45 protein-coding genes are annotated in these 56,536 nt (G+C 70.3%); 37 read left to right on the forward strand and 8 right to left on the reverse strand.

The window, feature by feature from the left end; all coding sequences use genetic code 11:
• Window positions 1–88 precede the first annotated feature (88 nt).
• Window positions 89–1,072 (reverse strand): hypothetical protein, encoded by a 984-nt coding sequence (locus ACFXKG_RS18915; protein ID WP_384839881.1) that lies wholly within the window; start codon window positions 1,070–1,072, stop codon window positions 89–91.
• Between the two features lie 134 nt (window positions 1,073–1,206).
• On the opposite strand from ACFXKG_RS18915, the gene ACFXKG_RS18920 reads away from it, so the two are divergent.
• From ACFXKG_RS18920 to ACFXKG_RS18985, 14 genes are all read left to right on the forward strand, one after another.
• A complete protein-coding gene (locus tag ACFXKG_RS18920; protein ID WP_384839885.1) occupies window positions 1,207–3,828 on the forward strand; it encodes a valine--tRNA ligase in 2,622 nt (873 codons plus the stop codon).
• A gap of 149 nt (window positions 3,829–3,977) precedes the next feature.
• Window positions 3,978–5,528, forward strand: coding sequence for a bifunctional folylpolyglutamate synthase/dihydrofolate synthase (locus tag ACFXKG_RS18925; RefSeq protein ID WP_384839888.1), 1,551 nt, complete (start codon window positions 3,978–3,980; stop codon window positions 5,526–5,528).
• 5 nt (window positions 5,529–5,533) lie between these two features.
• The gene (locus tag ACFXKG_RS18930; RefSeq protein WP_382897683.1) at window positions 5,534–5,887 is read left to right on the forward strand and encodes a DUF4233 domain-containing protein; all 354 of its coding nucleotides are present in this window, start codon (window positions 5,534–5,536) and stop codon (window positions 5,885–5,887) included.
• 98 nt (window positions 5,888–5,985) lie between these two features.
• Window positions 5,986–6,399: a nucleoside-diphosphate kinase gene (gene ndk / locus ACFXKG_RS18935; RefSeq protein WP_365813822.1), complete on the forward strand. Its 414-nt coding sequence runs from the start codon at window positions 5,986–5,988 to the stop codon at window positions 6,397–6,399.
• 248 nt (window positions 6,400–6,647) lie between these two features.
• Window positions 6,648–7,667, forward strand: a complete 1,020-nt coding sequence (locus ACFXKG_RS18940) for a rod shape-determining protein (RefSeq protein WP_329827104.1) — start codon at window positions 6,648–6,650, stop codon at window positions 7,665–7,667.
• 157 nt (window positions 7,668–7,824) lie between these two features.
• The gene (gene mreC, locus ACFXKG_RS18945) at window positions 7,825–8,907 is read left to right on the forward strand and encodes a rod shape-determining protein MreC (RefSeq protein WP_384839892.1); all 1,083 of its coding nucleotides are present in this window, start codon (window positions 7,825–7,827) and stop codon (window positions 8,905–8,907) included.
• Between the two features lie 11 nt (window positions 8,908–8,918).
• Entirely contained in the window at window positions 8,919–9,587 is a 669-nt protein-coding gene (mreD, locus tag ACFXKG_RS18950) for a rod shape-determining protein MreD (RefSeq protein WP_365813819.1), read from the forward strand.
• A gap of 97 nt (window positions 9,588–9,684) precedes the next feature.
• Window positions 9,685–11,859, forward strand: a complete 2,175-nt coding sequence (gene mrdA / locus ACFXKG_RS18955; protein WP_384839896.1) for a penicillin-binding protein 2 — start codon at window positions 9,685–9,687, stop codon at window positions 11,857–11,859.
• A 3-nt stretch (window positions 11,860–11,862) separates the two neighbouring features.
• On the forward strand, window positions 11,863–13,062 hold the full coding sequence (gene rodA, locus ACFXKG_RS18960; protein ID WP_384839899.1) for a rod shape-determining protein RodA: 1,200 nt from the start codon (window positions 11,863–11,865) through the stop codon (window positions 13,060–13,062).
• Window positions 13,063–13,125: 63 nt separating this feature from the next.
• Window positions 13,126–14,712 carry a CHAD domain-containing protein gene (locus ACFXKG_RS18965; protein WP_384839902.1) on the forward strand — a complete coding sequence of 529 codons (1,587 nt, stop codon included), beginning with the start codon at window positions 13,126–13,128 and terminating at the stop codon, window positions 14,710–14,712.
• Window positions 14,713–14,888: 176 nt separating this feature from the next.
• Window positions 14,889–16,817, forward strand: a complete 1,929-nt coding sequence (locus ACFXKG_RS18970; RefSeq protein WP_384839905.1) for a TIGR03960 family B12-binding radical SAM protein — start codon at window positions 14,889–14,891, stop codon at window positions 16,815–16,817.
• Between the two features lie 482 nt (window positions 16,818–17,299).
• Window positions 17,300–17,491 carry a hypothetical protein gene (locus ACFXKG_RS18975; protein ID WP_384839908.1) on the forward strand — a complete coding sequence of 64 codons (192 nt, stop codon included), beginning with the start codon at window positions 17,300–17,302 and terminating at the stop codon, window positions 17,489–17,491.
• Window positions 17,475–17,999 (forward strand): DUF6879 family protein, encoded by a 525-nt coding sequence (locus ACFXKG_RS18980; protein ID WP_384839911.1) that lies wholly within the window; start codon window positions 17,475–17,477, stop codon window positions 17,997–17,999. Before ACFXKG_RS18975 ends, ACFXKG_RS18980 begins: the two co-directional genes overlap by 17 nt.
• Window positions 17,996–18,826, forward strand: coding sequence for a helix-turn-helix domain-containing protein (locus tag ACFXKG_RS18985; RefSeq protein ID WP_384839914.1), 831 nt, complete (start codon window positions 17,996–17,998; stop codon window positions 18,824–18,826). The genes ACFXKG_RS18980 and ACFXKG_RS18985 overlap by 4 nt, the downstream gene beginning before the upstream one ends.
• Window positions 18,827–19,540: 714 nt before the next feature.
• Here the strand turns inward: ACFXKG_RS18985 and ACFXKG_RS18990 are convergent.
• The 4 genes from ACFXKG_RS18990 to ACFXKG_RS19005 form a co-directional block, all read right to left on the reverse strand.
• Window positions 19,541–20,377 carry a recombinase family protein gene (locus ACFXKG_RS18990; protein ID WP_384839917.1) on the reverse strand — a complete coding sequence of 279 codons (837 nt, stop codon included), beginning with the start codon at window positions 20,375–20,377 and terminating at the stop codon, window positions 19,541–19,543.
• Between the two features lie 154 nt (window positions 20,378–20,531).
• On the reverse strand, window positions 20,532–20,840 hold the full coding sequence (locus ACFXKG_RS18995) for a hypothetical protein (RefSeq protein ID WP_384839920.1): 309 nt from the start codon (window positions 20,838–20,840) through the stop codon (window positions 20,532–20,534).
• 641 nt (window positions 20,841–21,481) lie between these two features.
• On the reverse strand, window positions 21,482–21,769 hold the full coding sequence (locus ACFXKG_RS19000; protein ID WP_384839923.1) for a hypothetical protein: 288 nt from the start codon (window positions 21,767–21,769) through the stop codon (window positions 21,482–21,484).
• 565 nt (window positions 21,770–22,334) lie between these two features.
• A complete protein-coding gene (locus ACFXKG_RS19005) occupies window positions 22,335–23,909 on the reverse strand; it encodes a recombinase family protein (RefSeq protein WP_384839926.1) in 1,575 nt (524 codons plus the stop codon).
• Window positions 23,910–24,142: 233 nt separating this feature from the next.
• On the opposite strand from ACFXKG_RS19005, the gene ACFXKG_RS19010 reads away from it, so the two are divergent.
• The 14 genes from ACFXKG_RS19010 (at window position 24,143) to ACFXKG_RS19075 (ending at window position 43,361) form a co-directional block, all read left to right on the forward strand.
• Window positions 24,143–24,676, forward strand: a complete 534-nt coding sequence (locus ACFXKG_RS19010; RefSeq protein WP_384839928.1) for a GNAT family N-acetyltransferase — start codon at window positions 24,143–24,145, stop codon at window positions 24,674–24,676.
• Between the two features lie 15 nt (window positions 24,677–24,691).
• Window positions 24,692–25,939 (forward strand): hypothetical protein, encoded by a 1,248-nt coding sequence (locus ACFXKG_RS19015; RefSeq protein WP_384839930.1) that lies wholly within the window; start codon window positions 24,692–24,694, stop codon window positions 25,937–25,939.
• 108 nt (window positions 25,940–26,047) lie between these two features.
• A complete protein-coding gene (locus tag ACFXKG_RS19020) occupies window positions 26,048–26,830 on the forward strand; it encodes a TIGR03936 family radical SAM-associated protein (protein WP_384839933.1) in 783 nt (260 codons plus the stop codon).
• Between the two features lie 232 nt (window positions 26,831–27,062).
• A complete protein-coding gene (locus ACFXKG_RS19025; protein ID WP_384839936.1) occupies window positions 27,063–31,199 on the forward strand; it encodes an Rne/Rng family ribonuclease in 4,137 nt (1,378 codons plus the stop codon).
• Between the two features lie 259 nt (window positions 31,200–31,458).
• Window positions 31,459–31,779, forward strand: a complete 321-nt coding sequence (rplU, locus tag ACFXKG_RS19030; protein ID WP_329827115.1) for a 50S ribosomal protein L21 — start codon at window positions 31,459–31,461, stop codon at window positions 31,777–31,779.
• A gap of 14 nt (window positions 31,780–31,793) precedes the next feature.
• Window positions 31,794–32,048: a 50S ribosomal protein L27 gene (gene rpmA, locus ACFXKG_RS19035; RefSeq protein ID WP_329827117.1), complete on the forward strand. Its 255-nt coding sequence runs from the start codon at window positions 31,794–31,796 to the stop codon at window positions 32,046–32,048.
• Window positions 32,049–32,204: 156 nt separating this feature from the next.
• Complete coding sequence (gene obgE, locus ACFXKG_RS19040) at window positions 32,205–33,641, forward strand: GTPase ObgE (RefSeq protein WP_384839939.1); 1,437 nt, start codon at window positions 32,205–32,207, stop codon at window positions 33,639–33,641.
• 309 nt (window positions 33,642–33,950) lie between these two features.
• Window positions 33,951–35,456: an SDR family NAD(P)-dependent oxidoreductase gene (locus ACFXKG_RS19045; protein WP_384839942.1), complete on the forward strand. Its 1,506-nt coding sequence runs from the start codon at window positions 33,951–33,953 to the stop codon at window positions 35,454–35,456.
• Between the two features lie 272 nt (window positions 35,457–35,728).
• Window positions 35,729–37,801 (forward strand): hypothetical protein, encoded by a 2,073-nt coding sequence (locus ACFXKG_RS19050; RefSeq protein WP_384839945.1) that lies wholly within the window; start codon window positions 35,729–35,731, stop codon window positions 37,799–37,801.
• Between the two features lie 174 nt (window positions 37,802–37,975).
• Window positions 37,976–39,214 (forward strand): glycosyltransferase family 2 protein, encoded by a 1,239-nt coding sequence (locus tag ACFXKG_RS19055; RefSeq protein WP_384839948.1) that lies wholly within the window; start codon window positions 37,976–37,978, stop codon window positions 39,212–39,214.
• A gap of 258 nt (window positions 39,215–39,472) precedes the next feature.
• Window positions 39,473–40,540 (forward strand): glucose-1-phosphate thymidylyltransferase, encoded by a 1,068-nt coding sequence (locus ACFXKG_RS19060; RefSeq protein ID WP_384839951.1) that lies wholly within the window; start codon window positions 39,473–39,475, stop codon window positions 40,538–40,540.
• On the forward strand, window positions 40,537–41,523 hold the full coding sequence (gene rfbB / locus ACFXKG_RS19065) for a dTDP-glucose 4,6-dehydratase (protein WP_384839953.1): 987 nt from the start codon (window positions 40,537–40,539) through the stop codon (window positions 41,521–41,523). Before ACFXKG_RS19060 ends, rfbB begins: the two co-directional genes overlap by 4 nt.
• A gap of 11 nt (window positions 41,524–41,534) precedes the next feature.
• Window positions 41,535–42,482 (forward strand): dTDP-4-dehydrorhamnose reductase, encoded by a 948-nt coding sequence (rfbD, locus tag ACFXKG_RS19070; protein WP_384840223.1) that lies wholly within the window; start codon window positions 41,535–41,537, stop codon window positions 42,480–42,482.
• 84 nt (window positions 42,483–42,566) lie between these two features.
• Window positions 42,567–43,361 carry a class I SAM-dependent methyltransferase gene (locus ACFXKG_RS19075; RefSeq protein WP_382898750.1) on the forward strand — a complete coding sequence of 265 codons (795 nt, stop codon included), beginning with the start codon at window positions 42,567–42,569 and terminating at the stop codon, window positions 43,359–43,361.
• A gap of 97 nt (window positions 43,362–43,458) precedes the next feature.
• Here the strand turns inward: ACFXKG_RS19075 and rfbC are convergent, their stop codons facing one another.
• Both rfbC and ACFXKG_RS19085 read right to left on the reverse strand, forming a co-directional pair.
• Window positions 43,459–44,058, reverse strand: coding sequence for a dTDP-4-dehydrorhamnose 3,5-epimerase (gene rfbC, locus ACFXKG_RS19080; protein WP_384839957.1), 600 nt, complete (start codon window positions 44,056–44,058; stop codon window positions 43,459–43,461).
• A gap of 110 nt (window positions 44,059–44,168) precedes the next feature.
• Window positions 44,169–46,211, reverse strand: coding sequence for a glycosyltransferase family 2 protein (locus ACFXKG_RS19085; RefSeq protein ID WP_384839961.1), 2,043 nt, complete (start codon window positions 46,209–46,211; stop codon window positions 44,169–44,171).
• A 497-nt stretch (window positions 46,212–46,708) separates the two neighbouring features.
• Between ACFXKG_RS19085 and proB the strand changes: the two genes are divergently transcribed.
• The 5 genes from proB (at window position 46,709) to ACFXKG_RS19110 (ending at window position 51,958) form a co-directional block, all read left to right on the forward strand.
• Window positions 46,709–47,797 carry a glutamate 5-kinase gene (gene proB / locus ACFXKG_RS19090; protein WP_384840226.1) on the forward strand — a complete coding sequence of 363 codons (1,089 nt, stop codon included), beginning with the start codon at window positions 46,709–46,711 and terminating at the stop codon, window positions 47,795–47,797.
• Between the two features lie 152 nt (window positions 47,798–47,949).
• Window positions 47,950–48,498, forward strand: coding sequence for a hypothetical protein (locus ACFXKG_RS19095; protein WP_384839964.1), 549 nt, complete (start codon window positions 47,950–47,952; stop codon window positions 48,496–48,498).
• Between the two features lie 104 nt (window positions 48,499–48,602).
• Complete coding sequence (locus ACFXKG_RS19100) at window positions 48,603–49,886, forward strand: glutamate-5-semialdehyde dehydrogenase (protein ID WP_365813799.1); 1,284 nt, start codon at window positions 48,603–48,605, stop codon at window positions 49,884–49,886.
• A 165-nt stretch (window positions 49,887–50,051) separates the two neighbouring features.
• Window positions 50,052–50,657 (forward strand): hypothetical protein, encoded by a 606-nt coding sequence (locus ACFXKG_RS19105; RefSeq protein ID WP_384839968.1) that lies wholly within the window; start codon window positions 50,052–50,054, stop codon window positions 50,655–50,657.
• A gap of 188 nt (window positions 50,658–50,845) precedes the next feature.
• On the forward strand, window positions 50,846–51,958 hold the full coding sequence (locus tag ACFXKG_RS19110) for a hypothetical protein (protein WP_384839971.1): 1,113 nt from the start codon (window positions 50,846–50,848) through the stop codon (window positions 51,956–51,958).
• Window positions 51,959–52,004: 46 nt separating this feature from the next.
• On the opposite strand, the gene ACFXKG_RS19115 is transcribed toward ACFXKG_RS19110, so the two are convergent.
• Entirely contained in the window at window positions 52,005–53,165 is a 1,161-nt protein-coding gene (locus ACFXKG_RS19115; protein WP_384839973.1) for a M48 family metallopeptidase, read from the reverse strand.
• Between the two features lie 160 nt (window positions 53,166–53,325).
• Here ACFXKG_RS19115 and ACFXKG_RS19120 point away from each other — a divergent pair, with 160 nt between their 5' ends.
• From ACFXKG_RS19120 to ACFXKG_RS19135, 4 genes are all read left to right on the forward strand, one after another.
• Window positions 53,326–53,478 (forward strand): hypothetical protein, encoded by a 153-nt coding sequence (locus ACFXKG_RS19120; protein WP_365813795.1) that lies wholly within the window; start codon window positions 53,326–53,328, stop codon window positions 53,476–53,478.
• 116 nt (window positions 53,479–53,594) lie between these two features.
• Entirely contained in the window at window positions 53,595–53,756 is a 162-nt protein-coding gene (locus ACFXKG_RS19125) for a hypothetical protein (protein WP_384839977.1), read from the forward strand.
• 38 nt (window positions 53,757–53,794) lie between these two features.
• A complete protein-coding gene (nadD, locus tag ACFXKG_RS19130) occupies window positions 53,795–54,466 on the forward strand; it encodes a nicotinate-nucleotide adenylyltransferase (protein ID WP_384839980.1) in 672 nt (223 codons plus the stop codon).
• Between the two features lie 19 nt (window positions 54,467–54,485).
• Window positions 54,486–56,327 (forward strand): LCP family protein, encoded by a 1,842-nt coding sequence (locus ACFXKG_RS19135; protein ID WP_384839983.1) that lies wholly within the window; start codon window positions 54,486–54,488, stop codon window positions 56,325–56,327.
• Window positions 56,328–56,536 lie beyond the last annotated feature (209 nt).

The following is a 56,536-nucleotide window of genomic DNA, read 5'->3' on the forward strand; positions in this document are numbered from 1 at the left end:
GGCCGGATCCGATCCGGCCGGGCGCCCCTTCGTCGTACGCCGGGCCGTACGGGCCGCTCCCGTAGGGCCCGTTCCCGTACGGGCTCCGCTACTTGATCTCGGTGCGGACCTCGTCGCGCAGCTTCGCGGCCTGCGTCGCCGCGTCCTCCAGGGGCATGCTCTTGCCGGTGAGGACACCGGCCGCGTCGCTGTAGACCACGTACGCGACCGTGCTGTGGTCGCCCCACACGCAGACCGGCGCGGTGACGCTGCTGGGGGTGCCCGCGGTGGCGCCGGTGCCCAGGCCGACCTTCATCTCCTGGCACTTCATGATGCCGTTCTCGAACCCGTCGGGCGTGAACTCCTTCGGCTCGCCGACGAGTTCGACCTTCCCGGCGCCGCTGCTGTCGCCGCCGGCGCTCTGCGACTTCTCCGTCGACTTGGCGAACATCTCGTCGACGACCGCCGCCGGGTCGTCGATGGTGCCGTAAACACCGCTGAACTGGAGCTTCTTCGTCGTGGTGCCCGCGCCGGCCTTGTACGCGCCGGTGACGTTCTCGGGGTCGGCGATTCCCCACCCCTCGGCTTCCTTCTTGTCGCTGTCGGTGAAGGAGGTGCTGCCGGACGTGTCCCCGTCCTTGGAGAACTCCCCGTTCAGCACCGTCGCCGGCGTCGTCAGCTCGTACTTCTTGCCGTCGTCCGCGACCGAGCCGCCGCCCCCGCCCGACGTCAGGAAGTACGCGCCGCCGGCTATCACCGCGAGCGCCACCACGGAGACCCCGATGATCAGCCCGGTCTTCTTCTTCGGGGCACCCGGCGGAGGCGGGTAGGCGCCGCCGCCGTACGGGGGCTGCTGGCCGGTCTGCTGACCGTACGGGCCAGGGGGCTGCTGGGCGTACGGGTTCGGCCCGCCCTGCTGCGGGTAGCCGTACGGCGGCTGCTGGGGCGCGCCGCCCTGGGGGGCCTGCGGCGGGTAACCGTAGCCGGGCTGCGGCGGTCCCTGCGGCGGCTGCTGGCCGTACGGGCCCGGCTGACCGTACGGTCCGGGCTGCTGAGGCTGCCCGCCGTACGGGCCCGGCTGGTTGTAGCTCATGTGCGCTGTCCCCTCGATTTTTATCCTTTACCGACATCCTGACGGAAGAGGCGGCCGCGCGGGCCGCCGGGGGCTGCACCGTTACATGACAACTCGTTTCAGTACACCGCTGTGACACCTCTAAACTGAGCCCCGTGACCGAGAATCCACAGCAGCAGCCAGCCAGCAACCCCGAACTCCCGACCCAGTACGTCCCGGCCGAGGTAGAGGGGAAGCTGTACGAGCGCTGGGTGGACCGCGGTTACTTCGAGGCGGACGCGAAGAGCGAGAAGCCTCCCTTCGCCGTCGTCATCCCGCCGCCCAATGTCACCGGCAGCCTGCACCTGGGCCACGCCTTCGAGCACACGCTCATCGACGCCGTCACGCGCCGCAAGCGCATGCAGGGGTACGAGACGCTGTGGCAGCCCGGCATGGACCACGCGGGCATCGCCACGCAGAACGTCGTCGAGCGCGAACTGGCCAAGGACGGCAAGTCCCGGCACGACCTGGGACGTGAGGCGTTCGTCGAGCGCGTCTGGCAGTGGAAGGCCGAGTCCGGCGGGCAGATCTCCGGCCAGATGCGCCGCCTCGGCGACGGCGTCGACTGGTCGCGTGAGCGCTTCACCATGGACGAAGGTCTCTCGCAGGCCGTCCAGACGATCTTCAAGAAGCTCTACGACGACGAGCTGATCTACCGCGCCGAGCGCATCATCAACTGGTGCCCGCGCTGTCTCACCGCGATCTCCGACATCGAGGTCGAGTACCAGGACGACGACGGCGAGCTGGTCTCGCTCAGGTACGGGGACGGCGACGACTCCGTCGTCGTCGCGACGACCCGCGCCGAGACGATGCTCGGGGACACGGCCGTCGCGGTCCACCCGGACGACGCCCGGTACGCGCACCTCGTCGGCAAGCAGATCAAGCTGCCGCTCACCGACCGTACGATCCCGGTCGTCGCGGACGAGCACGTCGACCCGGAGTTCGGCACGGGCGCCGTCAAGGTGACCCCGGCGCACGACCCGAACGACTTCGAGATCGGCCGCCGCCACAACCTGCCGAACATCACGGTCATGGACGAGCGCGCCGTCATCACCGTCCCAGGCCCCTTCCAGGGCCTGGACCGGATGGAGGCGCGCAGCGCCATCGTCGCCGCGCTGCGGGCCGAGGGCCGGATCGTCGCCGAGAAGCGCCCGTACAGCCACTCCGTCGGGCACTGCTCGCGCTGCAAGACGACCATCGAGCCCCGGCTGTCCATGCAGTGGTGGGTCAAGGTCGGTCCGCTGGCGCAGGCCGCCGGCGACGCGGTCCGCGACGGCAGGGTCGCGATCCACCCGAAGGAGATGGAGCCGCGCTACTTCGCGTGGGTCGACAACCTCCGCGACTGGTGCATCTCGCGCCAGCTCTGGTGGGGCCACCGCATCCCCGTCTGGTACGGGCCGGACGGCGAGACGGTCTGCGTCGGTCCCGACGAGGAGGCGCCGACCGGCGAGGGCTGGACGCAGGACACGGACGTCCTCGACACCTGGTTCTCGTCCGGGCTGTGGCCGTTCTCCACGCTGGGCTGGCCGGAACGGACCGAGAGCCTGGAGAAGTTCTATCCGAACTCCGTTCTGATCACCGGCTACGACATCCTCTTCTTCTGGGTCGCCCGGATGATGATGTTCGGCCTGTACGCGATGGACGGCACCCCGCCGTTCCACACCATCGCGCTGCACGGCATGGTCCGTGACGAGTTCGGCAAGAAGATGTCGAAGTCCTTCGGGAACACGGTCAACCCGCTCGACTGGATGGACAGGTACGGCTCGGACGCGGTCCGGTTCACCCTCGCGCGCGGCGCCAACCCGGGTGTGGACGTCCCGATCGGCGAGAGCTGGGTCCAGGGGTCCCGGAACTTCGCCAACAAGGTCTGGAACGCCACGCGTTTCGCGATGATGAACGGCGCGACCGTCGAGGGGCCGCTGCCCGACCCGGCCGACATGTCGGCCACCGACCGGTGGATCCTCTCCCGGCTCGGCGCCGTGGTCGCCGAGGTCGACGCGTACTACGAGGACTACCAGTTCGCGAAGCTCTCCGACGCCCTCTTCCACTTCGCGTGGGACGAGGTCTTCGACTGGTACGTCGAGCTGTCCAAGACGGTGTTCTTCGCGGGCGGCGAGCCCGCGAAGGTCTCCGGACGCGTCCTCGGCGAGGTCCTGGACACCACCCTGCGCCTGCTCCACCCGGTCATCCCCTTCGTCACCGAGACGCTGTGGACCACGCTCACCGGCAAGGAGTCCGTCGTCGTCGCGGAGTGGCCGGCCGACAGCGGGTTCCGGGACGCGGCGGCCGAGCGGGAGATCGTGCACCTCCAGCAGGTCGTCACCGAGGTCCGCAGGTTCCGCGCCGACCAGGGTCTCCAGGACGGCCAGAAGGTCCCGGCGCGCCTGGACCTCTCCGGTACGCCGCTGGCCGCGCACGAGGCGGCCGTCCGCCAGGTGCTGCGGCTCCAGCCGGAGGGCGAGGGGTTCCAGGCCACGGCGACGCTGCCGGTCGCGGGCGCCACGGTCGCGCTGGACCTCTCCGGCACCATCGACGTCGAGGCGGAGCGCAAGCGGCTGACGAAGGACCTCGGCGCGGCCGGGAAGGAGAAGGCGCAGGCGCTCGCGAAGCTCGGCAACGAGGCGTTCCTCGCCAAGGCGCCGGACAACGTGGTCGACAAGATCCGCGGCCGGCTCGCCAAGGCGGAGGCGGACATCGAGCGACTCACCGCGCAGGTGGCGGCGCTCCCGGAGAGCTGACGCCCTCGCTCGTACGTTCCCGTACGGCATGGAACGGATCCCCCTGACCGGCACCGGTCGGGGGGATCCGTCGTCCTGCGGGGGCGTCCGGGCCGCCGGGGGAGGGGCGCGCCGGAGCCGGTGTCGGTGGTCCTCCGTAGACTGGCCCCGTGAGCGAGCACCGTCCTTCCGACCAGCCCGGCGACGACAGTAATTTCGACGAGTCCGACGCGTTCGACGAGTCCGACGCGTTCGACGAGATCACCACCGCCGCGACCGACCGAGACCCCGACCTCGCGGTGATCGAGGCCGGCAGCCGTACGCTGCGCACCCAAGGCGGGCAGCCGGGGGGCGACGGTGTCCCGGCCCGTCCCGAGGACCCCGAGGTGGACCGCGCCCTGCGCGCCGTCGAGCAGGAGCTGGCGGGGCGCTGGGGCGAGACGAAGCTCGACCCGTCGCGCGCCAGGATCGAGGCGCTGATGAACGTGCTGGGCGACCCCCAGCGCGCCTACCCGACGATCCACATCACCGGCACCAACGGCAAGACGTCCACGGCCCGGATGATCGAGGCGCTGCTCGGCGCGTTCGATCTGCGCACCGGCCGCTACACCAGCCCCCACGTCCAGTCGATCACCGAGCGGATCAGCCTGGACGGGGCCCCGATCCCCGCCGAGCGCTTCATCGAGACGTACGAGGACATCAAGGCGTACGTCGAGATGGTCGACGGCATGCAGGAGTACCGGCTCTCGTTCTTCGAGGTGCTGACGGCGATGGCGTACGCGGCGTTCGCGGACGCCCCGGTGGACGTCGGTGTCGTCGAGGTCGGCATGGGCGGCACCTGGGACGCGACGAACGTCATCGACGCGTCGGTCGCCGTCGTCACCCCGATCGACCTGGACCACACGGACCGGCTCGGCTCCACACCCGGTGAGATCGCCGCGGAGAAGGCCGGGATCATCAAGGACGGGGCGACGGTCGTCCTGGCGCAGCAGCCGGTGGACGCCGCCCAGGTGATGCTGAAGAAGGCCGTCGACATGGACGCGACGGTGGCCCGCGCGGGCATGGAGTTCGGGGTGGCCGCCCGGGAGATCGCGGTCGGCGGCCAGCTGCTGACGCTGCGCGGCCTCGGCGGTGAGTACGAGGAGATCTTCCTCCCCCTGTACGGGGCGCACCAGGCGCACAACGCGGCGGTGGCGCTCGCGGCGGTGGAGGCGTTCTTCGGGATCGGCGCCCAGCACGCGCGGCGGCTCGACCTCGACACGGTCCGCAAGGCGTTCGCGTCGGTGTCCTCGCCGGGCCGGCTGGAGGTCGTACGGAGCTCGCCGACGGTGGTGCTGGACGCGGCGCACAACCCGGCGGGCGCGCGCGCCGCGGCCGACGCGGTCACCGAGTCGTTCGGTTTCAGCCGGCTGATCGGTGTGGTGGGGGCGAGCGACGACAAGGACGTCCGCGGGGTGCTGGAGGCGCTGGAGCCGATCTGCACGGAGATCGTGGTCACGCGTAACTCCAGCCATCGCGCGATGGACGTGGACGAGCTGGCGGGTATCGCCGTCGAGGTCTTCGGCGAGGACCGCGTCCAGGTGGAGACGCGCCTCGACGACGCGCTGGAGGCGGCGATCACGCTCGCGGAGGAGGAGTCCGAGTTCTCCGGCGCCGGGGTGCTGGTGACCGGGTCCGTGATCACGGTCGGCGAGGCCCGGCTGCTGCTGAAGAGGGGCTGAATTCGGTGCGAACACTCTGTGCGTCGACGTTGATCGGTGAGTTCTTCGTGATCGGGTTCGCCGGTCTGGTCGCCATGAAGTCGGACGACCTGTCGGTGGGCACGGTCTGGACGGTCTGCGGTGTCGCCATGCTGTTCTCGCTGCTGCTCTGCGGGATGATCACCCGCCCCGGCGGGGTCCAGCTGGGCTGGGCGCTCCAGGTGGGCCTGGTCGCGAGCGGTTTCGTGGTCCCGGCGATGTTCGTGCTGGGGGTGCTGTTCGCCGCGCTGTGGTGGGCCTCGGTGCACTACGGCCGGGTGATCGACGAGGCGAAGGCCCGCTGGGCCGCGCAGGCATCAGCAGAGGCTGACGCTGCGTAACCGGTGGTGCGGGGTGCCCTGTAGCCTCTGAGGTCCCGGATCGCGCCTCCGAGGCCCGGTTCCCGGCACCCCGCATTCCCACAGAAGGAGCCCGTACAGTGAGCCAGCGCACGCTCGTCCTGCTCAAGCCCGACGCCGTACGCCGTCATCTCGTCGGCGAGATCATCGGCCGGATCGAGCGCAAGGCGGACTGGACCCTGATCGCGCTGGAACTGCGCACGCTCGACCAGGACACGCTGGAGCAGCACTACGGCGAGCACAAGGGCAAGCCGTTCTACGAGCCGCTGGTCGCGTTCATGGCGTCGGGCCCCGTCGTCGCGCTCGTCGTCGAGGGCGAGCGGGTCATCGAGGGGGTCCGCGCGCTCTCCGGTCCCACTGACCCGATCGCCGCGGCTCCTGGGTCCATCCGGGGGGACTTCGGGACCATCGTCCGGGAGAACCTGATCCACGCCTCGGACTCCGAGGAGTCCGCCATTCGGGAACTGAAGATCTTTTTCCCGGGTCTTTCCTGACCGAGTGTCAGCCAAACGGCGCTGACGACCTGGGGCGACCGAAGGAATTCGGTCGCCTTTGGGTATATCCAGGCCACTTCCGGGAACGAGTCGGTCCAACAATTCGTCACCGTTACAGAGGTGGGCCAGCGAGCCGCCGTCGCTCCGACGGCACTACGATGGAAGCCTCCACGCCACAGCACCCACCTCGCCGTCCTGATAAGCCGTCAACGCTTGGGAAGGCCAGACGCATCCTCATGGGGAACCACATGTCGTTCATCGGCCGTGACATGGCTGTCGACCTCGGGACCGCCAACACGCTGGTGTACGTCAGGGGCCGCGGGATCGTACTCAACGAGCCGTCCGTGGTCGCCATCAACACCAACACGGGCGGCATTCTCGCGGTCGGCTCCGAAGCCAAGAAGATGATCGGCCGGACACCGGGCAACATCGTTGCCGTCCGGCCGCTGAAGGACGGCGTGATCGCCGACTTCGAGATCACCGAGCGCATGCTGCGCTATTTCATCCTCAAGATCCACAAGCGCCGCTACCTGGCCCGCCCGCGCGTCGTCGTCTGCGTGCCCTCGGGTATCACCGGGGTCGAGCGCCGCGCGGTCATCGAGGCGTCCACGCAGGCGGGCGCGCGTCAGGTGCACATCATCGAGGAGCCGATGGCCGCGGCCATCGGCTCGGGACTCCCCGTTCACGAGGCCACCGGCAACATGGTCGTCGACATCGGTGGCGGCACCACCGAGGTCGCCGTCATCTCGCTCGGCGGCATCGTCACGGCGCAGTCCATCCGCGTCGCCGGCGACGAGCTGGACAACGCGATCATCCAGCACATCAAGAAGGAGTACTCGCTCCTCCTCGGTGAGCGGACCGCCGAGAGCATCAAGATCACCATTGGGTCGGCGTACGACCTCGACAAGGACGAGCACACCGAGATCCGCGGCCGTGACCTGGTCTCCGGCCTGCCGAAGACCGTCGTCATCTCCGCCGCCGAGGTCCGCAAGGCCATCGAGGAGCCGGTCAACGCGATTGTCGACGCCGTGAAGACGACGCTCGACAAGTGCCCGCCCGAGCTCTCCGGCGATGTGATGGACCGCGGGATCGTGCTCACCGGCGGCGGCGCCCTGCTGCGCGGTCTCGACGAGCGGCTGCGCCGGGAGACCGGCATGCCGATCCACATCGCGGAGGATCCGCTGGACTCCGTCGCGCTGGGATCCGGTAAGTGTGTCGAGGAGTTCGAAGCGCTCCAGCAGGTACTGGACGCCCAGCCCCGCCGGTGACGGAACCGCCACGATCCGCCGAACGGGTGCAGGACCTCCCGTCCGGCGGATCGTTGATTCCGGCAGCTCGTTGAGATACGCAGACATACACGGGCATACCCGCGCCACCGACCGACAGATACCACCCATTCCTACGAGGAAGGCACGGCCGCCGCACGTGAGGGACACACGAGAGAGCCGTCTGCTCTTGGTGCTGCTGATCGCCATCGCGTTCGCACTGATCACGGTGGACATCCGCGGCGGTGAGGATTCCCCCGTCGACGGCGCGCGCCAGGCCGCCGCCACGGTGTTCGGTCCGGTGGAGAACGGTGTCGCGGCGGCGGTGAACCCGGTGGGCAACGCCATAGGAGCCGTACGGGACTCCGGCTCGCGGCACACCCGGATCGCCGCCCTGGAACGGGAGAACACCGAGCTGAAGCAGCGGCTCGGCAGCGACGCCCGCAACCGCAGCCAGGTCCGCGAGCTGGACAAGATGCTCCAGCGGGCCGGCGCGGGCCAGTACGGCATCAAGGGCGCCCAGGTCATCGCCATAGGAGCGGCCCAGGGCTTCTCCTGGACGGTCACCATCGACATGGGCCGGGACGACGGCATCGCACGCGACATGACCGTGCTCAACGGCGACGGCCTGGTCGGCCGGGTCACCACCGTCGGCCCGAACACCGCCACCGTCCTGCTCGCCAACGACCCCGGGTTCACCGTCGGCACCCGGATGGAGGGCTCCGACGAACTCGGCTTCGCCACCGGCCAGGGCGACCGGCCGCTCTCCGTACAGCTGCTCAACGGCAAGGCGAAGATCCGGAAGGGCGACCGGCTGGTCACCTTCGGATCCAGCAAGGACAAGCCGTTCGTGCCCGGCGTGCCGGTCGGCGAGGTCGTCCGCGTCGACCCCTCCGGCGGCGACCTCACCCGTACGCTCTCGGTGCGGCCGTTCGTCGGCTTCACCAAGCTGGACATCGTCGGCGTCGTCGTCGAGGCGCCCCGCGAGGACCCGCGGGACACGGTGCTGCCGCCCAAGTCCAAGCCCGTCCCGACGCCCACCGTCACCGTGACGGTCACCCCCTCGCCGGACGGCGACGGGAACGTGGACGTCAACGCCGAGGCCGACGGCAATCTCGACGTCAACGGGAACGCCACCCCCATCACCGGAGCCACCCCCGGCGCCGATCCCGATGCCGCCCCCGATCCCGGCGCGGGTGACACGGGCAACGGCAACGGCCAAGCGGCAGACGACCAGGAGTAGGGCTGATCCCCATGCGCTTCAACCGGATTCTGCTCTCGACCACCCTGGTCGTGGTCGCCCTCGTCGTCCAGGTCTCCGTCCTCGCCCGGCTCCAGCTCCCCGGCGCCGTACCCGACCTGATGCTCCTCGTCGTCCTCGCCCTGGCCTTCGTGTACGGGCACGTCGGCGGCGCGTTCATCGGCTTCGGCGCCGGTCTGCTCTCCGACCTCGCGCCGCCCGCCGACCACGCCGCCGGACGGTACGCCCTCGTCCTCTGCGTCATCGGCTACGCGGCCGGACTGGTACGCCCCGAGAAGGGCCAGATCCGCTCGGCGCTCGCCCCGATGACCGCGGTCGTCGCCGCGGCGATCTGCTCCACCCTGCTGTACGCGGGCGTCGGAGCCCTCGTCGGTGACACCGCCGCCCGCCATGTCGGCCTCGGCGGGCTGATCCTCACCGCCGCGATCTACGACCTGCTGCTCGCCCCGTTCGTCGTCCCGCTCGTCATGGCGCTGGCCAGACGCGCCGACAATGACCCGCTCGCCGAGTCCCGGGACAGCGGGGCCGGCGACATGGCCTCCGGCTGGGCCACGTCCGGCACCGGGCTGCGGATCGGCGGCCAGCGCGGCGGACTGCGGCTGCGCAGCGCCCGTAACCGCGCGGCGCGAGCCGGACGGATCAAGGGGGTCAAGCGGCTGTGACAGCGACAGCACCGTTCATCCGCACCGCCCGTAGTGCCCGCACCGCCCGCACCGTTCGTAGCGCCCACACCGTCCGTCGCGCCCGTGGGGGGTCGCAGTGAGCAACATCCCGGAGACCGGGCGGACCCCCCGGGTCCAGATCCGGCTCGTCGTCATCCAGGTCCTCGTCTTCTCGCTCCTGCTCACCCTCGGCGGCCGGCTCTGGTACCTCCAGGTCCGCAACGGCCAGGAGTACACGGACGAGGCCAAGAACAACCACGTCCAGCAGGTCATCCAGCCCGCCGTCCGCGGCTCGATCCTCGACACGCGCGGGGTTCCGCTCGCCGACAACGAGACCCGCCTCGTCGTCTCCGTCAGCCGCACCGAGATGATGAAGATGAAGGACGACGGCAAGGGCGTCCTGACCGCCCTCGCCGAGGTCCTCGGCATGAAGCCGCAGGACGTCATGGCCAAGGTCCGGCTCTGCGACGCGAAGACCCCCCAGCCCTGCTGGAACGGTTCGCCCTACCAGCCGATCCCCGTCACCGACAAGGCCACCACCCAGCAGGCGCTCCAGATCCGCGAGCGCTCCGAGGACTTCCCCGGCATCACCGCGGAGCCCACCGCCGTACGCCGCTACCCCGCGCCGGGACTCGCCAACACCGCCCAGGTCCTCGGCTATCTCTCGCCCGTCACCGACGAGGAGATCACCAAGGCGCGGAACAGCGCCTCGCCGTACCTCCGCTCCGACCAGGTCGGCCGCTCCGGGCTGGAGCGCACGTACGACAAGCAGCTCCGCGGCAAGGCCGGCGTCACCCGGTACGAGGTCGACAACCTCGGCCGGGTCATCGGCCAGGCGCAGAGCGACCGGGCCGAACCCGGCGCCAATGTCGTCACCTCGATAGACGCCCGCGTCCAGGCCGTCGCCGAGTACGAGCTGAACGAGGCGATGAAGGCCGCCCGCCAGGAGCTGGACCGCAACACCAACGAGAACTACAAGGCCGACTCCGGCGCCGTCGTCGTCATGGAGGCCAAGACCGGCCGGGTCGTCGCGATGGCCTCCCAGCCGACGTACGACCCCAACTCCTGGGTCGGCGGCATCTCAGTCAAGGACTATCAGCGGCTCACCGGCAAGAACTCCAACTTCCCACTGCTGAACCGCGCGATCCAGGGCCAGGCCGCCCCCGGCTCGATCTTCAAGGTCGTGTCGTCGACCGCCGCCGTCAACGCGGGCTACCCCTTCGACGGCAACTACCCGTGCCCCAGCTCGTACAACGTCGGCAGCCAGGTCTTCAAGAACTTCGAGTCCAAGGGGTACGGCGCGATCACCATCGGCCGGGCCCTGGAGGTCTCCTGCGACACCGTGTACTACGGCCTCGCCCACAAGGAGTGGCAGAAGGACGGCGGCACCAAGCCGAAGAAGAACGCCAACGACTGGTTCTACAAGACCGCCCACCAGTTCGGCCTCGGCAAGGAGACCGGCATCGACCTCCCCAACGAGGTCAGCGGACGCGTCCCGGACCGCCAGTGGAAGCAGAAGTTCTGGGAGGCCAACAAGGCCGGCTGGTGCAAGCAGGGCAAGAAGGGCGGCACCTACGTCCAGCAGCTCGCCTACGAAGGCTGCCTCGAAGGCAACCTGATGCGCGCCGGTGACTCCGTCAACTACTCGATCGGCCAGGGCGACACGCTCGTCACCCCGATCCAGATGGCCACCATCTACTCGGCCATCGCCAACGGCGGCACCCTCTACAACCCCACCGTCGGCAAGGCCGTCATCAGCCCCGACGGCAAGCACGTCGAGGAGATTCCGCCGAAGTCGCACGGCAAGCTGCCGATGAACAAGAAGACACGCGACGAGATCGACGAGGCCCTCGCGGGCGTCGCGACCCGTGGCTCCGCCGCCTGGCGGTTCGGCGGCTGGCCGCAGGACAAGATCCCGATGCACGCCAAGACGGGTACGGCCGAGGTCTACGGCAAGCAGACGACCTCGTGGTTCGCCTCGTACACCGAGGACTACACGATCGTCATGACGATCGCCCAGGGTGGTACGGGGTCCGGAGCCTCCGGGCCGGCCGTCCGGAAGATATACGAGGCGATGTACGGACTGAACGAGAAGGGCGACCAGAACCTCACGAAGGCGCTCATGCCCACCCCGCGCACCGCACTGCCCACGATCCAGCCGGACGGCTCGATCGACGCCCCGAAGGTCGCACCGTACGAGCCGGAGCCCGAACTCCCGGCCGACGAACAGGCACTGGCGGGTCCGCCCGCGGCGCCGGGCCGGAGGGACTGAGCGATGGCCGGTACAAGCGGCTTCTCGGTCTCCGGCTACGGGCCGGAGCGCGGGACCTGGGCGAGGCTCTCGGCCCGTGACTCGATGGTGCGGCGGCTCGACTGGCCGCTGCTCTTCTCCGCGCTCGCCCTGTCGGTCCTCGGCTCCCTTCTGGTCTGGTCCGCGACCCGCAACCGCACCCAGCTCAACCAGGGCGACCCGTACTACTTCCTCTTCCGCCACCTCCTCAACGCCGGTATCGGGGTCGCCCTGATGATCGGCACGGTCTGGCTCGGGCACCGCACCCTGCGCGGCGCGGTCCCCGTGCTGTACGCGCTCTCCGTGGCGCTGGTCCTGCTGGTCCTCACCCCGCTCGGCGCGACGATCAACGGCGCCCACTCGTGGATCGTGATCGGCGGGGGCTTCACCCTCCAGCCCTCCGAGTTCGTGAAGATCACGATCATCCTGGGCATGGCGATGATGCTCGCGGAACGGGTGGACGCGGGGGACCAGCTCCATCCGGACCACCGCACCGTCGCGAAATCCCTCGGCCTCGCGGTGGTGCCGATGGTCATCGTCATGCTCATGCCGGACCTCGGTTCGGTGATGGTCATGGCGGTCATCGTGCTCGGCGTCCTGCTCGCCTCCGGCGCCTCCAACCGGTGGATCATCGGCCTGGTCGGCGCGGGCGTGGCCGGCGCCGTCGCGGTCGCCGCGCTCGGGGTGCTCGACGAGTACCAGATCAACCGCTTCGCCGCCTTCGCCAACCCCGAGCTGGACCCGGCGGGCGTCGGCTACAACACCAACCAGGCGCGCATCGCCATCGGCTCCGGCGGACTCACCGGCACCGGGCTCTTCCACGGCTCGCAGACCACCGGCCAGTTCGTCCCCGAACAGCAGACCGACTTCGTCTTCACGGTCGCGGGCGAGGAGCTGGGCTTCCTCGGCGCCGGGCTCATCCTCGTCCTCCTCGGTGTCATCCTCTGGCGCGCCTGCCGGATCGCCCGCGAGACGACCGAGCTGTACGGGACGGTCGTGGCCGCCGGGATCATCGCCTGGTTCGCCTTCCAGTCCTTCGAGAACATCGGGATGACGCTCGGCATCATGCCCGTCGCCGGGCTTCCGCTGCCCTTCGTGTCCTACGGAGGCACCTCCATGTTCGCCGTCTGGATAGCGGTCGGCCTGCTCCAGTCCATCCGGGTCCAGCGGCCCATAACGGCATGACCCGAGCCCGCCGGTCCGGTCGCGGGGGTGCCCGAAGGCACCCCTGACGGCTAAATTCGGTACATGGCGGACAGCAAGCGTGAGATCGAGCGAAAGTACGAACTACCCGAGCGACCGGACCACGCGGAGCCCCCGGACACCGACGCGGGCCCGGCGGGCCAGGACACCGAGGGGGCGCCCGCACTGCCGGACCTCACCGGCGCCCGAGGGGTCGCCGTCGCCCGTGACCACGGCGTCCAGGACCTCGACGCCGTCTACTACGACACCCCCGGCCTGCGGCTGTACGCCGACGCCCTCACCCTGCGCCGCAGAACCGGCGGCGACGACGCGGGCTGGCATCTGAAATTCCCCGTCGCCGCCGGCATCCGCGACGAGATCAGGGCGCCGCTCTCCGACACCCTCCCGCCCGAGCTCGCCGGGCTCGTCCGCTCCCGCGTCCGGGACGCCGAGCTGATCCCCGTCGTACGGCTGCGCACCGCACGCGCGGTGACCGCGCTGCTCGACGCGGACGGCGCGCAGCTCGCCGAGGTCGCCGTCGACACCGTACGGGCCCGGCGCCTGCCCGGCACCGGCCGCGAACCCGCCGCCACCACCTGGACCGAGGTCGAGGTGGAGCTGGCCGACGGCGCGGATCCCGCCGTCCTCGACGCCGTCGAGAAGAAGCTCCGCAAGGCGGGACTGCGCCCGGCCACCGCCGCCTCGAAACTCGGCAGGGCGCTCGCGACGGGCGGGCGGGCGGCGGCCGGGTCCCCGGCCGCGCCGGTCACCGCCGGGGACCACATCCTCGGCTACCTGCGCGACCAGGTCACCGCGATCGTCGCCCAGGACCCCGCCGTCCGCCGCGACCTGCCTGACTCCGTCCACCAGCTCCGCGTCGCCACCCGCCGGCTGCGCTCCGCGTTCCGCACGTACCGCACGGTCCTCGACCGGGCCGTCACCGACCCCGTCGGCGAGGAGCTGAAGTGGCTCGCCGCCGAGCTGGGCGTCGACCGTGACCACGAGGTCCTCAGCGAGCGGCTGGCCGCCCATGTCGACGCCGTGCCCGGCACCCTGCTGCTCGGCCCGGTCCGCGCCCGGCTGCGGATCTGGACGGCCGGCGGGCGCACCGGCTCCCGGGCCAGGACCGTCGCCGTACTCGACAGCGAGCGCTATCTGACCCTCCTCGCCACCCTCGACGCGCTGCTCGCGGCCCCGCCCCTGCGGCCGGGCGCCGCGAAGGCGCCGGAGAAGGTGCTCCCGGGGCGGATCAACCGGGCGTACGACCGCCTCGCGGCGCGGATCGAGACCGCGCTCGCGCTGCCGCAGGGACCGGAACGCGACCTGGCGCTGCACAACGCCCGCAAGGCCGCCAAACGGGCTCGGTACGCGGCGGAGGCGGCCACCCCCGCCCTGGGGAAGCCCGCCAAACGGTTCGCGCGGCGGATCAAGGCCGTACAGACGCTCCTCGGTGACCACCAGGACAGCGTCGTGGCCCGCGAGGTGCTGCGCGATCTCGCGGCCCGGGCGCACACGGCGGGCGAATCCGCGTTCGTCTGGGGGCTGCTGTACGGGCGGGAGGAGGCGCTGGCCGACCGGCGGGAGCGCGAGCTGCCGCAGGTGTGGGCGGAGGCGTCGGAACCGGCACTCCGCGCCCGGCTAGGGGGCCGCTGAGCCGGGCTCCGGGCAGGACGGCCGCGCGGGACGGCCTGCGGGATCGCGCGCGGGCCCCGCACGCGTCTCGCGAGGGCGGGCGAGCGGCGGGTGCTTCCGGCCGCGTTAGGCTGGGAGGCCGCCCCTGTCCGCCCAGCCTGCCGGTCCACACCTGTCAGCCCACGAAAGATTCCGTGATGCCTGTCACATCGGTCTTCCCACAGCTCGAAGCTCTGCTCCCGCATGTGCAGAAGCCGATCCAGTACGTCGGGGGTGAGCTCAACTCCACCGTCAAGGAGTGGGACGACACCGATGTCCGCTGGGCGCTGATGTACCCGGACGCGTACGAGGTCGGACTGCCCAACCAGGGCGTCATGATCCTGTACGAGGTGCTGAACGAGCGCGAGCGCGTCCTCGCCGAGCGCACCTACAGCGTCTGGCCGGACCTCGAAGCGCTGATGCGCGAGCACGGGGTGCCGCAGTTCACCGTCGACGCGCACCGCCCCGTCTCCGCGTTCGACGTCTTCGGGCTGAGCTTCTCCACGGAGCTGGGCTACACGAACATGCTCACCGCCCTCGACCTGGCCGGGATCCCGCTGGCCGCGAAGGACCGTACCGTCGACCACCCCATCGTGCTCGCGGGCGGCCACGCGGCCTTCAACCCCGAGCCGATCGCGGAGTTCATCGACTGCGCGGTCATCGGCGACGGCGAGCAGGCGGTCCTGGAGATCACCGAGATCATCCGCGCCTGGAAGGCCGAGGACCGCCCCGGCGGCCGCGAGGAACTCCTCTTCCGGCTCGCGCGGACCGGCGGCGTCTACGTCCCGGGCTTCTACGACGTCGAGTACCTCCCGGACGGCCGCATCGGCCGCGTCGTACCGAACCGCTCCGGTGTCCCGTGGCGGGTCTCCAAGCACACCGTCATGGACCTCGACGAGTGGCCGTACCCCAAGCAGCCGCTGGTGCCGCTCGCCGAGACCGTGCACGAGCGGATGTCCGTGGAGATCTTCCGCGGCTGCACCCGGGGCTGCCGCTTCTGCCAGGCCGGCATGATCACCCGCCCGGTGCGCGAGCGCTCCATCACCGGCATCGGCGAGATGGTCGACAAGGGGCTGAAGGCCACCGGCTTCGAGGAGGTCGGACTGCTCTCCCTCTCCTCCGCCGACCACAGCGAGATCGCGGACGTCGCCAAGGGACTCGCGGACCGCTACGAGGCCGACAAGATCGGGCTCTCGCTGCCCTCCACCCGCGTCGACGCGTTCAACGTCGACCTGGCCAACGAGCTGACCAGGAACGGCCGCAGGTCGGGTCTGACCTTCGCCCCCGAGGGCGGCTCCGAGCGGCTGCGCAAGGTCATCAACAAGATGGTCTCGGAGGAGGACCTGATCCGTACGGTCTCCACGGCGTACGGCAACGGCTGGCGCCAGGTGAAGCTGTACTTCATGTGCGGACTGCCCACCGAGACCGACGAGGACGTCCTCCAGATCGGCGACATGGCCGTCAACGTCATCGCCGAGGGGCGCCGGGTCTCCGGCCAGAACGACATCCGCTGCACCGTCTCCATCGGGGGCTTCGTCCCCAAGCCGCACACCCCGTTCCAGTGGGCGCCGCAGCTCAGCGCCGAGGAGACCGACGCCCGGCTGGTCAAGCTGCGCGACAAGATCCGCGGCGACAAGAAGTACGGCCGCTCGATCGGCTTCCGCTACCACGACGGCAAGCCCGGCATCGTCGAGGGCCTGCTCTCCCGTGGCGACCGCCGCGTCGGCGCGGTCATCCGGGCGGTGTACGAGGACGGCGGCCGGTTCGACGGCTGGCGCGAGCACTTCTCGTACGACCGCTGGATCGCGTGTGCGGACAAGACGCTGCCGGAGTCCGGCGTGGACGTCGACTGGTACACGACACGCGAGCGCACCTACGAGGAGGTCCTGCCCTGGGACCACCTGGACTCGGGGCTCGACAAGGACTGGCTCTGGGAGGACTGGCAGGACTCGCTGGACGAGACCGAGGTCGAGGACTGCCGCTGGACGCCGTGCTTCGACTGCGGGGTCTGCCCGCAGTTCGACACATGGCCACAACTGAGCGAGAGCGGCAAGAAGATGCTCCCGCTGACGGTCAAGAAGCCCTAGTGACCAGCGGAGATGCTGTCCGTCGGATGGCTGAGTCGCTCGCGGGCATGACCGATACGGAGCGGGCCGAGATCCTTCGAGGGCTCGGGGCGAGGCAGCGTGAGCAGGCTTCGCGCACGCTGCGGCGAACGCCGCTCCCTGCTCCTCGGCGAGACGGCGGGCGCATCGTCTCGGCCGTGGAGTGGGTGTAGGAACTCGGGGGCGCCCGGACTGGATCCGTCCGGGCGCTTTCTGCTGTCTTGGGTGATGGCCTTCGAGGCTGCACTCAGGGGCCGCGAGACGGCCTGTGAGCCCGTGGCGTCAAGGATTAGGCGGGCGGTGTGAGAACGCTCCGTACGGGACAGGCTGGGGCTGCTCCTTGCCTTGCTGCTGAGGAGTTCAAGGCGGTTTCCCGTTCTGGAAAACCGAACCCCTTGTCGTGCCCTCCTGGTGGTCGGGACGATGGGGCACGACACCGGACGACCGAGACCAGGGGGTAAGGCGTGAAGGTTCGAGAGCTAGTTACGACCTGCGAGAACGGGGACTGCCCGACGCTGTACGCGACGGACAGGGGGACGCTCCTGGTGCAGGGGGAAGTGCCAACCGACCACGGGCTACAGATTCCCGCACACGAAACCCTGGTCGAGATCCCCATGGAACTAATCCGAAAGGCGATTCGTGATCAGCTCATCTAGCAACCTGGCGGAGCGCTTCAAGACTTTCGAAAGGGAAGCTTTCCGGCTGGAGATCCTCGACGATTACAACATCCCGTCGAGTGCTGAGAACCTGCGTGCTTTCCTGGCGGGTGAGCCGCAGCCTGCGGACTATAACGCCGGGTGGGTGGAGACGGTGCGCACTGCTACGCAGGCAGGGAAGCGCATGTATCGAGTTCACATCGTGACTCGGCCACTGACGGACTATCTCCGGTATGAACTTGGTTGGGGGTACACCAAGAACATGACCGGGGGTGAGGAGTTCTTCATCCTCGACGTCACGGATAAACCCAACCCTCTGAGTGAGGCGCCGGACTTCTGGCTATTCGATGAGGCTGCGCCTGTCGTCATGAACTATGACGAGAGCGGGACTTTCCTTGGGCCGGATTTCCGGCCGGCCGGTACGGCTTCAGAATTCGTCCGCTACCGGGATACTGCGTTGGCTCACGCGGAGCCGTTCGCTGCATGGTGGGCAAAGTACGGCGTGTGAATAGAACAGAACTCGGCGCGGCGCTGCGGGCGCTCCGGCTGGCATCCGGTAAGGAAGCTAAGGCCGTGGCCCGTAGCGCTGTCATGTCTAACGCGAAGCTGTCGAAGATCGAGAACGGCCACGTGGCTCCAACAGTGGTGGACGTAGAACGCATCCTGACAGCCTTGGAAGTTTCGGCGGAGGTCAAGGCCGAGTACATGGCTGCGGCCCGCGCACAGGCCACGGAGGCGACGGCGTGGCGACTGTTCAGGCGCATGGGCTTCCATCGCAAGCAGGAGCAGATCCGGGCACTGGAAGAGTCGATGAAAACCCTTCGCCTCTTCCAGCCTTCTCTAGTCCCTGGCCTTTTGCAGACTCCGGAGTATGTGCGTGCGGTACTGCGAGGAAAGGGGCTAAGCGAGGATCAGCTATCGCGGACTGTCGGTGCGAGGATCGAGCGCCAGGCGGTCTTGTACGACATGAGCAAGACCCTGCGTTTCGTCATTACGGAACCGGTACTGCACTGGCGTATTCTCCCGCCGCCCATGATGGTTGGACAGTTGGACCGGATCGTTTCTGTTTCTCGCCTGTCGAACGTAGATGTTCGTGTTGTTCCGCTGCGCCGTCCGCAGCAAGACGTGCCGGGACACTCTTTCGTTATTCGAGACGATCGCATGGTGACCGTTGAGACAACTCACGCAGAGGTAATCGTTACCGATCCACGGGACGTTTCCCTGTACGTCGATAAGTTCGATCGCTTCGCATCCGTGGCGCTTACCGGTGACGATATGCGATCGATGCTGACGGACATCCGGGATGGATTTTTGCGCGAACGGGAAACCGGCTAGGTCAAGACTAGCGACGCGAGACACTATGGCCTTCCAGAAGACGGCGGAGCGGGAAGGCGCACGGTGTGAGCGAAAGGCAGACGACCATGACCGGACCGGTACACCTGACCCTTCCCCTTCCACCCCCGAAACCGGCGGTTGGTTGCGGTGTCTGTGAGGCACTGGCCGGACAACGCATGGAGGCACGGGATAGGGGCGACCTGTCGGCGGCGACGGATGCTGATGTGGAGATCAGGAATCACCCGCACAAGACACGGCGGCCAAGGTGAGCCGGTCTCTGTTTCGGTACGTGCTGCATCGAATCACGGAGCATCCTGATACCGAAGTGACGTACGAAGCAGAGTGCTTGTGGTGCAAGTGGACGGCGCAGCCGTCGACCGACAGCGCGGCCGTCGATGTGGACTGCATGAGCCACACCGGCCGTAGTGGACACAAGGGGTTCCGGCGCATCTGTACGTCGTTCGCCCTGGTAGTGCGGGCCGAGTAGCCAGAGACCCCGGCGCATCGAAGGACGGCACGCACCGCATGAGCCAGAGATGCGCCGGAAGGGGCGCGACGTGTGCGACACGCGCCCCTGTGCTGGCCTCTGTCGACTTCCCCGTGGTCGGCAGGGGCCAGCATCGTTACGTACGCCAGAAGGCGCCGTACGCCTTGCATGACAAAGACCCTCGGCGCTGAGCCAAGGGCCTGTCAGTGAACGCCTGTGCGCCTGTCTCAGGCGCTCTCTCCCAGGTGGCGGTAAAGGGTGGCACGGCCGATTCTCAGGGCCTTGGCGATGGCTGTGACGCTCTCTCCCTTGGCATGCCGGGCACGGGCCACGGCTAGCTTGTCGTCGTCCACCACGGTCGGGCGTCCTCCGTGGTTGCCCTTGCGGGCCGCAGTGTCGAGCCCTTCCAACGTCTTCTCCCGGATCCCTTCGCGCTCGACCTCGGCACTCACAGCGAGCACGGCGAACACGATGGCTCCCGCGCCGTTCGGGTCGTAGACCCCTTGGAGGGGGCCGGAGAGAAGTTCCAGTTGGATGCCGTGCGCCTGAAGGGTGGAGGACAGGGACATCAGTTCTGCCGCACTGCGGGCAAGCCGCTTCATCTCGACCACGGTCAGGATGACCGGCTGGTTCGGCGCTGCCTGCTTGAACTCCCGTGCCAGCGTGAGCGCCTTCTCAAGCTCCGGCCGTTCCTTCACGCGGGTACTGATCTTCTCGGAGAACACGCGGGTGCACTGCGCCCCGGCAAGGGCGTCCAACTGGGACTGGAGTTCCTGCCCCACGGTCGAGCATCGGGCGTAGCCAAGCCGGATAGCTGCGCCCGGCGTCCCTGCGAGTGCCTGTGCCACGGGTGCGCCCTGTGTCCACGGCTTGCCGGGGTTGCGGTCGGCCGGTGTCTTCACGGTCAGTTCGGCTTTGAGTGCGGGTACCAGGGCGAAGCGGCCCGTGTGGTAGTTCGCTGCGACCTTGTCCGCTCCGGTGCGGCAGGGGCTTCCTGCGGGTGCCTGGCACTTCGGGCAGTCGTGGCGTTCGACCTGTTCGGCTGGGCTGATCTTCTTCGTCATGACCAGAACGTCTCATAAACGTGTCTCGAAAGCTAGTCGTGAGGCGGATCTTTTGAGACGGGTTTCGAGACGGCGAGACGGGAGCGAAACGGACACCGGCCGGAGACCGGTCGACCGTCTCACTAACGATGGTTTATGAGACGGCCTGACGTGATCACTCTTCGCGAGACTCGACGGCTGGTTGCGCAGTGGCATGCATGACGATCGTCTGCACCGGTCGCCCGTCGCGGATGAGCAAGAGCAACGGACGATGAACGAGCGGGTCATGTTCTTCGACCGCGCCTTCCGGTACGTGCGGCCGTCCAGGGGCGGGCATCGACATGGCTTCCGAGGGGTAGTCCCACACCCAGCGTGGGTGATCGGAGCGCACCCAGATGCCGCCGTTAACGGCCATGACCACATCCCCCGGCTTCCATGCCATCGGGTCCGTCTGCGTGCCATCGATCCTGTTCAGCTCAGTCATGGGTCCAGCCTGCCGCACGTCTCTGACATCCCACCCGTCCAGCGGCGAAGGGGTGGGGGTATGACCCCCGAAGGGGGTAAGGCCGGACCGCCATGTCTTAGCAGCTCAGATCCTGCCACGGTTCCAGACCTTTCCAGGGCTGCCCTGGGGTCCGGCCGGCTAGGGAATAGTGACTGGTCACGGGCTTGCGCTTGCCGTCTGAGCGGCGGCGGAGGAGTGCAAGAAATAGGGACTGTCTGACCTTGCCCTGATGGCTGCGGCAGATGGCCGCGCAGCGGCCCACGGGAGTAGGCCCCTACCGCTTACGGCTAGCTCTATGGGGGCGCGGCAGCGCCCCACCGGGCTCGCTTCCTGGGCTTCCTGCTGTCGGCCCTAGCGGGCCGCTCTGTCGTAGCGGCTGCGGACTGTGGCGGCGGAGCCGCCCCCTGTCGCCTGCTTCTGCGCCGTTGCCTTACTTCGTTGGGGCGCTGCCGCGCCCTGCTTCAGTTCGCCGTCGAGCCAAGGGGCTACGCACTCTCGGCCCCGGAAGGGGCCGCACTGCACTGGAGCCAAATAGATAAGAGAGGGCGTGAACGTTCATGCAGGTCAGGTGCTGCATGAGTACACGCAGGACGTGCTCTGACTGCACGCGTGGTGTGCGGTCACCTTTCCTGGTGGATGCGGCAGGGCACCGGCGCACCCTTGGCCTTCTGGAACAGGTGAGACGGAAGTACCAGGCAGGCCGCGCCGGAACGGGGCGAGATGAGGTGGAGATCCTTGGCGCGTGCTACCGCGTTGCGGGTGCTCTGGTCGGACAGTCGCTTGCCGTCCTTGCCGAGCAGTGCGGCCAGTCGGCCCGGCTCGAACGCGGCGTGTCCGTGGCGGTCGGCCCATCCGATGGCGGCGAAGTGGACCCGGTAGGCGAGCGCGTGTCCATGGTGCTGCGCCATGCGCCGGTACTCGTGCTGAGAGACCCCGCCCCAAGGGCGGTCATGACCGAAGCTGATAGCCACTGGTTGCGGCTCCCTCCTGTGCGGCGCACGCGTGCGCCAGTGACCCCCGCCGGACGGCGGGACATGTGCCTCCCTTCTCTTGGGGCATGAGGTGTATCGCTGGTCAAGCGGGAACGTCGTCAGTTCCGCAGGCGTGGGGCTGTCCGTCAGTGAGGGGCGATGCGCACGCCTCGCAGGTCCAGACGATTTCGCTCGTGATGTTCAAGGCTCGCGACTCCGGTCGATGGTCGAGCGCAGCGAGTAGCCACGGCTCGGCGGGTTGAGTCGCGCAGTACCGTCCTGCGCTTCGGGAGGCCCTCGGCGTTTCCCTGCGAGCCCCTCGGGATCGCGGCCCCCGGTCTGGTGGCCAGCTCTACCGTCGTCACGCGACGGGAGCCACGGTGTCCGCTCCTCGAAGGAGCGGGATAGATTTAATACACGGCGAGACGTCCGGTCGTCAAGCCTGACGAACCAACCCCCTGCCCCTGGTGTCATCGCAGGTGAGCAGGGGCAGGGGCATCCGTCAGAGCTTCGCCGCGAAGTCGTCACCCTTGATGACGAGCCGTTCGCGCACATCGCGCGGGATCTTCAGCCGCAGATGCACGGACGGCGCGCGCACCCCCTTGACCTTGGTCCGCGTCACCTCACACGTGATGCCGACGCGGCGGAGATCCTCCGCCATCGCCTCCATGCCTCCGGACTCCCACGCGTCGCGGAACGTCTTGCCGTTGTGTACGAGGGTCCATCGGTCCTGCGTCGTCTCGGGATCGATCGCGCTCAGTTCGTCGGTGAGCTTGTCGAGCGTCTTCTCTGCCTGTTCCTGGGTGAACCGCGTCTTCGTGTAGCGGCCCCCCGGCTCAAGTCCCTTCATGTAGTAAGCGATGGCTTCTTCAAGTCGCTTCACTTCGGCGCGAGCCTCAGCCCCCTGCGCGTACTCGCGGACTTGGACGGGGAAGTTGCCGAGCACACGCAACACGTCGCCCACAAGTACGTCGTACACGCCCTGTGGGTCCGGGGCGCCGAGTCCCCCGCTCTTGCACTTCTGGCACCGGAGGTACTTGTACTGGCCGAACTTGTTGGATGTGACGTGCACCGTCATGTTCGATGTGCAGTCGACGCAGACCAGGACGCCGAGGAACTGGGTCGCGCCGTGCGTCTGGCGCTGGGGCTGGTTCTTGCCGCGTCGGTCGATGGCCTCTTGGAGTTCGTTGTATTCGTCCTCGGTGAAGATCGGTTCGGCCACAGTGATCGGCTTGCCATCGTGTCCGAGTATCAGCTTGGAGCGGCGTACACCCTTGTTCTTGCTCTCCTCCACTCGGTAGCCCATGAGTGCCGGGTTGCGGAGACGACGGAGGAGAGTTGTTGTGGTGAGCCCTGTGGACATGAGCCCGGAGCGGACGAGGCAGAGAGACATGCGCCGGGCCGACACTCCCCGCAGTGCCATGCGGCGGGCCCAGTGCAGCGCTTTGTGTGCGACCGGGTCGATAGCAAGGGTCGGCTTACCGCTCACCTTCGTCGTGACGAAGCCGTACGCAGGCTTGCCCACGAACCACGCGTCCTGGGTCCGGGTGTAATCCCACAGGGAAGCGACGCGAGTCGATGTGTTCGCCGCCTCGATCTCAGCGATACCGCCGATGAGCGTGACCATCATCCGGCCAACGGTCGATTCGAGATCGATGCTGTCGTTCTTCGAGATGAGGTTCTTCGCGTACCGCTCACACCACTCGATCATGGTCGAGAGATCCGACATGCGACGGATGAACCTGTCGAGCTTCCAGAAGAGAAGGACATCGAACTCCGGGGCCCGGTTGTTGAGCCACTCGCCCAGCTCCTTCCGCTTCCACGGCGGAACCTTCGTCGCCGACACGTTGAGATCGGAGGCGACGCCTACAACACGGCACCCCTTCTCTCTCGCCAGAAGGCGGAGGTCCAGCTCCTGCCGCACGGGCGACGTAGTGTCCTCGGTAAGTACGGACAGGCGGATGGACAGCAGGGCGCGCGGAGCATCCGCAGGGAGTAGAGCTTCCGCCCTCTTCAGATCCTCCAAGAGGGTGAGGTCCGAGGCGGTCCACTCGGTTTCGATGGCATACGTCTTCATGGGCCGGAGGGTATGTGTGGATGTCGGCGTGTGTCCATCTGTCCGCAGATGGACACCGAGATCCAGATCGGCCCGACCGGCAAGAAGCTGCTGCCGCTGACGGTGGTCAAGTGAGAAGTCCGGGCAGGTGAGCCGTCCCGGCAGGTGACCAGCACGGCCAGGTGAACGACACGGACCCGGCCAGGGACGAAAACCCTGGCCGGGTCCGCGTGTGACGGCGGCACAATGGGGCGATGCCGGAGTTCATCGCACCCGACGTCCGCGTCCACGCCTCCTTCCTCGACGCCATGAAGGAGTTCGTCGAGGAGGACGAGGGCGAACGGTCCCTGCTCGCCCACGAGATGGAGCAGTACGCGGGGAACTGGCACCGGCCGGACGTCTTCGCCGCCTACTGCGCGCGGCTGAACGCCGAGCCGCTGGAGGAGACCCCGCGCATCGCGGGCTGGGTGCCGAGCACCACCCTCTGGTACGTCGACGGCGACACCTTCCTCGGCCGCCTCAACATCCGCCACCGGCTCAACCCGTACCTGCGCGAGATCGGCGGCCACATCGGCTACGCCGTACGCCCCACCGCCCGCCGGCAGGGACACGCGACGGCCATGCTCCTCGCCGCGCTGCCGGTCGCCCGCGCGCTCGCCGTCGACTCGGTCCTCGTCACCTGCGACACCACCAACACCCCCTCGCGCAAGGTGATCGAGGCGGCCGGCGGGAGGCTGGAGGACGAGCGCGGGGGAAAGCTCCGGTTCTGGATCCGGACGGACGGCTGAGGCGTCCTGAGCGGTATGAAGCTGGACAAGCCCGGCCACGAGCCCGGCACGGAAGCCGGGAAGGGCACGGAAGCCGCGGAGGGCGTGGAGGCCGGGAAGGGCGCGGAGGCCGCGGAAGGCGTGGAGGCCGGGAAGGGCACGGAAGCCGCGGAGGGCGCGGAGGCCGCGGAAGGCGTGGAGAACGCCGGGTGCCTCGCGATGGTCGTCAGGATCCCGGTGCGCGTCGTCGTGCTGGTGGTCGTCGTGCCCGTACGGATGGTGTGGGACGTCCTCGTCGCCGTCGCGCGGGGCTTCCACCGGATCGTGCTGCGCCCGCTGGGCCGGGCGCTCTCCTGGCTGTACGCCTCCGTGCTCGCCCCGGCGGCGTGGGGGGCCGCGGTCGCGGTGGGGTGGCTGGTGACGGCGGTGTGGCAGTGGACCGTGGTGCCGGTGGTGCGGTACGGGGTGGTGGTGCCGGCGGTGTGGAGCTACCGCCGGCTGCTCACCCCGCTCGGCCACGGGATCCGTTGGCTGTACGAGACCTTGCTCACCCCGCTGGGCCACGGTCTGGGCGTCGCGCTGGGGTGGCTGGGAAAGGCGCTGCTCGTGTGGCCGTGGGCGGCGCTGTGGCGGTACGTGGCGGTGCCCGCGCTGACGTACGGGCTCGCGCGGCCCGCCGCGTGGGTGTACCGGTGGCTGCTCACACCGCTGGGGGAGGGGATCGCCCGGCTGTCCGCCGTCCTCCTGCGCGCCGCCGCCGCGACCGGACGGGCCCTGCTCGCCGCACTCGTGTGGCTGCTGCTGTTCCTGGTGGTGACCCCCGTGACCTGGGTGTACCGCAGGATCCTCGCCCCGGTCGGGCGGGAGGCCGGGGCCGCGTTCGGCGTCGCCTGGCGGGTCGCCGGACACCTCTCGCGCGCCGCCTGGCGGGGGCTCGGGTGGCTCGCCCGGCAACTCGTGGGGCGGCCGGCGCGCTGGACGTACCTGCGGATCTGCACCCCGGTCGGGCACTGGGTGCGCGACAGCGTCTGGGCCCCGGCCAGGTCGGCCGCGGCCGCGGCGGGCAGGAGCGCGCGCCGCGCACTCCGGGAGACGGTGGAAACCGTCCGCGCCGCACGCCGGGAGGCGTGGCGTGCGCTGGTGGGCGGGGCTCGGGTGTCGCGGCCTGTGGAACCGCCGGAGCACCGGGCGCGTACTCTGGGTAGTACAACGATCGTCCCCGGCGCGGCGCCCGTACCCGAGATCTCCCCGCACAGCGTGGGGAGGGTCCAGGACTCGGGGTGATCCCGCCGAAGTCACGTCCATGGGCGGCGCGTCACCGCGTACCGCCCGCACCGAGGAGAAGAACCACTGGGCAAGCGACAGCCCGAAGGCCCGCCTCCCGCACCGGCGGTGCAGCGCATCCGACTGCGCTACACCAAGCGCGGCCGCCTCCGGTTCACCAGCCACCGAGACTTCCAGCGCGCCTTCGAGCGGGCGCTGCGCCGTGCCGAGGTGCCCATGGCGTACTCGGCGGGGTTCACCCCGCACCCGAAGGTGTCGTACGCCAATGCCGCACCCACCGGCACGGGCAGCGAGGCCGAGTTCCTGGAGATCGCCCTGGTGGAGGCGCGCGACCCCGACAAGCTGCGTGAGCTGCTCGACGAGTCGCTGCCTGCGGGCCTTGACATCATCGACGCCGTCGAGGCCCGTATCCCGGGACTCGCCGACCGGCTGACCGCTTCCGTGTGGGAGCTGCGGCTGGACGGCGTGACCGAGGAGGCGGCGGAACACGCCGTCTCCGCCTTCCTCGCCGCCGGCACCGTCGAGGTGGAACGCCGTGCGAAGAACGGTCTGCGGACCTTCGACGCACGGGCCGCCGTGGCCGGCCTGGAGGTGGCTCGTCCACAGCCTGATAGGCCGGGGGACGGGCCCTGTGCGATACTGCGGCTGGTGGTTCGGCACGTGACACCTGCCGTACGACCCGACGACGTCCTGTCCGGTCTCCGAGCTGTGGCCGACCTGGCGCCGCCGGTCCCCGCAGCGGTGACCAGGCTGGCGCAGGGGCTCTTCGACGAGGAGTCCGGCACGGTGACCGACCCGCTCGCGCCCGACCGCGAGGCAGCCCGGCCCGCCGCACCCATGGCCGCCGGACCCGCCGCCGCGACGGCGCCGGAAGGTGCAGGTTCCGCGTAAGGCGGTCGTTGTAGCGCAGCCCTGGGACTCGGGAGCCACCTGGGTCGGGCGGCGCACTGACCAGAAGACTTTCGCCAGGCCGTACGTACATCGCGTACGGAACCGGCGACTCAGACATAACAGCTCCCGTGCGGCGCCCGCGCCCCGGACGGCGGCACATCGCGCACAGCGCGGGCCGCGGCCGGACCGGACCAGGCGTGGCGCCCGGGAGCGTGACGGGAGAACCCCCCGCATGCTCGAGTCCACCGAACCCGGTACCCCCGGGGACACCAACGAAGAGAACAACTCACCCAGCGACACGCTGCCCCCGCGCCGCAGGCGCCGGGCCGCGTCCCGCCCGGCGGGACCGCCCACCGGGGCCGAAGGCACCGCCGCGTCGGACGCCGGTGCGACGAGTGTCGCGGAGACCGTCGCGCCGGCCATACCGGCCGCCGAGTCCGTGACGCCGGACGCGTCGGAGACCCCGGACGCTCCGGTCGAGGAGGCGGCGCCGCCGCGTGCCCGCCGCCGCGCCACCCGGAAGACGGCCACGCCCGAGCCGGTGGCAGAGCCGGTCGCCGAGGCTGTTGTGGCCGATGAGGCTGCTGCCGAGGAGCCCGCCGCGCCGCCGCGTGCCCGCCGCCGCGCCACCCGGAAGACCGCCGCGCCCGAGCCGGTGGCAGAGCCGGTCGCCGAGGCTGTCGTCGCCGATGAGGTGGCTGCCGAGGAGCCCGCCGCGCCGCCGCGCGCCCGTCGCCGCGCCACCCGTAAGGTCACGGCGCCCGAGACCACCACGGAGCCGGTCGAGACGGCCGTCGTCGAGGAGACGGCCGCGCCCGCCGACGGCGCCGCCGTCGCCCAGGCCCCGGCCGAGGAGCCCGCGCCCGCCGCGCGTCCTCGTCGGCGTGCCACCCGCAGGGCCACCGCGCCCGCCGGTGCGCCGGAGGCCGGGACGGCCCCGGAGGACAACGGGAACGGCACCGTCGCCGCCGGCGGCGAGAGCCTGCCGGGGGACACCGTCGCCCGGATCGCCGCCGACGAGCCCGAGGTCCAGGCCGCCGAGAAGGCCGCCACCCGGGGCCGTACGCGCCGCAGGGCCACCGCACCGGTCGCGGCGCCCGAGCCCGTCGCCGAGCAGCCCGTGGCCGAGAGGCCCGCTGCCGAGAAGCCTGCCGCCGGGAAGCCCGCCGCCGACAAGCCCGTACAGCGTGAGCCCGAGCGCGCCTCGCGCCGCCGTGCCGTACGGCCCGCGGTGGCCGTCTTCCAGGCGCCCGTCTTCACCGAGCCGATGTTCCAGACCCCCGAGACCGCCGCCGCCGCGGCGGCCGCCGGTGGGCGGACCGACGCCGCGGACGAACTCGACGAGGCCGCCGAGCCCGCCGAGCCCGCCGCCACCGCTCCCGAGCCGGTCGCCGAGCCCGAGCCGTCGGGCCGCCGGAGCAGGCGCCGTCGCCGCGGCGAGGCCGCGGAGCCGGCCGTCGAGGCCGCGCCGGAGACGCCGCGCGCGCCCGTCGAGGAGCCCGCGAGCGAGAGCGACGACGAGCCCTCCGACGATGAGGCGTCCGAGTCCGCGGAATCCGCAGAGGATTCCGACGAGTACGGGGACCGTCCCTCGCGGCGCCGCCGCCGGGGTGGCCGCCGCCGTCGCCGCGGTGAGGCCGCGGACGCCGAGGACACCACGGACGAGCAGCGCGAGGAGACCGCCGCCGAGCACACCGACGAGGCGGACGGCGACCGGAGCGGCCCGGACGGCTCCGACGCGTTCGACGACGGCGAGCAGGACGACCACGACGCGTCCTCGGGCGGCTCCTCCAGCAGCCGCCGCCGTCGCCGCAGGCGGCGCCGGAGCGCCGACGGCGGTTCCGACGCCGAGCAGGGCGCCGGGGGCGGTGACGACCCGGAGCGTACGGTCGTCAAGGTCCGCGAGCCGCGTGAACGCCGCGCGAAGGACGACGGGCGCGAGCCCGGCACCGGCGCGGACGAGGTCCAGTCCATCAAGGGCTCGACCCGTCTGGAGGCCAAGAAGCAGCGCCGCCGTGAGGGGCGCGAGCAGGGCCGCCGCCGCGTGCCGATCATCACGGAGGCGGAGTTCCTCGCCCGCCGCGAGGCCGTCGAGCGCGTGATGGTCGTCCGCCAGCACGGCGAGCGCACCCAGATCGGTGTCCTGGAGGACAACGTCCTGGTCGAGCACTACGTCAACAAGGAGCAGGCGACCAGCTACGTCGGCAACGTCTACCTGGGCAAGGTGCAGAACGTACTGCCGTCCATGGAGGCCGCCTTCGTCGACATCGGCAAGGGCCGCAACGCCGTCCTGTACGCCGGTGAGGTCAACTTCGAGGCGCTGGGCATGGCCAACGGCCCCCGCCGGATCGAGACCGCCCTCAAGTCCGGCCAGTCGGTGCTCGTCCAGGTGACGAAGGACCCGATCGGTCACAAGGGCGCCCGCCTGACCAGCCAGGTCTCGCTGCCGGGCCGCTACCTCGTGTACGTGCCCGAGGGTTCGATGACCGGCATCAGCCGCAAGCTCCCGGACACCGAGCGCGCCCGGCTGAAGACCATCCTCAAGAAGATCGTCCCCGAGGACGCGGGCGTCATCGTCCGTACGGCCGCCGAGGGCGCCAGCGAGGACGAGCTGCGCCGTGACGTCGAGCGGCTGCAGGCGCAGTGGGAGGACATCAAGAAGAAGTCGAAGAGCGGCAACGCCCCGACGCTGCTCTACGGCGAGCCCGACATGACCGTCCGGGTGGTCCGCGACATCTTCAACGAGGACTTCTCGAAGGTCATCGTCAGCGGCGCCGACGCGTGGCAGACGATCAGCGGCTATGTCGCGCACGTCGCGCCGGACCTCTCCGACCGGCTGTCGCGCTGGACCAGCGAGGTGGACGTCTTCGCGACGTACCGCATCGACGAGCAGCTCATGAAGGCGCTCGACCGCAAGGTCTGGCTGCCGAGCGGCGGCTCGCTGGTCATCGACAAGACCGAGGCCATGATCGTGGTCGACGTCAACACTGGGAAGTTCACCGGCCAGGGCGGCAACCTCGAGGAGACCGTCACCAGGAACAACCTGGAGGCGGCCGAGGAGATCGTCCGCCAGCTCCGGCTGCGCGACCTCGGCGGCATCGTCGTCATCGACTTCATCGACATGGTGCTGGAGTCCAACCGGGACCTGGTGCTGCGGCGTCTGCTGGAGTGCCTGGGCCGGGACCGTACGAAGCACCAGGTCGCCGAGGTCACCTCGCTGGGCCTGGTGCAGATGACCCGCAAGCGGGTGGGCCAGGGTCTGCTGGAGTCCTTCTCCGAGACCTGTGTCCACTGCAACGGCCGCGGTGTGATCGTCCACATGGAGCAGCCGGTGGCCGCCGGTGGCGGCGGCAACGGCAAGCGGGCCAAGAAGCGCGGTCGCGGTGGTGCCGGTGCGGACCACGAGCACGACCACGAGGTGACGGGTACGGCGGCGGAGTCCGCCGAAGCCGGGACCGAGTCGGAGGCCGAGCTCGCGGCGGAGGTGGCGGCTCCGGTCGCGCTCGCCGCGCCTGAGTTCGTACCGGACGAGGAGCTGTACAGCAGCATCGCGGAGGCCGAGGCCGCCGTACGGGGCCGTTCGCGCCGCCGTGCGTCGCGCAAGGCGTCCGCCCCGGCCGGTGCGCCCCGGGCGGCGGAGCCGGAGGTACGGGCGGAGGCACCGCAGGCCCCTGAGGCCCCGGTGACCTCTGAGGTCCCCGAGGCCGAGGTGGCCCCGGTGGCCGAGGCGCCCGTGGAGGCCGTTGAGGCGCCCGTCGCGGACGCGGCTCCCCAGGGGCGCACGCGCCGCCGCGCCACCCGTAAGGCGTCGGCTCCGGCCGGTTCGCCGAAGGCGGCCGACGCGGAGGCCGCGGCCGAGGTGGTCGTCCCCGTGGCCCCGGAGCCCGAGCCGGCCCCCGTGGAGCCGGTCACCGAGCCGGTCACCGAGCCGGCCGCGGAGCCGGTCGCCGAGGAGGCGCCGGTGGCGGCGCCGCCGCGGGCGCGCCGCAGGGCGACCCGTAAGGTCACCGCCCCCGCCGGTTCGCCGTCGGGCGCGGAGGAGGCGGCGATCGTCGTCGTGGACGCTCCGGCGAAGGCCGAGGCTCCCGCCGAGGCCGAGGCCGAAGCGGCGCCGGAACCGGCGGCCGAGGCCGAGGCGCCCGCACCGGCCAAGAAGGCGGTCCGTAAGACGGCGGCCAAGAAGGCCCCGGCGAAGAAGACGGCCGCCAAGAAGACGACGGCGAAGAAGACCGTCGCGAAGAAGACGACGGCCAAGAAGTCGGTGGCCAAGACGGCGAAGACCGCGAAGACCGCGGCCAAGACGTCGAAGAAGACCGCCGCGGCGGAGCAGACGGCGCCCGTCGGCGTCACGGCCTCCACCGAGGACTGATCCGCGCGGTCCCCGTGCCGCACCGCCCTCCCCGGGTGGTGCGGCACGGGGAGCCGATGCGGCAGGGGGGCCGGTTTGACCCCCTGTACAGGGGCCCCGTACTCTAAACCTTCGGTGTGTTCCTATGCGCGCCCACCTCTGAGCACCCACCTCCCGGATCTCCGGGGGAGGCCGCTCGTCCTGTCAGGACTGCCTCGGGCCCCGGCCCGTGCGAGCGGCTGGCTTCAGAGGTTCCGTTCCGAGCGAGAGTGAGTTCCGCGTGTACGCCATCGTGCGCAGCGGTGGCCGCCAGCACAAGGTTGCTGTCGGTGACATCGTTGAGGTTGACAAGATTTCCACCGGCAAGGTCGGCGACACCGTCGAACTCAAGACGCTGCTCGTGGTCGACGGTGACGCGGTCACCAGCGACCCGTGGGTGCTGGACGGCATCAAGGTTCAGGCCGAGATCGTGGACCACCACAAGGGCGCGAAGATCGACATCCTTCGCTACAAGAACAAGACGGGTTACCGCCGCCGCCAGGGTCACCGCCAGCAGTACACGGCGATCAAGGTCACCGGTATCCCCGCGGCTGCGAAGTAAGGGACTGAGGAGACATGGCACACAAGAAGGGCGCATCGTCCACTCGGAACGGGCGCGACTCCAATGCTCAGCGGCTCGGCGTGAAGCGCTTCGGCGGTCAGGTCGTCAGCGCCGGTGAGATCCTGGTCCGCCAGCGCGGCACGCACTTCCACCCGGGCACCGGCGTCGGCCGTGGCGGCGACGACACGCTGTTCGCGCTGAACCCCGGCGCGGTGGAGTTCGGCACCCACCGTGGCCGCAAGGTCGTCAACATCGTTCCCGCCGCCTAGTAACCCTCCGGTACCTCTCCCGGTACCGGCGGGCAGGCAGGGCGCCTGTAGAACGGTTCTTCGCGAGGGCGGACCTCACTTCCCGGAGACGGGAAGCGGGTCCGCCTTTCGCGCGTTACAGGTAAGACAATTCCGTATGTACTGGAGGCAATCCCCATGACCACCTTCGTGGACCGCGTCGAGCTGCATGTCGCCGCGGGTAACGGAGGCCACGGCTGCGCCTCCGTACACCGTGAGAAGTTCAAGCCGCTCGGCGGCCCCGACGGCGGCAACGGCGGCCGGGGCGGCGATGTGATCCTCGTCGTCGACCAGTCGGTGACGACGCTGCTCGACTACCACCACTCGCCGCACCGCAAGGCCACCAACGGCAAGCCCGGCGAGGGCGGCAACCGCTCCGGCAAGGACGGCCAGGACCTGGTGCTGCCGGTGCCCGACGGCACCGTCGTGCTCGACAAGCGGGGCAACGTCCTCGCCGACCTCGTCGGTGAGGGCACCACCTTCGTCGCCGCCGACGGCGGCCGCGGCGGCCTCGGCAACGCGGCGCTGGCCTCGGCCCGCCGCAAGGCCCCCGGCTTCGCGCTGCTCGGCGAGCCCGGCCGCGGCGGCGACATCGTCCTGGAGCTGAAGACGGTCGCGGACGTGGCGCTCGTCGGCTACCCGAGCGCGGGCAAGTCCTCGCTGATCTCGGTGCTTTCCGCCGCCAAGCCGAAGATCGCGGACTACCCGTTCACCACGCTCGTCCCCAACCTGGGCGTGGTCACCGCCGGTTCGACCGTCTACACCATCGCGGACGTCCCCGGGCTGATCCCGGGCGCCAGCCAGGGCCGGGGGCTCGGCCTGGAGTTCCTGCGCCATGTCGAGCGGTGCTCCGTACTCGTCCATGTCCTGGACACGGCGACGCTGGAGTCGGACCGTGACCCGGTCACCGACCTCGATGTCATCGAGGCGGAACTCGCGCAGTACGGCGGCCTCGGCGACCGGCCGCGCGTCGTCGTCCTCAACAAGGTCGACATCCCGGACGGCAAGGACCTCGCCGAGATGATCAGGCCCGATCTCGAAGCGCGCGGCTACCGCGTCTTCGAGGTGTCGGCCGTGGCGCACCTGGGGCTCAAGGAGCTGTCCTTCGCGCTCGCGGAGATCATCGCCACGGCGCGCGCCGAGAAGCCGAAGGAGGAGGCGACCCGGATCGTCATCCGCCCGAGGGCCGTCGACGACGCCGGTTTCACCGTCATCCTGGAGGAGGACGGCATCTACCGGGTACGCGGCGACAAGCCCGAACGCTGGGTCCGCCAGACCGACTTCAGCAACGACGAGGCCGTGGGCTACCTCGCGGACCGGCTGAACAGGCTCGGTGTCGAGGCCGAGCTGATGAAGGCCGGCGCGCGGGCGGGCGACGGGGTCGCCATCGGCGACGAGGACGACGCGGTCGTCTTCGACTGGGAGCCCACGATGATGGCCGGCGCCGAGATGCTGGGCCGCCGCGGCGAGGACCACCGCCTGGAGGAGCCGCGTCCGGCGGCGCAGCGGCGCCGGGACCGCGATGCCGAGCGCGACGAGTCGCAGCGGGAGTACGAGGAATTCAAGCCCTTCTGACCCGCCCGGACCATCCCAGGTGCGGCCGTCTCCGCCGGAGGCGGCCGCCCGCGGCGATCGGCGGTGTTCGGCGGTGATCGGTGGCCCCGCTCCGTACCCCTCTCATCTGTGAGCCCCCGTGCTCCGACGTGAATCTTTTGTGGTCTCCTTCACGTACACCTGTCGGCCACGCACCACGCACGCACCTGTCCTCCCAGGTGAATCAGGGGTTGCGGGCCGGTGGCGGGCGCCTGTGCTCCACCTTGCACGACGATTGCCACGGGTGGGACCATCGCTACATCCTCTGAGCCCGCAAGGTAGGTCTGTCCTGTGTCTGCAACTTCCGCGTCGCCCGCGAAGCCCCGCACCACCGCTGTCGTCCTGGCGGGCGGTACCGGTCAGCGGGTGGGGCTGTCGATCCCGAAGCAGTTGCTGAAGATCGCGGGGAAGGCGGTCATCGAGCACACCCTGTGGATCTTCGAGCAGAGCGACTCGATCGACGACGTGATCGTGCTCATGGCCCCCGGCTATGTGCCCGACGTGGAGAAGATCGTCGCGAAGGCCGGGCTGACCAAGGTCACCCGGGTCATCGAGGGCGGCACGACGCGCAACGAGACCACCGAGCGCGCGATCGCCGCGCTGGGTGAGGGGCTGGCACCGGGCGAGGACCGTAACGTGCTCTTCCACGACGCGGTGCGGCCGCTGCTCTCGCAGCGCGTGATCAAGGACTGCGTGGACGCGCTGGACCGCTACCAGGCGGTGGACGTGGCCATCCCGTCCGCGGACACGATCATCGTGACCCGTACGCACGGCGGCGACGGCGAGTTCATCACGGACGTCCCCGACCGGTCCCGGCTGCGCCGCGGCCAGACCCCGCAGGCGTTCAAGCTCTCCACGATCCGCGCGGCGTACGAGGTCGCGGCGGGCGACCCCAACTTCCAGGCCACCGACGACTGTTCCGTCGTGCTCAAGTACCTGCCGGACGTGCCGATCTACGTCGTGGCGGGCGACGAGTACAACATGAAGGTGACGCAGCCGGTCGACGTCTTCATCGCCGACAAGCTCTTCCAGCTCGCCTCCGCGAGCGCGCCCGAGCAGCCGTCCGAGGAGTCCTACCGTGAGCTGCTCACCGGTAAGACGCTGGTCGTCTTCGGCGGTTCGTACGGCATCGGCGCCGACATCGCCCAGCTCGCCGAGTCGTACGGCGCCACGGTGTACGCGCTGGGCCGCTCCACCACCGGTACGCACGTGGAGAACCCGGAGCACGTGGACGACGCGCTCTCCCGGGCCTACGGCGAGACCGGCCGGATCGACTACGTGATCAACACCGCGGGTGTGCTGCGTATCGGCAAGCTGGCCGAGACGGACAACACCACGATCCAGGAGGCGCTGAACGTCAACTACCTGGCGCCGGTGCAGATCGCGCGCGCCTCGTACAAGTACCTGGCGGAGACCAAGGGCCAGCTGATGCTCTACACCTCCAGCAGCTACACCCGGGGCCGCGCCGAGTACAGCCTGTACTCGTCGACGAAGGCAGCCATGGTCAATCTGACCCAGGCGCTCTCCGACGAGTGGGCGGGCGAGGGGATCCGGGTCAACTGCGTGAACCCGGAGCGGACCGCCACCCCCATGCGCACCAAGGCGTTCGGCCAGGAGCCGGAGGGCTCGCTGCTCTCCTCCGAGGCGGTCGCGAAGACCTCCCTCGACGTGCTGCTCTCCGAGCTGACCGGCCATGTGATCGACGTACGCCAGCAGGACCCGACGCGCGGCGCCTCGGAGTCGTCCGACTTCGAGCAGGCGCTCGCCGCCGTACTGGACCGTCAGGAAGATGTGTAATACTTCTTGACAATCTTTGACAGGGCCTCTGTGGGTCGCCTCCGCGCGAACCGCGGAGGCCCCAGTTCGTGAAGTCGTGAAAGCGTGAAGTCGCGAAGCCGTCATTACGTGACGTCGTGAAGTCGTTTGTTCACGCATCCCTTGCAAGGTCATCAGCCGGCACGGTCTGGAGCAGGTTTTCCGTGATTTCGACAGCTATCCGCCTGGCCCGCGTGGGCAGCGGATCAGAGCTGGCAGCCGCACTTCTTCTGGGTATCAGTTTCCCGTGCGTCATGCTCGCCGCGATAATCCCCAACCTCTGGTTCTTCGCGGCGGCCGCAGCCGTGACCTATCTCGCGGACACCTACCTGCACCAGCGCGGCAGCTATCTGGTGAACCGGCTCGCCAAGGTGCGCGCCGGCCTTTCGATCCGGTTCCTGATCCGGCAGATGCTGCTGGTGCTGCTGGTCGCCAGGTCGGGCCTCGGTGAGGACCGGATCTTCTACGTGACCGTGGTCATGGTCCTGATGTTCTACGCGCTCCAGGCGCCGCACGGCGCGATCGTCACCCTGCTCCGGCTGCGCCGCAGGCTGCCCGTCGTCACCCGCAACATCGACCTGACCGGCATCCGGATCCCGGACGCGCCGCCGCGCGGGCTGCTCAACCGCTCCGCCGAGAAGATGCTCCACCTCGACGTCTTCGCCATGGTGGGTGTGATCATCACGCTCCAGACCCGCGACAACATCTACGGCTTCGCGGGCCTCGGCCTCAGCCTGTTCCTCGCCGTCGGCTACATCGCCGCGCTCCTGCCCTACCTGCGGCCGAGCCGGCTCGTACCCAACGCCGAGAAGGTGCTCACGGCGGTCGACGGCTGGCTGGCCGGGTACCGCCCGACCGTGATGCTGTACTTCTCGGGCTCCAAGGAGTCCGCGTACCAGGTCAACATGTGGCTGGACACGATGGACCGGCTGGAGGGCCGGCCGCTGATCGTGCTGCGGGAGCGGGCCATCGCCCAGCAGCTCGGGACGACGGACGTGCCGGTGCTCTGCGTCCCCGGCGGGGTGCACCTGATGAACCTGGACCTGTCGACCGTCCGGGTCGCGCTCTACGCGGCCAATGTCGGCAAGAACATCCACATGCTGCGCGTGCCCACCATGAAGCACGTCTTCATCGGCCACGGCGACAGCGACAAGCTGGCCAGCGTCAACCCGTACAGCAAGGCGTACGACGAGGTGTGGACCGCGGGCCGGGCCGGGCGCGACCGGTACGCGCTCGCTGACGTCGGGGTGCGCGACGAGGACATCGTGGAGGTCGGCCGCCCGCAGCTCGCCCCGATCCAGCCGTACAGCGGCGCCCAGCGCCACCCCGTGCCCACCGTGCTGTACGCCCCGACCTGGGAGGGCTGGGACGACAACCCCGGGAACACCTCGCTGCTGCTGGCCGGCGAGAACATCGTCAAGCGGCTCCTGAAGGCCGACAGCCCGGTCCGGGTGCTCTACAAGCCCCACCCCTTCACCGGGACCCGCAGCGCCAAGGCGAAGGCCGTGCACGAGCGGATCATCGCCCTGGTGGAGAAGGCCGCCGCCGAGCGGGCCACCGACGCCCGCTGGGCGAAGGAAAGCGCCGGGCTGAGCGCTGACCGGACCGCGGCCAAGGCCGAGCTGGCCAGGATCTCCGCGCGCCTCGGCGAGCTGATGGGCGCCGCGGACACAGGGCGTGACGAGGCGGAGCAGTCGCGTGACTCCCAGGCGGACCCGGCCCGTCAGGAGGAGCTGACGCGGCTGCGGCGTGAGTGGAACGGCGCGCACTGGCGTTCCTTCGGCTGGTGGGAGCACCGGGTCATCAGCGGCTCCGAGCCCGCGCTGTACGACTGCTTCAACGAGTCGGACGCCATGGTCTCCGACATCTCCAGCGTGGTGTCCGACTTCATCGCGAGCGGCAAGCCGTACGCCGTCACGGACTCGGCGGAGCTGGGCGCGGAGGAGTTCAAGCGGCAGAACACCGCCGTACGGGCCGCCGTGATCCTCACCAACAGCGCGCGGGAGCTGGACGAACTGCTCGCCGCGGTCGCCGACCCGGCCGCCGACCGTCTCGCGGACGAGCGCCGGGAGCTGAAGCGGTATCTGCTGGGCCCCGACGAGCCGACGTCGATGGAGCAGTTCGAGGCGGCGACGCAGGCGCTGTCCGCGAAGTCGCTGGCACGGAACGCGGGCGTCGAGCAGCGCCTCGGGGAGCCGGAGGCGGCGGCCGCGCCGGACGACTCGGCGCCGAGCGCGGAGAACGCTCGGAGCGCAGGGGTCGCCGGGGAAGCCGGGGAAGCCGGGGACGCCGAGATCAACGACCTGGACTCGCCCGTACGCGGCTGACCGGGGAGAACACGACGGAAGGCCCGGTGGGGCGCTCTCCAGGGAGCGTCCCACCGGGCCTTTCCGTGTCCCCGTGACACCCCGTCGGGTCAACTCGCGCATGTGACGGGCATCACGCACACTGGCGTTCGGGGTCGGACAACCAACGTTCGATGCAGCTTGTCTTGAATTCTGATGAACAATATGTCTGTTCCTGTTGTGAGCGTGATCGTCGGGGCTTACGAAGCCATGCCCTACTTAGTCCGCTGCCTGGAGTCGGTGGAGGCCCAGACGCTGGGCGCCGACCGGATCGAGCTCGTCGCCGTCGACGACGGCTCGACCGACGGCACGGGTGACTACCTGGAGGAGTTCGCGGCCCGGACGGCCATCCCGACCAGGGTGGTGCGCCAGGCCAACTCGGGCGGCCCCAGCGGCCCGCGCAACGTCGGCCTCGGCCTGGCCCGGGGACGGTACGTGTTCTTCCTCGACGCGGACGACTACTTGGGGGGCGAAGCACTGGAGCGCATGATCACGGTGGCCGACCGCGCCGGCACGGACGTGGTGCTCGGCAAGGTGGTGGGGGTCAACCGGGGCGCTCCGAGCTCGATGTGGCGGCGTACGGCCGACCGCGTCGATGTCCACAACTCGCAGGTCATCTACACGCTGAGCGCGCAGAAGCTCTTCCGGCGCGAGATGGTCGAGCGGCTGGGGCTGCGCTTCGACGAGCAGCTCAGGACGGGCGAGGACGCCCTCTTCACCATGGCGGCCTACCTCCGGGGCGGCGGCGTCTCGGTGATCTCCGACTACACCTGCTACTACCTGGTCGGCAGGGACGACGGCAAGCATGTGACCAAGGCCGGTGACTACACGCACCGGTTCGCCGCCGTGACGGCCCTGATGACGCTCATCGCCGAACTGGAGCCGGCGGGTCCCCGGCGCGACAGACTGATGGTCAGACCCTTCACGGTCGGGCTGATCCAGCAGTTCGCGCACGGGATCGTCAAGGAGTCCGAGACGGTACGACGCCACAAACTGGAGCTGGTCGCCCCGCTGATGGCGCGGTACTGGAACCCGGGTGTGGCGCGTCACATCAAGGTCAACGAGCGGCTGCGGCTGGAGTGCGTGGCGCTCGGGCGGCTCGATCTGCTCGCCGACATGCTGGCGTTCATCAAGGCGGAGACGGTGCCCGAAGTGGTCCACCGGGGCCGCGCCCGGACGCCGTACCTCGCCTTCCCCCACTTCGGCGACCGCCGTTCGGGGCTGACCGACGCGGTGTTCGAGGTGACCACCCGGGACTGGGTGGGCAAGCCGGGACTGCGCCCCATCGAGCCGCCCCGGGCGGAGCGCCGGCGGAGGTCGCTGGCACGCCGGGTGGCACGCCGGCTGCGTACCCGCGTACGGGGCCTCGCGCCGATGAAGAACCGTGTGGCGTAAGGGAGTTGCGCAGAAATCGGCCGTACGGCGTGAGGGAGCACGGTGCCCGGGCGGGGGCCGGGAGGGGCGCGGCCGGTGGTACCGGGCCGCGCCCGTGCGCGTACGGGCTCCGGAACGCACTCTTTTGCGCCCCCGGAGCGGGCCGGATCACCCTTCCGTGGTGACCGGCAGCAGACGGCGCCGCGAAGCGTAGGTAAAATCGGACTGTCGGGCGACCCCCGGACAGCATCGCAATCACAGCAGGGGAATACAGGAACAGTGAAGGCTCTCGTACTGTCCGGTGGGGCAGGCACCCGGCTGCGGCCCATTACGCACACATCGGCGAAGCAGCTCGTCCCCGTGGCGAACAAGCCGGTGCTCTTCTACGGCCTCGAAGCCATCGCGGAGGCGGGCATCACCGAGGTCGGTGTGATCGTCGGCGACACCGCGGACGAGATCCGCGCCGCCGTGGGCGACGGCTCGCAGTTCGGCATCAAGGTGACGTACCTCCAGCAGGACGCCCCGCTCGGCCTGGCGCACGCCGTCCTCATCGCCCGTGACTTCCTCGGCGACGACGACTTCGTGATGTACCTCGGCGACAACTTCATCGTCGGCGGCATCAGCGGCCTGGTGGACGGCTTCCGCGAGGAGCGCCCCGCCGCGCAGATCCTGCTCACCAGGGTCCCCAACCCGACCTCCTTCGGCGTCGCCGAACTGGACGGCGAGGGGCGCGTGGTGGCCCTGGAGGAGAAGCCGAAGAAGCCCAAGAGCGACCTCGCGCTCGTCGGTGTCTACCTCTTCACCCCGGCCGTCCACGAGGCCGTGCGCTCCATCGAGCCGTCCTGGCGCGGCGAGCTGGAGATCACCCACGCCATCCAGTGGCTGATCGACCAGCAGCGCGACGTCCGCTCCACGACCATCTCCGGGTACTGGAAGGACACCGGCAACGTCACCGACATGCTGGAGGTCAACCGCTCGGTGCTGGAGACCGTCGAGCCGCACTGCGAGGGCACCGTCGACGAGGGCAGCGAGATCATAGGGCGGGTGAGGATCGAGAAGGGCGCGAAGGTCACCGGCAGCCGCATCCTCGGCCCCGTGATCATCGGCGCGGACACCGTGATCAGCGACGCGTACATCGGTCCCTTCACCTCGGTCTCCGAGGGGTGCACCATCCAGGACAGCGAGATCGAGTACTCCATCGTCCTGCGCGGGTCCTCGCTCACCGGCGTCCGCCGCGTGGAGGCGTCGCTGATCGGCCGTGACGTCGAGATCACCCCCGCCCCCCGTAACCCGTCCGCCCACCGACTCGTCCTCGGTGACCACAGCAAGGTGCAGATCTCCTCATGACGCACAGGATTCTCGTGACCGGCGGTGCCGGCTTCATCGGCTCGCACTACGTCCGTACGGTGCTCGGCCCGCAGGGCCCCGGCGACGTCGAGATCACGGTCCTCGACAAGCTCACCTACGCGGGAAACCCGGCCAACCTCGACCCGGTCCGCGAGCACCCCGGATTCCGCTTCGTCCAGGGCGACATCTGCGACCCCGAGCTGGTCGGCAAGCTGATGGCCGAGCACGACCAGGTGGTGCACTTCGCCGCCGAGTCGCACGTGGACCGCTCCATCGACGGCGGCGCCGAGTTCGTCCGTACGAACGTGGTCGGCACGCACACGCTGATCGACGCCGCCCACCGCGCGGGCGTCAAGACCTTCGTGCACATCTCCACGGACGAGGTCTACGGCTCGATCGACGAGGGCTCCTGGCCCGAGACGCACCCGCTGGAGCCCAACTCGCCGTACTCCTCGGCGAAGGCGTCCAGCGACCTGATCGCGCTCTCGTACCACCGCACCCACGGCCTCGACGTGCGCGTGACCCGCTGCTCCAACAACTACGGGCACCACCACTTCCCCGAGAAGGTCATCCCGCTGTTCATCACGAACCTGCTGGACGGCAAGAAGGTGCCCCTGTACGGCGACGGCGGCAACATCCGCGACTGGCTGCACATCGACGACCACGTCCAGGGCATCGAGCTGGTCCGTACGAAGGGCCGCGCGGGCGAGGTCTACAACATCGGCGGCGGCACGGAGCTCTCCAACAAGGAGCTGACCGGCCTCCTCCTGGAGGCCTGCGGGGCGGACTGGGAGACCAGCGTCGAGTACGTCACCGACCGCAAGGGACACGACCGCCGCTACTCCGTCGACTGCACCAAGATCCGCGAGGAGCTGGGGTACGAGCCCCGCAAGGACTTCGCGGCGGGCCTCGCGGAGACCGTGGAGTGGTACCGCGAGAACCGCGCCTGGTGGGAGCCGCTGAAGGAGCGTGCGGCCCTGTGAGCACCGGTTCCGTGAACACCGGCGGCGCGGACGCGGGCGGCGCGGCGGACGGCGGCGCGGCGGGCACCTGGCTCGTCACCGGCGCCGGCGGCATGCTCGGCCGGGACCTGCTGGCCCGGCTCGCCGCCGCCGGGCGGCCCGCGGCCGGCCTGGACCGCGCCGCTCTGGACATCACCGACCCCGTCGCCGTGCGCGCCGCCTTCGCGGAGCACGCGCCGGCGGTCGTGGTCAACTGCGCGGCCTGGACGGCCGTGGACGACGCCGAGTCCAAGGAGGACGACGCCCTCGCGGTCAACGGCACGGGCCCCCGGGTCCTCGCCGAGGCCTGCCGGGAGTCGGGCGCGATCCTGCTCCAGGTCTCCACGGACTACGTCTTCGCCGGGGACGGCGGGACACCGTACGCGGAGGACGCCCCGACCGCGCCGCGCAGCGCCTACGGGCGGACGAAGCTGGCGGGGGAGCGGGCGGTGCTCGACACCCTCCCCGAGCAGGGTTACGTGGTCCGTACGGCGTGGCTGTACGGCGCGGGCGGGCCCAACTTCGTCCGCACGATGATCAAGCTGGAGGCCGTCAAGGACACCCTGGACGTGGTGGACGACCAGCGCGGACAGCCCACCTGGACCGGCGATCTCGCCGACCGGCTGGTCCGGCTCGGCGGGGCGGCACTGGACGGAACGGCGCCCGCGGGCGTCTACCACGGCACCAGCGGCGGCGGGACGACCTGGTTCGGCTTCACCCAGGAGATCTTCCGGCTGCTCGGCGCGGATCCGGCGCGGGTCCGTCCGACGACCAGCGAGGCGTTCGTCCGGCCGGCCCCCCGGCCCGCGTACAGCATCCTCGGTCACGACCGATGGAAATCAGCCGAAATCGAACCCATCCGAGACTGGCGGGCGGCGCTCACCGAAGCGTTCCCGGCAGTGCTGGCAGCCGAGCGCCAAACGGGTGTTACCAGCCAGTAGATGTTTACGTACAACCTGTGGGCCCACTAAGTTCACTGAGAATCAAACCTATGGATTGTTGATTCTCAGTGAAGGGCCCCTTACGTGGATCGCCACGGCTTCCTGCGCCAGCTGCACCGTGTGTACAAGCCCCGCACCTATCTGGAGATCGGGGTCAACGACGGGCGAAGCCTGGCGCTCTCCCGGGTTCCGTCCGTCGCCGTCGACCCGGCCTTCCGGGTGGTCACGGACATCAGCTGCGACGTCCACCTGGTCCGGGCGACCAGTGACGACTTCTTCGCACGCAAGGACCCGCTGATCCATCTGCGCAACGGCCGCAACCCGTTCCGCGCGCTCGCCCGCCGCGACCCGGTCAACCTGCTCGGCGGGGACCCGAAGCTGGAGCTGTCGTTCATCGACGGCATGCATCTCTTCGAGTTCGCGCTGCGCGACTTCATGAACGTCGAGAAGCACTCCCGCTGGTCCAGCGTGATCGTCCTGGACGACATGCTGCCCCGGGACGTCGACGAGGCGGCGCGCGACCGCCACACGAAGTTCTGGGCGGGCGACGTCTACAAGGTGGCCCAGGTGCTCCGGCGTTACCGCCCCGACCTGCTCGTCGTCGACGTCGACACCGAGCCGACCGGGGTGGTGGCGATCTTCGGCGCCAACCCCGAGTCGACGGTGCTGAAGAACGCCTACGACAAGATCATCGAGGAGTACGTCGTACCGGACCCGCAGGACGTGCCGGACGAGATCCTCGTCCGCAAGAACGCCGTGCGGCCCGAGGCGCTGCTCGGGGCGGGCTTCTGGCCCGCGCTGAACCGCGCCCGTAACCTGCGCCGTCCGCGCTCGGCGTTCACGCCGCTGCGCCGGCAGATCGAGGCCGTCACCGGCTGACCGTCGCCGGGCACCAGGACATGAGGAAGGGCCGGAGCGCACGCTCCGGCCCTTCGCTCGTGCACCGCCCGGCAGGACGCCGTCAGGCGGGCTGCCGTCAGGCGCGCGCGGCCAGCTCCGCGTAGTACGCCCGGCACTCCTCGTACGACGGCAGCAGGCCCTGGGCCTCGGCCTCCGCGAGGGTCGGGGCCGCCGCGTCCTTATCGGAGAGCAGCGGCGTGATCGACTCGGGCCACTCGATGCCGAGCTCCGGGTCCAGCGGGTTCAGACCGTGCTCACGGCCCGGGGAGTACCCCTCGGAGCAGAGGTAGACCACCGTGGCGTCGTCGGTCAGCGCCATGAAGGCGTGCCCGAGACCCTCCGCGAGATAGACCGAGTGGTGGTCCGTGTCGTCGAGGCGCACGGCCTCCCACTTCCGGTACGTCGGCGAGCCCACCCGGATGTCCACGATCACGTCGAGCACCGCGCCGCGCACGCACTTCACGTACTTGGCCTGGCCGGGCGGCACATCGGCGAAGTGGACGCCCCGCAGCGTGCCCCGGCTGGAGACCGAGCAGTTGGCCTGCGCGAGGTTCAGCGGGTGGCCGGCCGCCTCGGCGAAGTCGGGGGCCTTGAACCACTCGTGGAAGCTGCCACGGCTGTCCGGGAAGACCTTCGGTTCATGCACCCAGGCGCCTTCGACGGAGAGCTGCCGCATGTGATCACGTCCTTGCTGTTCTGTTCAGGGTTCGGAGTGGGGCCGTGCGCTGTGGAGCGGTGCCGCCGTGGAGCGGTGCGCCGTGGAGTGGTGCGGGGCACCGCCACGGGTCAGATGCGGGCCGCGAGGCGGCGCACCTTCTTCCGCGCCGAGGCGGGCAGCCTGCGGACGATCGGGCCGCCGGCCGAGCGGAGCACCTTGCGCAGCGTGGCCCTGCGGCGCTTCACCGTCACCACCCGCACCAGCAGGGGGTCGACCTCCCCGAGCCCGCACTGGTCGAGCCGGAGCCGCCCGCCGGCCGCCACCGGCAGCTCGCAGATGTCCAGCTCGGGCCCCTTCGGGCCGTCCAGCTTGACCGAAAGACGCGCCTGGCCCTCCGCCAGTCCGGCCACCCGGCCCGGCACCTCCAGGTGCGCCCTGCCGTGGTCGGGGCGGAGCGTCGCCGGGTGCGTGAGCTTCGTACCGTCCGAGCCGGTCAGCACCAGCTCGACGGCGAGGGAGGCGGAATTCGTGCCCGTGAAGATCTCGAACCGCAGCTCGGAGCGGGAGCCGGGCATCCGCAGCGCGGGGCTCTCCGCGAGATACGTCGCCATCTTCTTGGCGCGGCCCGCCACATCGAGCGTGAGGTTGCCGTGCGGGTCGGTGAAGTACGGGATGACCGGGCGGGCCGGCGAACCGAGCACCGCCGGGAGGCACTTGGCGTCCACCCCGGGCGCGCGGTCGGCGCCGAGCCGGGCCTTGCGGACGATCCCGAGGCCGCGCATCGGGACCCAGATGTCCCAGAAGCCCCGGGAGACCCGGCCGCGTCCCTTGACCGCCTCGCTGGTCACCGTGCCGGTGCCGTGGAGCACGACCTCGTACGTCTCCTCGGCGTCCGCAGGGGCGCCGGCCGGCGGCGCGGCCTTCTCGACCTTCGCGGTGAAGTCGGCGGGGCAGGGCCACTCGACGGCGGTCTCCCGGTTGCGCAGGGAGAGTTCACCCTTGTAGGTGTCCATGTCGTCGGTGACGTCGAGGAGTTCACCCTCGGGCAGCAGCCCCTCGGTGATCTCCGGGTGCACGAAGTACCGCTTGTCCCGGCGGACCAGGCGCAGCGGCTGCTGGTCCTCGCCGTGCACCAGACGGCCGGTCACGGAGAGCGCGATCCTGCCGTCCGGCTGCCAGTCGAACTCCTCCAGACGCGCCGTGGCCTTCACCGACTTGGCGAACCGGGCGATCTTCACCAGCCCTTGGCGGTCGTCGGCGCGCAGCAGCGTGGAGCGGAGCCGGACCAGCGCGCCGAGCCCGTCGTGCACGCCGTCGGTGATGAAGTCCTTCACGAGCGGCTGGATCGCGTCGACCATCTCGTCCAGGTACGCGGGCTCGTACTTGAGGACCGAGGGCTCGCTCAGCCGGCCCAGCATCTCGACCCGGTAGAAGCGGCGCAGCAGCCGGTCCCGGAAGTCGCCCGGCTCGGTGTTGTCGACGACGACGCCGAGCACCTCGCGGAGGTTGCCGTAGTAGCCGGACGGCACGAGCTTCGCGGAGCCGGCGTTCTGGCCGTCGTCCCGCTTCGAGTAGTAGTAGCAGGTGTACGTCCCCAGGATCGACACGACCTTCGCGGGGAAGTACGTCTGCATCATGTAGAGCTGGTCCTCAAGGCGCCGCTTGCCCTCGGGGTACGCGATGTTGTTCTCGCGCAGGAATTCCGTGCGGAACATCTTGTGCGGGGTGAGGCTGTCGTACAAAGGCGCGTTGCTGAGGTCGCACTTCTCGCGGTTCGTCTTGAACACGCCGTGCGGGACGCCGCGGAAGTTGGAGGCGACCTTTCCGATCACGATGTCGGAGCCGTTGCGGTGGCCCATCTCGTAGAGCCGCCGCAGCGCGTCGGAGGCCATGTGGTCGTCCTGGTCGACGAATTGGACGTACTCGCCCTTCGCCTCCGCCACACCGATGTTTCTGGGCTTCCCCGGCCAACCCGAGTTGGGAATGTGGATCACCCGGAAGTGCGGGTGCTCGGCGGACAGCTTGTCCAGCCGCGCGGGGGTGTCGTCGGTCGAGCCGTCGTTGACGAAGAGCACCTCGAAGTCCGCGGCCGGCAGCGTCTGGGCCAGCAGTGAATCGATGCACGGATCGATGTACTTACCCGGGTTGTACACCGGAATGACGACGCTCACTTTTACTGGCATTACTTGAAGGCCCATCTCGTGTTGTCGGTGCGCGGGGGGTGGCTGACCAGGTTGCGGAGCAAGCGGGTGATCGCTGCCGTCGGCGGAGGGTACGGCGCCGGGCTGCCAGCTTATCTCCGAGAGGCCCGCGGCTGTTTCCCGCCCGTTCCTCCCACTGACAGACTGCTGTCACGGGTCTCCGGTTGCACGGGCGGGCCGTCCGGGCGTTCCAGCCACTGAAATGATCCGCCGTCGCGGGCGGCCCCCGCGTAGGCTGGCCGGCCGGGACACACCGCGCGCGGACTCCGAGTCCGGTGGCGGGAGCGGCGGGAACACGGGCACACGCCCCGGTGGCGAGAGCAGAGGCAGAGCACGTGGCAGCGGCAGGGCGGCAAGCGGCGGCACGGCAGCAGGCGACCGGGCGCGAGCAGGCGGCAGGGCGGGAGCAGGCGGCGGCACGGCAGCAGGCGGCGGCACGGGAGGACGCGGTCGGGCAGGCCCGTCGAATCGTCGTCAAGGTCGGCTCCTCCTCGCTCACCACCGCCGCGGGCGGCCTCGACGCCGACCGGGTCGACGCCCTGGTCGACGTCCTCGCCGCCGTACGGGCGACCGGCGGCCGGGAGATCGTGCTGGTGTCCAGCGGTGCCATCGCCGCCGGGCTCGCGCCGCTCGGCCTCGACCGCCGCCCCCGGGACCTGGCCCGGCAGCAGGCCGCCGCCAGTGTGGGCCAGGGGCTGCTCGTCGCCCGTTACACCGCCTCCTTCGCCCGGTACGGCGTACGTGTCGGCCAGGTCCTCCTCACCACGGACGACACCAGCAGGCGCGCCTCCTACCGCAACGCCTACCGCACCCTCGACCAGCTCCTCGGCATGGGCGCTCTCCCCGTCGTCAACGAGAACGACACCGTCGCCACCGACGAGATCCGCTTCGGCGACAACGACCGGCTGGCGGCGCTCGTCGCCCATCTCGTACGGGCCGACCTGCTCGTCCTGCTCTCCGACGTCGACGGCCTGTACGACGGCGACCCGAGCAGGGTGGACACCTCCCGGATCGCCGAGGTGCGCGGCCCCGCCGATCTGGCCGGCGTCACCATCGGCAGCGCCGGCCGGGCCGGGGTCGGCACCGGCGGCATGGTCACCAAGGTCGAGGCCGCCAGGATCGCCGCCGCGGCCGGTATCCCCGTCGTGCTGACCTCCGCCAGCCGCGCCGCCGACGCGCTCGCGGGGCGCGACACCGGCACGTACTTCCACCGCACCGGACGCCGCTCCGCCGACCGGCTCCTGTGGCTCGCGCACGCCTCCACCCCCCGGGGCGCCCTCACCCTCGACGACGGTGCCGTACAGGCCGTGGTCGAGCGCCGTACGTCGCTCCTGCCGGCCGGGATCGCCGCCGTCGAGGGCGAGTTCAGCGCCGGCGACCCCGTGGAGCTGCGGGACACGGAGGGGCACGCGGTCGCCCGCGGTCTGGTCAACTTCGACGCCAAGGAGATCCCCCAGCTCCTCGGCCGCTCCACCCGCGAACTGGCCCGCGCGCTGGGCCCCGCCTACGAGCGAGAAGTCGTACACCGGGACGATTTGGTCATCCTGTACCCCTGACCCGCACCTGAAACGGCTGAAACTCCGGCCTTTGAACAGGGACCTTTACCAAAACCGCCCCATCTTCCGCCCGGGACTGGTCAACTTTGTCAGAGGGATGCCGGGGTTATGACGGGGAACAGCACGACGACGCAGCAAACAGGAGGCCGCTGGTGAGACGAGCGCGCCCGGGGGCGGTGCCCCGAGGTGCCGGGGGAAGCGCCCAGGCCCGGCGGGCCACCGGCGGGCAACGAGCCCTGACCAGCGTCGGCGCGGGGGACCCCGCCGACACCCCGGACAGCGCCGGTACCGACGGTACCGACGGCGCGGCCGGTGACCGGCGGCAGGGGGACACCGCGGCGACGGCGACCGCGCGCCAGGTGTCCAAGCTCTGGCACATCACCCTCAGCGTCTCGGGCCCGGAGACCCCGCTGACCGAGGTCAGGCGCGGCCTGGAACAGCTCGCCCACGACCATCCCTTCCTGCTGACGAGCCGGTACGCCACCGACCACGCGGAGATCCGCTACTGGGAGGAGGCCAGGGACCTGCACGACGCCGCCGCGGTGGCGCTGCGGCTGTGGGGCGAGCACCGGTCGAGCGCCCAGCTCCCGCCGTGGCTGATCGTCGGGCTGGAGGTCATCGACCGGGAGACGTACCACCAGCGCATCGCCGAGGGGTACGGTCCGCCGCCGGCGGCTCCGGTGGGCGTCCACCCCTTCTGAGGCGGCTCCGCGGGCGTCGCGCGGGCCCGGCCGTCCGGCCCGGGGGCGTCTCGGAGTGCGGAATACGTGCGGAATGCCCTCAGGGGGCGCATTACCCTGCGGGCATGACCTCGCTCTCGCCGTACGACAATCTCTCCCCGGTCGTCAGGGCCGCCTACCGGGCCCGCTCCGCCGCCGCCGACATCGCGCCACTGCCGCGCGCGGCCAAGGACGACGCGCTGCTGGCGATCGCGGACGCGCTGGAGGTCCGTACGCACGAGATCGTCACGGCCAACGCCGAGGACGTCGCGCGCGCCAGGGAGGCCGGCACCGCCGAGTCCGTCATCGACCGGCTGACGCTGACCCCGGAGCGGATGCGGGCCATCGCCGCCGACGTACGGGACGTGGCCGCGCTGCCCGACCCGGTCGGCGAGGTCGTCCGCGGCTCGACCCTCCCCAACGGCATCGACCTGCGCCAGGTGCGCGTCCCGCTCGGCGTCGTCGGGATCATCTACGAGGCGCGCCCCAACGTCACCGTGGACGCCGCCGCGCTCTGCCTGAAGTCGGGCAACGCCGTACTGCTGCGCGGCTCCTCCTCGGCGCTCTCCTCCAACACCGCGCTGGTACGGGTGGTGCGCGACGCCGTGGGCGGCGCCGGGCTGCCCGCCGACGCCGTACAGCTCGTGCCCGGCGAGGGCCGCGACGCCGTGCAGGAGCTGATGCGGGCGCGCGGCCTGGTCGACGTGCTGATCCCGCGCGGCGGCGCCTCCCTCATCCGTACGGTCGTCGAGGGCTCCACCGTCCCCGTCATCGAGACCGGCACCGGCAACTGCCATGTGTACGTGGACGCCGACACCGACCTCGACATGGCCGTCGACATCCTCATCAACTCCAAGGCGCAGCGCCCGAGCGTCTGCAACGCCGCCGAGACGCTCCTCGTCCACCAGGACGTCGCCGCCGCGTTCCTGCCGCGCGCGCTGGACGCGCTGGCGGAGTCCGGTGTCACCGTCCACGCCGACGAGCGGGTACAGGCGTACGCGGCCGGGACGAAGGCCACGGTTGTGGCGGCCACCGAGGACGACTGGGAGACCGAGTACCTCTCGTACGACATCGCCGCCGCGGTGGTGGACTCGCTGGACGCGGCCGTCGCCCACATCCGGCTCTGGTCGTCGGGGCACACGGAGGCGATCGTCACCACCTCGCAGGCCGCCGCCCGCAGGTTCACCCAGTTGGTCGATTCCACGACCGTCGCCGTGAACGCGTCCACCCGGTTCACGGACGGGGGCCAGTTCGGCTTCGGTGCCGAGATCGGGATCTCCACGCAGAAGCTGCACGCGCGCGGGCCGATGGGGCTGCCGGAGCTGACCTCCACGAAGTACATCGTGACCGGGGACGGGCACACCCGCTGAGGACCGGGGCGGCGGCGCGGGTGCGCGCGGTCGTGTGAACGGTCGTCCGAGTGGCCGTGTGGGCGGGCGTCCGAGCGGTCGTGTGGGCGGGCGTGTGACGAATACGAAGCGGGATAGTTCGGACTCCGCCTGCCCAAAACCATGTCCCAGGTCTACCCTGAAGAGGTGCCGGACGACGTGGGGGGCAAGCCGTTCCCGGACGGCTGGGAGCCTGACGACGACCGCGGAGGCGCGGATCAGGACTTCGCCTCCGTGGTGTTCGACGAGGACTTCGTCAAGGCCGCCACCATCCATGAACCCTCCGCCGTGGAGCGGCTGCTGTCGGCGGCCCAGGCCCGCGCCGAGGCCGAGGCGGCCCGCGCCCGCTCCGGTGGCGGAGCGCCCGAGGACGAGCTCTACGAGGAGCTGTACGGCCGGGACGGCGCGTACGGCCCGGACCCCGGCTACGGGGAGTACGACCCGGACGACCCCGACGCGTACACCGGCCCGTACGGACGCCACGGCGGCAGCCTCCGGCCCTACCGGAGCACCGCGCGCTGGCACCGGCCCGTCGCCTGGCTGCTCGCCGTGCTGATGGGCGTCGGGATGGTGGCGCTCGCCTTCACGGCCGTCTACCGGGGTGCTTCCGACAGCCGCGAGGACCAGGTGCCGCAGCCTGCCACGACCGGGATCGACAAGCCGGGCGCGATCGGGCCCTCGGCCTCCGCGACGTCCGCGGCCTCCGTGACAGGAACCGTCCCGGCGGTCTCGGCGGTGCCGAGAACCCCCTGACGCGACGGCGCGAGCGCCCGTGGAGCGGTGCCGAGCCCGCCGGCGAGACGAGCCGCGCAGGCCCGTGAGCAGTGCCGCGCAGGCCCGTGAGAGATGCCGCCGTTACCCGAACGGCCGAACGGGTGTCATGCGGAACTTGACCGTCAGCCCGGCGTTTACGTTCGCCCCCGCAGACCTACCCTCAACATATGGCAGGGCGTGGAGACCCACCCGAAGGAGAGCATCCTGAGGGGCTCCCCGGAGGCGAGGACGACGAGTACCGCTCGGTCGTCTTCGACGAGTCGTTCATCCGGGCGGCCCGACTCCAGGAGTACTCCGCGCGGGAGCGCATGGGCGATCACGCCCACGCCGTCCGCAGGATCCCGCCCGTCCCGCCGCCCGCCCCCGGACGCCGGCGGGGGTTCAGGAACGGTCCCCGGCAGTTTCTGCTGCTCCTCATGATCCTCGTGGTGGCCTTCGGCACCGCGATCTATCTGGGGCTGCGCAACCCGTACCGCCCGCCCGCGATCGGGGCCGTCGAACCCGCCCGGATATCGGTGGTCCCGCTCGCCCCGGCGGGCCCTGTGCCGGGCGGCGCGCCCGCCGATCTCCTCGCCCGCAGCCCCGCCGCGCCGTTCCGGTCGGGGGCGGCGGGCATCACCCTGCCCGCCGCGCGGGACGCCGGGGACTTCGCGGAGGGACAGGTGATGGCCGCGCTGAGCATCGTCAAGGACTATCTCGTGGCGTCCTCGCTCGACCCCGACGTCCTCGCGGGGCGCACTCTGCGCCCCGTACGGGTCCTCCTCGACCCCGAACAGCTCACGCAGTTCGACCGCAGCTTCACCGATCCGGCCGACGACGGGCACCACGACCCGATCGGCTGGCTGGTCCGCTTCGACCCGGCGAAGGTGGCGCGCGCCGACGACCAGGTGCGTGTCCACGGCACGCTGCGGTACGAGGAGACCGGGCCCGGGACGCTGGAGGTCAGCTCGGACCATGTCTTCGTCTATCCGCTGCGGCCCGCCGCCTCGGACACCCACCCCGTACGGGACGCCTCGCTGTTCACCGTCCGGCGCGAGATGCGCTTCCGGTTCAGCGTGGAGGACCTGCCCAGGCATCAGACGCAGGTGGTGAGCAGCGAGGTCCAGGCCGGGCCCCAGTCCTGCTCGGCCGAGCCGCCGAACACGCTGCGGCCGCTGCTCGCGGGCGAGCGCGCCCGGCCGCACGAACCGGCCGCGACCGATCCGTACGCGAGGGGCCCGATGCATCCGGCGCTCTGCGGCGCGCTCTCCCGCACGGCCGAGCCGAGCCCGTCACCCTGACGGCGGGACCGTCCCGGGGGCCGGTCGGTCCCGGGACGGTCCTCGGTCAGTCCCTGGCCGGTCGCTTGCCGCTGCCGCCGTCATCGTCGGTGCCCGCGTCGCGCTCCGTGGCCGTACTGCTGCCGCCGTCCCTGCCGCTGCCGCCACCCTTGCCGTTACCACCGCTGTTGCCGCCGCCCGTGAACCGGTCGCGCAGCTTGCCGCCCAGGTCGCCCGCACCGCCCGCGATGTCGCCCACCAGCTTCATCAGCGGGTCCTTGCTGTTGCGGACCGTGTCCGCGTAGTGCGTGGCGGAGTCGCGGAACGAGTCCGTGACCGAGGTGTCCTTGTCCTCGTCGCGGCGCGGGTAGTGGCCGTCCATGATCCGCTGGTAGTCCCGGCTCTCGGACCACTTCTTCAGCTCGGCGGCCCGGACCGTCGTGAACGGATGCGTGCGCGGGAGCACATTGAGGATCTTGAGGACGGAGTCGCGCAGATCGCCGCCCTCCTCGTACTCCTTGGCCTGCTCCAGGAACGCGTCCACGTTCATCTCGTGCAGGTGGTTGCCACCGGCGATCTTCATCAGACCGCGCATCGACGCCAGCGTGTCCTGGCCGACGAGGAGTCCGGCCCGGTCGGCCGACAGCTCCGACTTGCGGAACCACTCCCGCAGCGCCGTCACTATCGCCATGATCGCCACATTGCCCAGCGGGATCCACGCGACCTTGACCGCGAGGCTCGTGAGGAAGAGCAGTATCGTGCGGTAGACCGCGTGCCCGGAGAGCGCGTGGCCCACCTCGTGGCCCACGACCGCCCGCATCTCCTCCTCGTCCAGCAGCTCCACCAGTCCTGTGGTGACCACGATGATCGGCTCGTCCAGGCCGATGCACATCGCGTTGGGCCGCGGGTCCTGCGTCACGTACATCGCGGGGACCTTCTCCAGGTCCAGGATGTAGCAGGCGTCCCGCAGCATCGCGTGCAGATGCGCGAACTGGGCGTCGCCCACCCGCACCGAGTCGGAGAGGAAGAGCAGTCTCAGGCTGCGCTCGGGCAGCAGCGCGCTGAGCGCCTTGAACACGGTGTCGAAACCGCTGAGCTTGCGCAGGGCGACCAGCGCCGAGCGGTCCGCGGGGTGTTCGTACGCCCGGGAGGAAATCCCCGGGAAGCGTGTGCGCTGCCGGCTCGGCACATTCTCGCCGTCCGTCGCCTCGTTGCGGTCATCGGTCATGGATATCCCCTGTTCGTACGAGTCCAAGGTCCAAGGCTCGTCCCCCCTGACGGACCCCAGCGTAGGCGCTGGGGCTACCGTGTGGCGGGGGCCTGTGGATGAGGTTCCGGGGCGGAGTGTCCCGAACTCAGCCGGAAAGAGACCGAGGAGCACAGCCGACATGCCGGAAACCGCCACCCTGCTCGCCGCCGCCTCCGATCAGCAGGGACCGGGCAACACGTTGCGGATCGTGCTGGTCGTCTCGCTCGTCGGAGCCGCCCTGCTCGCCTGGTTCCTGCTGCGCGGATACCGCGACAACGACCACAACGACTGAGTCGGCGTGAGCGTGCCCGAGGGCCCCGCATACGATGTGCCCGAAGTCTCCGCAGACCTCAGGAGAATCCAGTTCTCCGGAGGACCCAGACCCCCGAGGAAAAGGGCCCGTAGAAGATGAGCCTCACCGGCACCGCCGCCCACCTGGTCACGCTCGCCGAGGGCGCCGAGAACGGCGGCAACCACGAAAGCCTGAGCCCGGAGCTCATCGGCGGTGGCGCCCTCTTCGCGCTGCTTCTGCTGCTGTGGATCACCACGCGCTTCAACCGCGACCGCTGACACCTGGCCGTACGCGTGTGCCAGTAGGCTCTGGGCGTATGGGAGACCAGCAAGCGGCCAGCGGTCACGGACCGGCCGGTCCGGGCAGACCGGAGCAGGGGCCAGGCCCCGGATCCGAGCACGGCAGACGCCGACTCGGGGTCATGGGCGGCACCTTCGACCCGATTCACCACGGACACCTCGTGGCGGCCAGTGAGGTCGCCGCGCTGTTCCATCTCGACGAGGTGGTGTTCGTACCGACCGGTGAGCCGTGGCAGAAGAGCCAGCGCGCGGTGTCACCGGCCGAGGACCGGTACCTGATGACGGTCATCGCGACGGCGTCCAACCCGCAGTTCTCGGTCAGCCGGATCGACATCGACCGCGGCGGCGCCACGTACACGATCGACACGCTGCGGGATCTGCGGTCCCTCAACGACGACGCCGACCTCTTCTTCATCACGGGGGCCGACGCGCTCTCGCAGATCCTGAGCTGGCGGGACCACGAGGAGCTGTTCTCCCTCGCCCATTTCATCGGGGTGACCCGTCCGGGTCATGATCTGACGGACGACGGACTGCCCAAGGGCGGAGTCTCCCTGGTGGAGGTTCCCGCGCTCGCCATCTCCTCGACCGACTGCCGTGAGAGGGTCGCGAAGGGCGATCCCGTCTGGTATCTGGTGCCGGACGGCGTGGTGCGCTACATCGACAAGCGGCAGTTGTACCGAGGCGCCTGAGCCACGGAGAGGGGCACCGGTGAACGACCAGCAGCAGCCGTACGACCCGTACGGCCCCTACTACCCGCAGCCCCAGATCGTCGGGTACGACGAGTACGGGCAGCCGGTGTACCAGCAGCCCCAGCAGTCGGCACAGCAGTCGCAGCAGCAGTCCCCGCCGCAGTACGACGCCTACGGGCAGCCGGTGCAGCAGCAACAGGGGTACGGCTACGACCCGTACGCCCAACAGCAGGCCCAACAGCAACAGATCCCGCAGCAGTACGACCCGTACACGCAGCACCAGGGGCAACAACAGGGGCAGCAAGGACAACAGGGGCAGCAAGGACAGCAGGGACAGCAGGGACAGCAGGGACAGCAACAGGCGTACGGCTACGACCCGTACGGGTACGACACGGGCGGACAGCCGCCGGTGCAGCAGTCGCCGATTCAGCAGCAGGAGCACCGGCAGGAGCCCGTGCCCGGGGCCCCCGTCACCGTCGAACAGCCCTCGGCCGCGCGGACACCGGCTCCGGCACCCGCCTCGACACCGGCCCCGGACGCGAAACCGGCCGCCGAACCCGAGCAGCCCGCCGTACCGGGGCAGCGGCGCCCGGAGGGCGAGGAACGCGACTACAAGACCGAGCAGTTCTCGTTCATAGAAGAGCCCAGCGAGGACTCCGAGGACGTCATCGACTGGCTCAAGTTCACCGAGAGCCGCTCCGAACGCCGTGAGGAGGCCAAGCGCCGCGGCCGCAGCCGTGTCGTGGCCCTCGTCGTCGCGCTCGCCCTGGTGGTCACCGGCGGCGTCGGCTACCTCTGGTTCGCGGGGCTGCTGCCCGGGATGTCCTCGGCGGACGCGCCGCAGACCACCTCCTCGGGCCCGCAGAAGCGCGACGTGATCGTCGTGCACCTGCACAACACCAAGCAGAAGGACACATCCACCGCGCTGCTGGTCAACAATGCCACGACCGGCAAGGGCACCACTGTCCTGCTGCCCAACATCCTCCCCATCGCGGGCGACGAGGGCGCCTCGACCACGCTCGGCAAGTCCGTCGACGAGGACGGCTCCGACGGCACCCGTGAGGGCATCGGCACCCTGCTCGGCACCAGTATCTCCGGCACGTGGCGGCTCGACACGCCTTACCTGGAGAACCTCGTCGAGTTGGTCGGCGGCATCGAGGTGACCACGGACGTCGAGGTGCCCGCCGCGAAGAAGGGCGACGATCCGCTCGTCCCCAAGGGCGAGAAGGAGACCCTCAACGGACGGGCGGCCGTCGCCTACGCCACGTACCGCGCTCCCGGCGAGGAGGAGGCCAAGCAGCTCACGCGCTTCGGCCAGGTGCTCCAGGGCGTCCTGCGGAAGATCTCGGACGACCCGAAGACCGCGACGGTCACCGTCGAGACCCTGGCACAGATCCTGGACCCGTCGCTGACCGAGAAGGACCTGGGCGCGGCCCTGGCCAAGCTCGCCGAGCACGCGAAGGTGGGCGACTACCGGACGATGCTCCTGCCGGTCCAGGCCGACGGCCGGCTCAGCGACGAGTCCGCCGACGGTGTGGTGAAGGACATCCTGGGCGGCTCCGTGTCCGCTCCCGAGCAGGGCGCGGCCGTACGGGTCGGCGTGAAGAACGCGAGCGGGAACCAGGACGCGGCGGAGTCCGCCAGGATCGCGCTGGTCAACGGCGGCTACGGCTTCGTGGACGCCGGTACGGCCGACACCCTGACGGCCTCGCGGGTCACCTACGGGGACGAGGCGAAGAAGGAACAGGCGGAAGAGGTCGCCAAGACGCTCAAGCTGCCGGCCGGCGCGGTCGAGAAGGGCAAGACGGCGGCCAACGCCGATGTCTCCGTCGTCCTGGGACAGGACTACAAGACCGACTAGGCCCTGTCCGGCCGGTCACGCGGCGCCGCCCGTCCACCCCCCCGGCCCCCCGGGCCCGCGCGCGGGGGGGGCCCGGGGGCGGGCCCGGGGGGCACGGGTCCTGCGGGGGGGGGGGGGGGGGGGGGCCCGGGGGGGGGGGGGGGGGGGGGGGGCATCGGCGGTACCGGTGTTCGCGGGGATGGCGCTGTGCGGCGGGGTGGCGGTCCTGG

This window comes from Streptomyces sp. NPDC059255, assembly GCF_042752355.1.
In the GTDB taxonomy this organism is placed as follows: domain Bacteria; phylum Actinomycetota; class Actinomycetes; order Streptomycetales; family Streptomycetaceae; genus Streptomyces.

Excerpts from the sequence above, each read along its gene's own strand:
- ACFXKG_RS18990 (WP_384839917.1), bottom strand. The coding sequence starts at position 20,377 with ATGACGAAGAAGATCAGCCCAGCCGAACAGGTCGAACGCCACGACTGC.
- mreD (WP_365813819.1), top strand. The coding sequence starts at position 8,919 with ATGCGCTTCAACCGGATTCTGCTCTCGACCACCCTGGTCGTGGTCGCC.
- ACFXKG_RS18915 (WP_384839881.1), bottom strand. The coding sequence starts at position 1,072 with ATGAGCTACAACCAGCCGGGCCCGTACGGCGGGCAGCCTCAGCAGCCC.
- ACFXKG_RS19055 (WP_384839948.1), top strand. The coding sequence starts at position 37,976 with ATGAACAATATGTCTGTTCCTGTTGTGAGCGTGATCGTCGGGGCTTAC.
- nadD (WP_384839980.1), top strand. The coding sequence starts at position 53,795 with ATGGGAGACCAGCAAGCGGCCAGCGGTCACGGACCGGCCGGTCCGGGC.
- ACFXKG_RS19110 (WP_384839971.1), top strand. The coding sequence starts at position 50,846 with ATGGCAGGGCGTGGAGACCCACCCGAAGGAGAGCATCCTGAGGGGCTC.
- rfbB (WP_384839953.1), top strand. The coding sequence starts at position 40,537 with ATGACGCACAGGATTCTCGTGACCGGCGGTGCCGGCTTCATCGGCTCG.
- rpmA (WP_329827117.1), top strand. The coding sequence starts at position 31,794 with ATGGCACACAAGAAGGGCGCATCGTCCACTCGGAACGGGCGCGACTCC.
- ACFXKG_RS19025 (WP_384839936.1), top strand. The coding sequence starts at position 27,063 with ATGCTCGAGTCCACCGAACCCGGTACCCCCGGGGACACCAACGAAGAG.
- ACFXKG_RS19125 (WP_384839977.1), top strand. The coding sequence starts at position 53,595 with ATGAGCCTCACCGGCACCGCCGCCCACCTGGTCACGCTCGCCGAGGGC.
- ACFXKG_RS19000 (WP_384839923.1), bottom strand. The coding sequence starts at position 21,769 with ATGGCGCAGCACCATGGACACGCGCTCGCCTACCGGGTCCACTTCGCC.
- ACFXKG_RS19050 (WP_384839945.1), top strand. The coding sequence starts at position 35,729 with ATGCTCGCCGCGATAATCCCCAACCTCTGGTTCTTCGCGGCGGCCGCA.
- obgE (WP_384839939.1), top strand. The coding sequence starts at position 32,205 with ATGACCACCTTCGTGGACCGCGTCGAGCTGCATGTCGCCGCGGGTAAC.
- rodA (WP_384839899.1), top strand. The coding sequence starts at position 11,863 with ATGGCCGGTACAAGCGGCTTCTCGGTCTCCGGCTACGGGCCGGAGCGC.
- ACFXKG_RS18970 (WP_384839905.1), top strand. The coding sequence starts at position 14,889 with ATGCCTGTCACATCGGTCTTCCCACAGCTCGAAGCTCTGCTCCCGCAT.
- ACFXKG_RS18995 (WP_384839920.1), bottom strand. The coding sequence starts at position 20,840 with ATGACTGAGCTGAACAGGATCGATGGCACGCAGACGGACCCGATGGCA.
- ACFXKG_RS19115 (WP_384839973.1), bottom strand. The coding sequence starts at position 53,165 with ATGACCGATGACCGCAACGAGGCGACGGACGGCGAGAATGTGCCGAGC.
- rfbC (WP_384839957.1), bottom strand. The coding sequence starts at position 44,058 with ATGCGGCAGCTCTCCGTCGAAGGCGCCTGGGTGCATGAACCGAAGGTC.
- ACFXKG_RS19100 (WP_365813799.1), top strand. The coding sequence starts at position 48,603 with ATGACCTCGCTCTCGCCGTACGACAATCTCTCCCCGGTCGTCAGGGCC.
- ACFXKG_RS19010 (WP_384839928.1), top strand. The coding sequence starts at position 24,143 with ATGCCGGAGTTCATCGCACCCGACGTCCGCGTCCACGCCTCCTTCCTC.
- ACFXKG_RS19015 (WP_384839930.1), top strand. The coding sequence starts at position 24,692 with ATGAAGCTGGACAAGCCCGGCCACGAGCCCGGCACGGAAGCCGGGAAG.
- ACFXKG_RS19005 (WP_384839926.1), bottom strand. The coding sequence starts at position 23,909 with ATGAAGACGTATGCCATCGAAACCGAGTGGACCGCCTCGGACCTCACC.
- ACFXKG_RS19120 (WP_365813795.1), top strand. The coding sequence starts at position 53,326 with ATGCCGGAAACCGCCACCCTGCTCGCCGCCGCCTCCGATCAGCAGGGA.
- ACFXKG_RS18940 (WP_329827104.1), top strand. The coding sequence starts at position 6,648 with ATGTCGTTCATCGGCCGTGACATGGCTGTCGACCTCGGGACCGCCAAC.
- ACFXKG_RS18965 (WP_384839902.1), top strand. The coding sequence starts at position 13,126 with ATGGCGGACAGCAAGCGTGAGATCGAGCGAAAGTACGAACTACCCGAG.